Below are 57671 nucleotides of genomic sequence, written 5' to 3'. Positions count from 1 at the left end.
CGGCCGCGAACGCCGCAAGATCAAAGACGCCGACGCGATTGTCGACGACATGCTCGAAGCCGTGGTGACCGACCTGCCGTACCAATCCGGCGACCGGGTAGCCCTCATGATCAACGGCCTGGGCGGCACCCCGATCAGCGAGCTCTACCTGCTCTACCGCCACGCCCACCGCCGCCTGGCCGACCGCAACATCACCGTGGCGCGCAGCTACGTCAACGAATACTGCACCTCACTCGACATGGCCGGCGCTTCACTCACCCTGGTCCGCCTGGACGACGAGATCACCACCCTCCTGGAGGCCCCCGCCGAAGCAGCCGTGCGGATCTTCTGAAAGGCCACGTCGCGAGCGGTCCAATAGACCAGATCCAGACCCCTATCTGGGTCGAGGTCTGCCCGCCGGTCACGCTCTTTCGCGGTACGCGTACCGGTCGTCCCGCCGAAGCCCACGCCGTCCCCGCTATCCCGGCGCGGGCCAGGCTTCCCGTCCCGGCCCCAAGCGGTGATCTTGCTTGGCCCACGCTCAATGTTGTCTCAACGGCCGCCAGACAGCACCCACGTTGGGCCGGACAAGGTTGTGCGGGCCGGCTGTGCGCTAGGGCTGCTTCAACCGCGACCGACCAGACCCCGGCCGCGAACGATCAAAAGCCGCGCCGGATCGCCTCGCTCGCCAATCGCGGGCGTCGCCGGTCGTCGTTGCTGGTCAGGTCGAATTTGTCGTAGAGGTTGGTCAGGTGTTTCTTGACCGCGCTCTCGGACAGCCCGAGCTCCACGCCAAGCTCGCGCACCGACAGCGGCTCCGGAAACGCCTGACCGCCCGCGGTCAGCGGCCGGCACAGCGCGGCAAGCACATCCCGCTCACGCCGGGTGAGCGGCGGCACGGGCGGAGCCGGCTCCACCGACACCGTCTCGGTGGCCTGCTGCCCGGCCGGTGAACGGAACAGCAGCCGCGCCGGGCCGATGTCGATGCGGTCGCCGTCGTGCAGCGGCCGGGCCTGCCGCAGCGGTACGCCGTTGACCGTCGTGCCGTTCGTGCTGCCCAGATCCCGGATCGACCAACCGGAGGGAAACCGTTCCAGGACGGCGTGCAGCCGCGATACCCGGCGGCTGCCGATCGCCACCTCGTTGGCCGGCGCCCGGCCGATCGACAGCAGGGAGCCGGCCAGCGTCACCAGCCGCACCCCGCCGCCCTCGTGTACCTCCAGGTGCCCGGTCACGCGCAGTGTTCCCCGGTGGCGACGGTCAGCGGCTCGGTCAGACCGGTTCCGGTCATCGTCATGGCCGCCCGGGCGCAGCCGGTGAGCGGCATCGGCTCGGTCCACTGCTCGATCGGCTGCCCGGTGGAGACCGCGGCCCGCCCGCCGGGCTCAGCGACCACCCGCACCCGCCACGATCCGCCGGTGCCGGCGGTGTCCCGGTACTGCTTCCACACCCAGGTGTAGGCCATCACCGCACGGCAGCCCGGTGACCAGTACAGCTTCACCGACACCGCCTTGAACCCGCCCACATACCCATACGCCGATTGCGACACCTGGTAGGCGTCGGCGTAGCAGGGCCCGGGCGGCGGATCGTCGTCCCGCGCGTACGCGATCAGCCCATGACCGCTCAGCATGACCGTACGATCAAGCACTCGAAGCGCGCCCCGCCGCACGCCCGCCGCGCGCGGCACGAAGGCCACGCCCACCTGGCAGGCCGCGCCCCGGGCCAGCACCCGCCCGGTGCAGTCGTCGCTCACCAGCCGGAAGTCGCCGTCGAGCGTCACCCGTAGTCGCGGCGTCAAGTAAGGCCCGGCGTTGCGCACGGTGACCGAACGCGGCTCGGCCTCAGCGGTGATCTTCTGCTCCCCGAAGTCCATCGCCGGCGGCGCGTCCAGCCGCGACGACGCGATCGCCTGCGAACCGCCGGCGGCCAGCGTCGCCACCACCGCGACCAGGGCTTTCCACCACTTCCAGCGCGGCGCGGGCCGGTTCACGACGGTGGCCGACAGGCCTTGCGCGGCCCGCATCCGATCCGGCAGCGACACGACCGGCGTCGATTCCGCCGGCTCGTCGGCCTCCGCCACGAACAGCGGCGTCACCGCGACACCACACGCCCGCTGCGCCTCGCGCAACTCCTCCGCGAACGCCGCGGCCGACGCCGGCCGCGCCGCCGGATCCTTCGCCAGGGCCCGTTCCAGCACCGCGAACACCGGCGCCGGGACGGCGGGACGCAGGTCCGGCACGGGTTGCGCGCCGATGCGCGCGATCAGCTCAGCAGTGCTTTCCACCCGCTTCGGTACGAATGGAGCACGCCCGCAGAACCACCGGTAGAGGGTGGACGCCAGCGAGTACACGTCGGACGCCACGGTCGCGGGCTCACCACGCAGCACCTCGGGTGCGGCGTGCAGCAGACTCGCCGTCACCGCCTGTCGATCCTCCGGCGGGTCCCGGCGCACCGGACGGGCCAGACCGAAATCGGCCAGCTTCGGCTCGCCGTACCGGGAAATCAGGATGTTCTCGGGTTTGACGTCGCGATGCAGCACGCCGGCCCGATGTGCCGCCTCCAGGGCGCCCGCCACGGCGACGCCCCCGGCGAGCACGTCCTCCCACCTCGTCGCACCGGCCCGCCCGGCCAGCGATCCGCCCTCCTCGAAGGCCATCAGGATGTACGGCGCTCCGTCGCTGGTCCGCCCCGCCTGATGCACGGTGACGATGTGCGGGTGGCCGGACAGCCGGCCCAGCGCCTGCACTTCGCGCTCGAACCGGGCCTCGTCCACCCGGTCCGGCGCCAGCACCTTCACCGCGACCGTGCGCAGGAAGTCCGGCTGCCAGGCCCGGTAGACCACGCCGAACCCGCCGCGTCCGATCTCGATCGCGTCCTCGCAGCCGGGAACACCGAACGACTCCCGCGTGCGCAAGAACTTCCTCCGGGGTGGCGAACGATGGCGACCGTCGATGATACGTGGGGAGGAAATGGTGGCCGTTTCGGCACCTGTCGGACACCTCCGACCGGCTGGTTCCCTGGCTGCGGACACTTACCGGGAGGGAACCCATGACGAATCTCCGCAGGAGCCTCGCCACCGCGGCCGTGCTCGCCGCCGCCGGCGCGGCCGGCACGCTGATCAACCCCACGCCCGCCCTGGCCAGCACGCCTCCCAGCTGCGGCAGCGTTCGCCAGATCGGCACCACGCGGGTGCTGACCGTCGGTGGCATGCAGGCGGCGTCGGTCAAGCAGTACTACGGCTGCGGTTACAACTACGCGTACATCTACGTGTGGGAGCAGTACCGCGACACCCACTCCAACTGGGACCTGTACGTGCACGTCATCGACCACACCGACAGCGGTTCCGACTACGGGGTGGGCGAGCTGAACAACACGACCCGCGCCGAACTGTGGGGTGCGCCGGCGCCGACCGCCGCGCACTGCACCCACGTAACCGGCTACCTGAACTCGACCGGGGGCTCCACGAGCACGGTCTGCTGACCGATTTGCCCGGCGCCGTGCCACCACCCTCTTGACACGATGCGGTCCAATTGACACGGGTCGTTTCGTCGCCGCGAGTCACGGGGTGGTGGTGCGGTGAGTTCCTGGATGCGCAGGCGGGATCACTACATCTTCGTCAATGCGTTCAACCTGCTGCTCTGCGGCCTGATCACGGGTGTCGTCGTGGCGGCGGCCGCGTTCCCGTTCGCGGCGATGTCCGGGCTGGCCGCCAAGGTCGGGGAGCAGACGTTCGCGAGCCTGCCCAGCGAACTCAAGGCGTTCAAGTCGCCGCAGATCAGCCGGGTCTACGCGGCGGACAACAAGACGCAGATCACCCAGTTCTACGACGAGTTCCGCAGCGATGTCCCGCTCAAGGACATCTCGCAGTTCATGCGCGACGCCCTGGTGGCCGCCGAGGACCGGGACTTCTACCAGCACAACGGCGTCGACCTCAAGGGACTGGCACGCGCCCTGGTCAACAACCGGAACGGCGGGCCGAAGCAGGGCGCCTCGACCATCACCATGCAGTGGGTACGGATGTCGCTGGCCTACTCGGCGACCAGCCCGCAGGACGTCATCGAGGCCACCAAGGACACCCCGAAGCGCAAGGTCACCGAGATGAAGTACGCGCTCGAGCTGGAGAAGCAGCTCACCAAGGACCAGATCCTGGAGCGCTACCTGAACATCGTGCCGTTCGGCAAGCAGACGTACGGGATCTATGCGGCCAGCCGGGTCTATTTCAACAAGCGGCCGAAGGATCTCACCATCGGCGAGGCCGCCCTGCTGGCCGGCATCGTGCGGGCACCGTCCGGCTACGACCCGACCGACCCGGACGGCTACGAACAGATCCGGCAGCGGCGCAACGCGTACGTCATCCCGGGCATGGCGGAGATGGGCGCCATCACCCCGGCCCAGGCCGCCAAGGCGATCAAGGAGCCGATCCCGCGCAAGGTCCGCTCGGTCAGCAACGGCTGCGTCTCGGTCGCCAAGAACAACTGGGGCTTCTTCTGCGACTACTTCTACCGCTGGTGGATGAGCCGGGAGGAGTTCGGGCCGACGCCCTACGATCGTGAGCGCCGCTTGAAGAGCGGCGGTTACCGGATCACCACGACGCTCGACGTCAAGGCGCAGGACAAGGCCCGCGGGCGGATCGGCGACCTGATCTCCGAGCGGAACAAGAACGCGCTGCTCCTGGCCGCGGTCCAGCCCGGAAGCGGCAAGGTGCGGCTGCTCGCCGCCAACCGCAAGTACAAGCTGGACGATCCGGACGATCCGAAGAACTCGATCTCGTCCGACCCGCGCAAGGCGCGCAAGGGCATCCGTGGCTCGTACCCGAGCACGACGAACCCGCTGCTCACCGGCGGCGGCGACATCACCGGATACCAGGCCGGCTCGGTGATGAAGATCTTCACGATCATCGCGGCGCTGGAGAAGGGCCTTCCGCTCGCCTACACGATCAAGACGGAGAGCCGGTACCGCTCTCGGTACATCATCGACCGGGGTAACGACGCGGCCTGTCCGGGCACCCATTTCTGGTGCCCGAGCAACTCCGGTGGCGGCGGCGAGGGCGTCTTCAACATGTGGACCGGCCTCGGCAGTTCGATCAACACGTACTTCGTACCGCTCGAGGAACGCGTCGGCGCCGAGAACGTCGTCGATGCCGCAAAGCGCTTCGGCATCCAGTTCCGGGCGGCCAGCGACGCCGTACTGGCCGAACGCGGCAACTCGCACCAGTGGGGCGCCTTCACGCTCGGCGTCTCGGCGACCACCCCGCTCGACATGGCCAACGCGTACGCCACACTCGCCGCCGACGGCGTGTACTGCCGGCCCACCCCGATCGAGCACATCACCACCCGCGACGGCGACAAGCTGGACGTTGGCCGCCCCGACTGCACCCGCGCGACCAGCCAGGACGTGGCCCGCGCCGCGGTCGACGCGGCCCGCTGCCCGGTGGGCGACTCGGCGCGGCTCGGCCGGTGCGGCGGCAGCACCGCCGGCGACACCCGCTACGTGGTCGGGCATCCGGTGTTCGGCAAGACCGGCACCACCGACCGGGACCGGACCGCCTCGCTGATCGCCGGGACCACGTCACTGGTCGTGGCCGGCTATCTGGTCAACCCCGACTACCAGAACCACCACGACCGCCTTCAGCACTCGCAGGTCAACCCCGCCGTCTACCGGACCCTCGCCGACTACATGAAAGGCAAACCCAAGGTCCAGTTCAAAAGACCGGAAAGCCGCAAGATCGCGTACGGCGACCAGCGCACGATCCCCGACGTCGAGTGCGACCCGCTCGATCGCGCCCGCAACCGGGTGGAACGCGCCGGCTTCTCCGTCTGGGTAGGCCGCGACGTCGACTCGAAGTGCCCCGCGGGCACGGCGGCCGGCACCAACCCGAGCGGCCGGACGGTCAAGAACGGCGTGGTGGTCATCGAGGTGAGCAACGGCAAGGGCGCCAAACCCACCGACCCCGAGTTACCACCGGGCAGGCCGGGACCGACGCGCTGACTACACCGTTGCGGTGGAGGGGCCCTCAGTCACCTATCGGGGATGAGGCGCGCGCCGAATACACCGGACATCGTTGTCTCTGGATGTTCCCACCCAGAGGAGGTTCGGACGATGGCTATCGATACGTTCCTGGTTTACGTCGGGGTGTATCCCAGCGTCGCCCTCGCCAAGGATGACTATGAGCTGGTGAAAGCCCTGCACACCGAGGCGAACCTGATCGACGCCTACGACGCCGCCGTGGTTGAGCGGCGGCCCGACGGGAAGGCGAAGATCGTCAAGCGGCACGAGACGCCGACTCGGGTCGGGGGTGTGCTGGGCGGCGGGATCGGCCTGGCGACCGGCTTGGTCGTCGCACTGTTCCCGTTCGCGGCGATCGGCGGCGGCCTGCTGGCGACGACCACGGCCGGCGGCGCCGTGCTCGGCTCGCTGGCCGGTCACGCGGCAGCCGGCATGAGCCGCCGCGACCTGAAGGAACTCGGCGAGCATCTCGATGCCGGTCAGGCCGGGCTGGTCGTCGTCGCCGTGTCCGACATGGGCGCCAAGGTGGAGCAGGCCATGAAACGGGCGGCGAAGGTGGAGACCAGGCAGCTCGAGGCGGACGCCGCGAAGATCGAGCAGGACGCCGCGGCCGCCGGCGCGGAGACGACGTGAGAGCGGGAAGTCCTATCGTTTCCGACTGTTGATCAGCTGCTCGCGAACCGTCTCGCGGGCCTGTACCGCCGCATGGATTCGGTCCAACTGCTCGCCGGTCGCCGGCAGGTCGAACACCTCGCTGATGAACCGCGGCAGGTCCGGCCGGTAATCGTGACCCGACGCCCGGTACTGCCCCGGCACCTGCGCGTTCTTCATGTCGATCAGCAACTGGAAGAACGTCGTGATCGGGCGCCACCGGATGCCCGGTGGAATCCCGCGGGGACTGGCTCCGTCGACGCTTTCCGGACGCGGGCGGCTGGGACCGAGCCACGACGGCGGTGTCGTCAGCAGATCCAGCCCGAATTTGGTGACGCCGTCGTTGTCATGGCTGAGCAGCACGTACCGCAACCGGGCCCGCCGCTGCGGTCCGAGCGCCTGGAGTTGGGCGAAGTCGTTGACGACCGCCACGGCGTCCCGGTCGACGTCGAGACGATCCTCGCCGGTGACCTGGTGCGACCACCCGCTGGCATACGGGGTGCCGATCCACAACGCTCGGTCGATCCCCAGGGTCTCCAGACCGAGAGTGCCCCAGTGCAGGAAGACGTCCTGGCTGGTGTGCGCGCCGAGGCTCTCCCCGAACAGCACCACGCGCGGCCGCGGTTCGGGACGGCTGCGGACCCTCTGGAGGATCCGCAGCCACAGCAGCCGGTTCTGCTCCCGGGCCGCCTTGATCATTCGGAGCGACAGCGGCGACGGCCGTTTCGAGTACTGCATGGTCACGGTCGCCACGTCGCCTCGAGCCAGGTACTGCGCTGCCGCGATGGCCACGTAGTTGACATAACCCGTACCGGTCGGTGACACCAGCATGATCAGCGAGCGGTCGAACGCCTTCGTGCGGTCCAGCTCGGCCAGAGCGAGATCCACCCGCTCCCGGGCGGTCGGTGCGCTGTCCAGCCCCACGTACACCTGCACCGGTTCGGCCCGGGCCGGCTCACCCATCACCGTCGCGATGGACAGGTCCGGCGTACCCGCCGGGGGATCCGGAACGGGCGTGGGCCGTACGTAGGCAAGCGCGTGGCGGCGGCCCTCCCGGCCGAGGCTCTTCCACGGCACCAGGCTGGACGGTCCGCCGCTGATGGTCGGCCCCACCCACCGTTCCGACTCATCGGGCGCGAACAGCGGCTGATCGGCCGCGGTGCCCGCCTCCAGCTGCCGCATCGTGCGATGCCAGAAGGCGGAGGCGCCGGCAGCCAGCCCGATCAGGCTCGCACCGTGTCCCAGGACCCGCCACATCGCTGCCGGGCCGGGCAGCTTGTCGGCCGCTCGCCGTGCGAACTGGCCGGCAAGCAGGCGCTCCGCATGTGCCGCACCCGCAACGCCGCCGACAATCCCGCCGGCCACGGCCATGGACCGCAGCGCCGACGGCCGCCGGACCGTGCCCGACTCCGTATCCAGCACCCGGCGGCGCTCCAGCAGGTACGCGACACCGAGACCAGCCGGCACGGCGACCGGAAGCTCCGCGATCCGCCCGCCAGCACCGATACGGACGTCCAACCACCGGGCACTGACCTTGGCGCCCACCAGGACAAGATCGCCCAGCCCCGTCGCCGCGAATCTCCAGCCGGCCTGCCGCAGCAGCCCCCGGGCCATTGCCTCGCCCGGCCTCGGGGACAGCATCCGCTGGATCCCCAGACCGACGGGGATAGCTGCGGCATCGACGATCAACGTGGTGACCATGTGCCGCCGTGCCGTCTTCGCCGCCGAGCCGGCCGCATCGCCGGCCGCGAGCGCGGTGGCGATGCCCCGCATGGTGTCCTGTGTGGCTACTGTCAGCAGGTAATGCAGTCCGATGGAGAAGCCGGTCACGATGCCCTGATTCACCACGCTGCGGTCGGCCAACGAAGACGCGAACGTTCCGGGAGCGAGGGCGGAGGCGACCACCAGCCCGACGTCAGCCGCCGAGTCAGTCGCCGACAGCAGCGGTACCGGCTCGGTGAAGCCTTTCGCCGACATTGCCGATCACCATTCCCATCTCAACCAGCGGCACGACAGCCCGACGGACGAAGCGACGGGGACGTTCGGCCCCTGCGCCCATCGTGACGCGGGCGGCACAGCCGCTCCTCATCCGTTGCGGATGAGGCACCACCCGCCCCTGTCCGCCCTACCAAGGGAGAGGAACGACCAGGATATGGCGAAACGTGATGCCTTCCGCCCCAATGCGGTCACGGGGAAGAAGATAGCTTGGTGGGCTGCCACGGCGGCTGCACTAGGCATTGCTTGCGTCATCGGCCCACTCTTCTATCTCCTTTCTCCCGCCATGACTGACCAGGACATCACTCGAGTCAGCGACCTCGGTCAGGCCTACGGAATACTCTCGGCCGCACTATCTGCCATCACTCTCGGCGTCGTAGCCACCTCGCTGGTGTATCAGGCGAGGCAGGAGCGCTCATATCGGATCGACGCCATACGGCAGAGGCAGAAGGATCTACTATCCCTAGCGATCGAGGAACCAGAGGTGTTCGGGCCCTGCATAGACGGAGACTTCGCGAAGAGCGAAAGCAGCGAGGAAGTCCGCAGGTACCTGTTCACGACACTGATTCTCAGCTACGGCCTCGCCGGCTACGAGATGGGGTACTTCAGCAAGGAACATCTTCGAGAGGAATTCGCCCGTCCGATGTTCAGAGGCCCGGTAGGCAGGCAGCTCTGGGAGAAGCGGCGGAAAGTGCTCAGCGCCCAGGCAACGACCGACGCGGAAAGCTACAACGCAATCTTCGAGGCGGAATACCAGAGAGCTCTCGAAGAGTTGGCCGGCGAGACTACGCCCAAGGAAGCGAGCACTGACCCGCCGAAGTAGCCGCCTCCCGGCTTACTCGTCGGTGACGGCCGAACGCCAGATCGCCTCGAACTGGTCCAGCCAGTAGGTGTACCAGGGCCCGTCGTCGCGGGTCAGGTGAATGTGCATGCGCGACCGGATCGCGTCGTTGCGGAAACCGTGGAATTCGACGTTGGCGTAACCGCCGGCCGAGTGCGGATTGACCGCCACCATGCTTGCGAAACGAGTTCTGCGGGTGCCGCTCGATCGCCATCCGGCCCCGGCTCAGGGAATCCCAGCCGGGCGAGCCGGCGGTCGCGTCCGACAGCCGGTACGCCTGCCGCAAGTGCACGTCGCTGATGGCGAGCAACTCCCGGGCGACACCTTCCAGAGCTGGGACGATGGTTTCCTCCCAGGCCCGGCGCAGCCACTCCAGGTCGCCCCGGATGTTCAGCTCGACCGACGACGGAAGACGCGGCCGGCGCGGTTGCCGGAAGTCGACGGTCGGCGTGGTGAGGTGGGTGAACAGCAGGAGGAGGGTGTCGCGGTCCGCGGGCAGGCGCGAGGCTTTGAGCGCGTACTCCAGCCAGTCGGCGCCTTCCCGGGGATCGTCGCGAATGAGCAGAACCACCCACCGCGTCAGCCAGGCCGGGCGCGGAGCACCGATGATGTGGAGCCGTTGACCGATCGCCGACCAGACCCGGAATCCCAGACGGCCGCCGCACGCCTCGACCGCCTCGAAGGCCGCTCGCGTGTGTTCCTCCTCGGCGACGAAGTGCTGGGCGAACCACTCGGCCAGCGGGGAACCGACGGCCGATCCGTCGAAGAGCTGGCGGAAACGAGGCTGCTCGGTGACCCAGGCCAGCCATTGCGGGCCGCGAGCGTACTCGGTGAAGAACCGCACCTTGTCGTCCGAGCCGAGCACATCTTCGAGGTAGGAGATCTCCTCCGGAACCCCCGACGGCGGCCCGGCGACCAGGCGGGCCACCATCTGCCGATGGTCGAGCAGGCGCATCTCGGCGCGCTCGGCCCACTTGCCGATCAGCGCCGGAAGCGCCGAGTGGTCACGGTCGGGATTCGGATACAGCACGGCGGTGATGCCCAGCCGACGCCAGTGCTGCTTCTGCTCAGGGGTGTCCTCGGCCAGCGCGTATCGCCGGCTGGTGGGCGGTAGCGCCCGCCCCAGATAGGTCATCGCGAAGTCGTTGTGGCTGTAGCCGACGAAGAGAACGGTGTACTCGCGGAACATCGGCACCAGGAAGCGGACCGCCCAGCCGTCGAGCAGGTAGGCCGTACCGAAATCCTGATCGGTCGCGACCAGATGGCGCGGCTCCTGTTCGAGCGTGCCGTGCAGGTAGACCAGGCCGTCGAAGTCGTCGCCGAGCGGCAGGACCGGCCCCCGGTACTCCGGCGGCCCGTCGCCGAGGACCGTTGACAGGTGCCGGTCGTAGTTCGTGGTGACGATGCGAGTCGTCCGGCCGGCCCGGGCGAGCCGCACGATCGCCTCGTGGAGGACGTTGGGCTTGGACGCCGGGTCACCGATGCGGGTCGCGATGCGTCGGTGGACGTCCATCAGCTTGTCAGCGTCGGCGTTGCCCAGGACGACGTCGGGCTGCTCCCCCGCTTCGACCACCACCCGAGCGTCCTTGGCGATCTCGTCGCTGAGCTTTTTGAAGTCGGGCAGATCGGCAGGCGACGCGATCGACGCGCCCGCGCCCACGAAGATGACCAGGTCACCCGCGCGGTGCGCGTCGATGAGCTCCTGCGGCAGTTCCACCTGACCGATCCACATACGGCAAGGCTAGGTGCTAGTGCCAGACCTTGAAGTCGACCCGCTGGACGTCCGGATCGATGTAGTCGACGTCGTACACCACCAGGTATCGGGCTTTGTCGGGAACGTTGCGCGCCAGCACCGTGCGGTTCGTACCGCACGCGGTCACCGGCTCGGTGTAGGTGAGGGAGCCGTCGACCAGCGGCCAGAAGCCGAGCCGGAAGGTCTGGCAGCGGTCCGCCGGCTTCGCCGGATCCACGACGTGGGAGACGCTGATCGTCGTACAGCGCGAGCGCGGCGTCGTCAGTTCTTCGGAGCCGACCCGGCCCGCCTCGTAGAAGCCCATGTCGGGCCGGACCGCGACACATCCGCGGGGCGCGACGGCAAGCGTACGAACCGCCTTGTCGACGACGGTCTTCCAGGCGGCGTAGCGAGTCTCGCCCGGCTCAGCGGTGGTGTGCACCGAGATCAGGCCGCTCCCGAGCCGAAGGACGTACCCGTATTGCCGGGTGCCCGCCTGATAGAGGCCCGCACCGGTGCTGGAGGTCTCGAACCGGACCGCGCGCTGCCCGCCCACCCTGATCTGCTCCCACCGAAGCGTGTCCTCGAATTCGGTGTCCGTCCGGCTAGGCGGAGCCGACACCCGCCGCACGTTGAGGGCGGTCAGCGGGTATTCGCTCTCCAGCGGAATGGTGAACCGGTCCGGGTGGAACTGGGCGCACACCTCTGCCGGCCGGATCTGGGTGGTGTGCCAGGTTCCCGGATACCCGATGGAGAAGTTCTCGGTGGAGTTGACGCAGCGCTTCCAGCCCTGCGGCAACACCGATTTCGCAGCCCGCGCCGATTGCGCCGCTCGCGAGGTGGTCATCGAGTCGGCGGAGCCAGACGAGCCCGATGCGCTGGCCGGCGGCAGACCCTCGACCGCGCTAGGCGCGGCCGGTCGGCCGCATGCCCCAATACCCAACGCGCTCACGCCAACCACGGCGGCGGCCAGGAACCGAACATTGCTCGGACGATGCGTACGCATGACAGATCTCCTTCAGAGTGGGGAACCTTCACCCGGTTAGTCATCTCGCCGGGCAACTTTGTTCGCCCCACCCCCGGCCGAATTCCGGCACGCAACTCGACGATCATCATGCCTGCTCATGGTCAGGCAAGTCCCGCAGTTTGCGAACGGCGGCGGCAGCACCCCCAGCACTCCTGCGATGGCATCCCGTCCGGCGCGCCACATGCAGGAACGCAGCACTGGGTGGCCGTTGCCCGCGGTGAGAAGCCCGGTCCATCTAGGGCCGTCCCGCCGCGGCACCGGCTTCGTCAAAATAGCTATCTCCTGCTCGGCGCAAGCCGGTACCCAGGACCGCCAATTCGCCCTGGATACGCCGACACCTCCCGGCGAGTTGAGATCCATAAACAGAAAGAGCCGCGACTTCGCGAACCGGCTCTTTCCTGCTGATCTATGGTCGGGCTGACAAGACTTGAACCTGCGACCCTTGGTTACCAACCGCGACCGTACCGAGATTGTCATCGATTGTCGCGCATTGGCAATGAGCTGTACAAACGCAGCACATCGGTGATCACCGCTTGTCACTGATTGTGGACCGCAAGCAGGGGTTTTCGGGGGTAAACGGGGGCCGCTGCCACCCAGGGGCGCCCGCATAGCTGCCGATCGGGCATCACACGACCCGTCCGGATAACGTTGCCTGCGGTCTCCTGCTTACTCTGCTGGGCCCGACCTCCGCCCAGCGGTCGAGGTGCCTCGGCCCAGTTCCAGGAGACAGGCCCAGACCGGAGGGCCGGCTTCCCCCGGACACCGGTCAGACTCCCGGCGGGGAGCGTCTGGAGCACATGCCCGCCAAGCAACAAGCTCCATGGGTCCGTATTCCTATCTCCCTGCTCCCTCACAGCACAACGTTCACGCCACTCGCAGTTACGCACGGTAGTTTGACGTTACGGGTCATGCGTTTTCCGTAAGCGCGATGATCTGCGGAATTCCCAGGAACCTGGCTAATTCAGTCTCCGATCCGATAGCCGTTCGGAGTTCGGGGCGGTTCGCGTACTCGTGGATCGCGCGGGCCAGCAACTCCGCCTTGACGCTTCTGGTCGGCAATGAAACCGACCTGCCGTGCCGAAGGCCGCGCCTGCGGGCGAGCTCGGGGTGTGCCAGGGCGAGGGTGGCCTGCTCGCGGTCGTGGGCAAAGGGATACGGGGTGGCCAATGCCTCCCACGGTACTAACAGCGTGCCAAATACGTGCCGGTCGACGACCCCGTCCGGGCGGAGCCGCACTCCGAACGGGCCGAGCGCCGATGGCCACAGGAACGCCAGCAGGCCGACGAAGACCACAGGGAGAAATCGCCAGAACTCGAGATCGTCGCCCGCCGCCACGTCACGCACGAGGGAGGCAACGCACATGACCGTCATGAAGGTAAAGCCCGCGGTTCGAAGAACTACACCCGGGTTCGGCGGTACCTCGAAGGCGGGCAGCTCTGGTCGTGCTACCAGCCTCGCGGGTTGAGATGTTCGATCCGCGGCGACCGCCAGTGTGAGCAGCGCGAACGCCAGCAGCAGGTGGAGACCTGCGATGAGGTCCTCGACACCGTCGCTCCCGCCGGTATGCGCGAGCACCGCGAATCCCGCCGCGATGAGCAGCGCCGCGGCCAGTACCGCCGCCCGCCATCGAACAACCCAGTCGAGCAGACTGATCATCACAGCGACAGGATAGGCACTGCCAGACTTCCCACAAGATCATTCCACGGTGGGTGCTCGGCTTGCAGATGCCAGTGTCGCAGCACCTTCGCTGGACCCGCGTCGGTCGCTCCGATGTCCTGATCTGCCGCGAAACTTCGAGATCAATATTTCTGAGGCGACTGCGCAAGTGTGCCCGATGACGGTGCTCGACGCTTCCACGCCGATAGGACCGAAGCGATCGTCTGGGTGTTGACTCCGGCGGTCGTGTCGATCTCGAAGTCGTACGGGCCGAAGGTGTGGATACCGTTGAGCTCGACGTGGGCGCGTCTCTCACCGATACGGCGATCACCTCGGATGCGTTCGCGGCGGTCCAGTTCGTCCGGTGCGCAGTGCACGCCGATCAGGAACACGTCCAGGTCTGCCAGCAGGACGGCCAGATCGGCTCGCCAGCTACGGAACTCGATGACGTGCTCGACAATCAGGTCATTGCCGGTCACCGCAAAAGCCAGCAGGCATTGATGGAAGGCGGCGAAGAACCGGGGACGTACCTGAAGCCACCAATCGAACGGCCCACCGTCGTCGCGCCGCGGCGGGAGCATGCCGGCAGCTACGAACTGGTCGGAGGAGACGTGCAGAAACGGTTCCTCCAACGCTGCCTGCAGGCTCCTCCCAGCGTGGATTTGCCGCAGCTGGAAGCGCCGTTAAGAAAGATAATCCGGCCTGTTCCGCGCTGCGTAGGGGTAGGTTGCACGCCCCCAGGGTGATCCGCAGGCGCGAAATCTGCACGCAATTACTTGCCGCGAGCCGCCTCTCGTCGAGCGCTAGCTACGTGACCGGCCGGCGTCCGGATCTGCCGCCGATCGTGCTCGCCGCCGGGCTCAGCCGTTACGCTGCGTGGCTGTGGTGACGCGCGTCCGGGCGTCCTGCTTCAGCCGATGAGCGGACCGCCCGGTCGGACTCACTCTTGGGGGCCGTCTCCCGTTCGCGCCAAGCGCTCACGCTCGGTGGTCGGCAGCCTCTGCCGGTCGGCGTATTGAACTGCCGAGTTGAGGATGCCGCGCAGCGCTGCGGCATAGGAGAGCCCGGCCGCGGACAGAAGTCGCGCCGGGCCGCAGGTCTGACCGAAGCTGCATGTCGGCAGTGGGAAACTGCTGGCATTTCGATGGCGAACGAGCGCTGACAACGATGTGGCGACTCCCAATTGATCACGCCGGATCCCTTGGTTCAGGTACTCGATCTTCCGATAGTCCTGTCGACCCGTCGCGGCATGTCGCCTGGCGGTCATCACCCCCGGGAGTTGCACATGTCCAGTCGCCAGTTCGTCACCTTCGATGTCGCCGGCCAGTTCTTCGGCGTGGACGTGGACGCTGTGCAGGAGGTGCTGTCGTACAGCGAGTACACGCCGGTGCCGCTGGCACCGAATGCGGTCGGTGGACTGTTCAATCTGCGCGGGCAGGTGATCGCCGCGGTGGACCTGCGTGTGCAGTTCGGGTTGCCGCGGCGCGACATGTCCGGCCTGGTGATGAACGTGATCGTGCGGTACGCCGGTGAGCCGGTGAGCCTATTGGTGGACCGCATCGGGCAGGTCGCCGACCTGGACGCGCAGTTGTTCGAGGAGCCGCCGGCAACACTGACCGGCCCGTCACGGGCGCTGGTCACCGGCGCGTACAAGACCGAAGGTCGGCTGCTGCTGGTGCTGGACGTCGCCGAGTGCGTGAACACCGCCCGCGTCACGGCCTAGAACCTGGTCACGCCGCGGCTCGCCGGGAGCCGCCGGCGGCGCGACCGGGCGATGGTCACCAATCCCGCGATCCCCGGTTTCGCACTGGGCAAGGCCACAGCTGTCAGCCGTGGCGAATCCCGCTGACAGGGAGGTAGCGAACGAGCGCTGACAACGACGCGGCAGCTCCCATCGGTCTGAGAGTTCGGGGATGCGGGTAGCTCAAGCCTGGCGTCAGCGGTGCGTCTCCCGGCCGCCCGCCGTACCAGTCGGTGATCCCGCAATACCCGATGTGCCGCAAGATCTCGTGACGGTCACCAACGTTGCCTGATGTCTCGCAGGCCGTAGCTCTGCGGCGCCAAAGGGCTGGGCGTTGCTCCGCAATCGCAACGAAGGCCAACTACAGCGGCGGCACGAACTAACACGTCCTGCTGCCCGACAACGGCGCCAACTTCCAGATCTACGGGATGATCTGTAACGAGGAGGACCAGTTCGGTGACTGGTTCGTCGACTACCTGCGGGAGACGTTCCGCGGTGACGGCCTCCACGGCGGGATCGCCATCGACGACGAGGTTGTTGGTCGGGAACTTCCAGACACGCTACGACCCTTCCCGCACCCTGGCAGACGGAGTCATCACCTGGAGTTCGTCGGCATCCGGATCTGCCGCCGATCGTGCGCGTTGGCCGATGACGGGCCGTTACGTTCCGTGGTCGACCTGGCGCTATCTCTTGCTGCTCGCTTCTCCGGTGCTTCGATTCTCGCGGAAGCGATTCCTGCGCGCTGTCCGGTACAGCAAGCAGCCGGCGTAGCAGGCCCATATCTGCAAGGGGAAGACAGCGACACGTTCCATTCCTCCTAGGCCCAGGCCTACCCCTTGCTGTGCGATGAAAAGTACGCTGCCGGCCGTTCCGAGCACGCCGAGCGTCAGGGTCGCCGGCCGTAACCGAGCCGGCAGCGTGCCATTGCGGGCGCACCCTGCGGCCAGCAATCCCGCATTCCCGCACACGAAGACGAACAATGCGCCGAGCAGGTGCATGTTCTCGTTGGTGTCTGCGGGGAAAGCGCCGGCCAGCCCCAGACCGGCCGCCCCGAACGCCATCAGCCACCGGCCCCAGCGGACCGCCTTTCCCTGTCCCCACATCCGCCATGTCAACACCAGCCCGGCAATGAGCAGAGCCGCGGTCAGCACGAAGGCCGCATTCATGGTGTCGTGCCACGGTGAGCAGACGTACCGGGGACGGGTGGTGTCCCAAACGCCGCAGGTCACGTTCCCCAGATCGCTGATGTTGTTGTTCGCCCAGCTGAAGGCTGGATCGTCCCAGGCTAGTCCGACGACGACGTTCGCGGTCAGGAACAACGGAGCAGCGGCAACCCAACAGAGGGCGCCTATGGTGGCCGCAGGAGAAGATCGCATGAGTCCGAGTACATCAACGGCGACGCCTCCGGGGCACTGCGGCAGCACCCCGTGATTTCGGTAGGGCTAGCCCTACCGGGCCGAGCCAGACGCGCTCCTGCCGCGATCCGCGCCTCTTCCCGCTGCAAACGCGGAAGACAGGTCGCAGCCACAAGCTGGCCCTGCCAGTCCGGCGTCCGCGCCCGTGCTACCTGCAGATCTGCGGTTGCACGGCGGACGAACATCGACGGCATCGACTCCTGTCCGCGAGGACATCTGTGACAATGCGGCAGTGAGACGGGCCGTGATCGCCTCTGTAGTTGCAGCCGCTGTACTTGTCGTTGTCGGCGTTGTACTTCTGCGCGTGCAGCGGGAACGGGAGTGGGCTCGTGGCGGGGATGGGCTAGCGGTTCATGTTGAGGCCGCTCTTGCTACGCAGGACACCTTCGAGGATGTGGCCGTCCGGCTTGGCGCGCCACCGCGCACGGCAACTCGGCTTCACGGTCCGAGCCAATCCGTGGTGGTTCGGCTTCGGTGGTCAGCGTCAGCACATTCCAATGGGTCGTTCCAGTTGCTCGCGCTCGACGGGCGCGTGACTCCGCCACGTCCGCTGGCCGCAGACGGGGGCTGGAACTCCGAGGGCGCGACGGGATCGAACTGGGCAGGCGCTTATGAGGCCCTGGCCCAGCATTATGACTGGCTGGAAGGAGTCGCGGAAACGAACTACACCGATGTCAATGGCCGTACCAACCTGCCCACCGCGGCGGTGGACGCGCCGGCCACTGAGGCGGGAACAATGACCGCGTGGTTCCGCCAATGGGGCGATGGGCCCATCCCATTCGCGGACGCTGAACGCGAGATCGTGGTGGCGTTGATCTACGTCGACAACAGCGGTGAGGTGCGATGGGCAAGACGCATCTTCGGATAGCCATCCATCCCGGCATACCCGGCGCAACGGACCGGGCCGCGCCGCCAACCTTGGAATGCAGGTCCGCCGGGCCTACACGAGCACGCGGGCTACCGAACACACTACAAGGCCGGATTCGCCTGCCGAAGCTGCCGCTGTCACTGCGTGTCAGCTTAGACCCGACAGTCACCGTCCGTTTCGTCCGGGGTCGAGGATCGCATGCACGACTTAGCCGAGAAGAGTGCGTCTCGGAATTTGTCGCCGAGGAACGGTCGTGGATTCCCTGTCAGTCGGACTACAAGTGAGAACGAATCGCCATTGATAAACTCGCGATGTGCAGTCCGATCGCTCCGTTGGCGGCAGTCTCTTGCGGTCCGCGTTGCAGCGCTTCGGGTTGGAGCCGGATCAGTCACCGGCAAGCCTGGAGTCGCGCTCGGGCGCCGGTGTCCACGCCGTACGGACCTCGAGTGGTGACGCCGCCTATCTCAAGCTGACGCCGGTGGCGCTGGGATCGGAGGCACTCACTGCCGCCCGACGTGAGCTGCGTTTCTACTCGGAATTGGCGGCTCGGGTGCCGGTGTGCACGCCGAGGCTGCTGACGGCAGCAGATGATGACAAGGGCATCACGCTGCTACTGGCGGCAACGGGCACCCCGGTCCCTGCCGGAGCGTGGACGCCGGCTATGTGGGCGGCGCTCGGCCGCGACCTGGCCGCGCTGCACGAGACGGACATGGGCGAGTTCGGATGGGCTCGCCCTGACACGTTGCGTTCGGCTCTCGCAGCCCCTGATCTCGTCGCCGTAGACCGGTTCTGGGGTGCGACATTGCCGCGCCTCGCCGACGTCATCGCGGCACGTGAGGAGCTGGCGAACGCGATGGATGTACTGCCGTCGGTGTTCGTGCACGGCGACTGCCACACCGGCAACATCGCAGTGGCCGACGAGTCGCTGATCTTCCTCGACTGGCAGATGTCCGGCACCGGGCGGCCGGGTGCGGACCTGTCGTTCCTCAACGTGCGAGCGGCGCCCGCCGGGGTGACGGCACCGCCCGAACTCGCCGCCGCCTATCTGAGGAACCGTGACGTCGGGCGTCGCGCGCTGGAACGGGCGTTACTCGCCGAGGAGATGGCCGTCTACGTGTTCCAGTGGCCACCGTTCGCCGCCTACAACACCCCGGCGGGCGTCGAGCGGGTCCGGCAGCGGGCGTCGCTGCTCGCAACCCGTTGGTTCCAGGAGGCGTACGCGTGAAGTTTGTCCAGCCTAATGGCGGGCGCCGACGTGATGCTGGTCGGCTTGTTCTCCGCCAAGGACAAGCAGGTTGACGCGCGGGGGGCGCGTCAGCGGAACGTAGCCAGCGATGCTCAGCCGATGAACGGATGTCGGCGGATGCACTGCGGTGAAGCCGCCGGACTATCGTCTGGACGTGGTTTCTGATCGGCCTGCGATACCGCCAACGATGGAACAACTCGAGTCTTGGGCCGGCCGCGGGCGTGTCAGGCGCGCGACCGAGACAGACGTGGCGGCATGGCGACTTCCGCAATCGGAGAAGGCTGCGCTGATTTTCAGCGGCGTGCCGTTGCTCGACGACCTCGTCGAGGAGGTCTCTTTCCGCGCCGCGCCGACGATGTACAGGCTGGCTTTCGAGTCCAACGACGGGCCCGCACACACCACCTGGGAATACGGCGCCGTACCGGAAACCGGCGAGATTCGGCTGTGGCCGGCGGACGGGCGTGGGGACAGTTCCTTTGTGAACTCCTCGATCAGCCAATGGTTGTGCTCGCTACACATGGTCGGCAGTTGCTTCGCCGAGTCGTCCGCTTTCGACCGCTGGGACGAGAGCGCCGAGGCGGAGGAGCAGGCACTCGCCGAGCTTGCCGATCTGCTCCGTCGGATTGAGATTATTGATCCGGCCGCCATCGCAGACGGCGATCACGAGCGGCAATTCTGGCCCGGAGTGCTCGACCGGTGGCTCTTCTGATCTCGGCCAACCTCATCCGCTTCTGGCCGCGATGCGAGCGCCAGCCCCTCGCCCACCGGCTACTCATCGTGATCAGTGGACGCGAATCGCCAGGTCGGTCGCCGCCGCAGCGTCCCGAGTGCTCCACGCCCTGGTCTGTACTCATTTGGCGTACCCGACTTCGCACCGGAACCCGTACGCCGACAACAGGGCGCATCGCCCGCTGACCATGCACGGCAACACGGCCCAATGGGCGGTACCGAGCCCGACCATTCCGTAAGCCACGGATCCCGGAGCACGCGAAGTCGACGCCAGGCTTGTTCGAACAGTGCGACTGTCGCGATACGACGACCGGCAAACGCTTGCTGCGCCGGTATGTCGGGCTCTCCAGGCGGGGCGCACAGCGACCAGCATTACCGCTGCTACGTCCGTGACCCGTGGGCAAGGCCCGGCAGGTCAGCCCGGGCCGGCTTCGCTGCGCAGGCGGGGTTTCGGGGGGATAAACGGGGCCCGCGCCACACGACCCAGAGCAGGGTCCGGGACTGCCCGGGCGGGAGCGCGAGCACGCAGAACGGGGTGTTCCGGGAACTTTCAGGAAGTCGCGGGCCCAGTGAGCCCACAAATCCCATCTCTGGCGCGACACCTGCGCCGAACTGGCATAACCATAAAGAAGACCCGCCCTTACCGGCCACAGACCAACGGGAAGGTCGAACGCTTCCACCGCACCTGGCCGACGGCTGGGCCTTCGCGAAGTTCTACCCCTCCGAAAGAGCTCGCCGCGCAGCACTACCCGCCTTCCAGCACGACTACAACCATCACCGGCCCCCCATCGCCGTGGGCAAACTGGCACCCATCACCCGGTTGAACAACCTGGCTGGACATCACAGCTAGCAGGTCCCATGCCACCCCGAGTGGTGCGCCGTGTCCCATGACGCGACCCACCACTGGGTGCACGCATTTTCCTGATCAGGAGATGCGCCACCGTTGCGTGGGCAGGGTGTTGCATTCCCATTGGCGCACCTCGGCGCCGTTGGCTGTTTCCCAGTTGTAGTCGTCCAGGCACATGTGGTTGAAGTGTCTGTTCATGATCCAGGAGAAGCCACTGCCCGCGTCGACGATCCGCCACAGTTGGGCGTCGTTGCCGGTACAGGTCCACTGGCGGACTTCGGCGCCATTGGCGGTGCCGAAGTTGTAGTTGTCCAGACACTTGCCGCTGTGCCGGTTGACGATGGTGGACCAGTCCCCGGCAGCGGGCCTGATGTCCCATTGCTGGACGGCGGAACCATTGCAGGCCCACTGCCGGACTTCGGCGCCGTCGTTGGTCGCCCAGTTGTAGTCGTCGAGGCAGAGGTTGCTGTGCTGGTTGCGGATCGTCCGCGTCTGCGCCGGCGGCGCAGCGGCGGTGTAGCCGGCAGCCGCGATGTTGGCCTGCACGGCATTCTCGGTGGCGGCCGACGGGTAACCGGCCGTCATCGCACCCTCGTACCACGTGCCGGCACCCCAGGGACTGTTGTCGCCCCCGATGCCGAGGCCGATAGCGCCTTCCTTTCTCATCGGGTTGTAATTGGCGTCGGGACGTGGACCCTCGTAGATGTTGAGCAGCGAACCGCTGTTGGCGTTGCCGCCGCGGATCGCCCACTGATTGCCCGAGTTGCCCTTGACGATCGCCGTCAGGAACCGATGACTGAGTGGCGGGTTCGCTGTGTTGGTGCCACGGTTCCGGCCGGAGAAGATACCCATTTCCAGGTCGGCCATGATCCACGGACCTGATCCGCCGCCGGCACCCCATCCGCCGCCGAGCCCGAAGTAGATCGTTTCCATGGCGCCGAGGTTGGTGACGGTCACGCTCGGCTCCATATTGCCGTAGTCGAAACAACAGCCGTTGTTGTAATGCGTGCCGTCCAGGACGGAGTAGATGCCTTCCGGCTGGTCACCGACTGGGATCCCGTTCGTCACGTTGTCCCGGTAGCCCGTCCCCGGAGTGATCATGATGCCGTACGCCTTTTGGCCACGGACCGTGACCGGCGCAGCCGTCGCCGTCGCCAGTCGGTCCCAGCCGCCCGGCTCCGGTCCGGCAAAGGCGCCCCCGGGCGCCTGCGTGAGGTGGTTCCCGCGCGGCGACTGGTCGTAGATGACGGTGATGAGGCACGTCGTGTTCACGCAGAACGCGTCCTGCGCGCCGGCGTTCGCCACTCCGCCGGCGGTCAGAGCCGAGATGTCGCGTACAGCGTTGTCCGACAGGCGCCGGACCTGGTAAAGCCGGCCCGTATAGGCACCGTAAAGGGCGCGAGTAGTGGAATGCGCCGCGACGCAGGGCGTACCGCCGCTTGCGTAGATGTCGCACGGCATGACGGGCGCCGCGTGCGCGGTACCGCCACTACTCGGCACCATGACGGTCGTGGCTACCAAGCTGGCGACTGCCAGCATGATTGTGCGCGGCATTCGAGCAGGATTTCTCTTTGACAGCATATTATTCCCTTCTGGTTTACCTATATCGGGACGGCATGGATCGCCACCGATCAGAAGCTCCATGCGCGCTAGGCGCCAGCATTTCTTCGAACGTCACCAGGGGTGCGGGGGGCGCGCGTCTTTACGGTTGTGGCGGGGCGGTGCCTTCCGCATTGATGCCGCACCTCGGCGACGCGAGGGACGACCGCGTTGCAGCCTTCCAGGAACAGTCACCGTGTCTGCTGGGGATGGTTCTGCCAGTCGGCGCCGGAGTGCTCGGCTCGGCTGGGGCTGGCGGACAGCGCGTCGATGTCCATGTTGCCGTAGGTGTCTTTCAGCAGCGCCAGAGGTTCGGCGTGGGCGACCGAGTTCCAAGGTAGCCACAGGCTGACTCCGCCGTATCGCAGGTCAGACAGTCCGATGGCCTCCTCGAGCAGACCGTCGCGGGCGTAGCCGAGTGAGTTGCCTGGATATTGGGTGGTGAGTTTGGCTTCGTTGGCCAGTAGCCGTGCGTACTGCAGGTAGTGCGGGTCGTTCGTGGCGCGGTACAGGCGATAGAAGTCGTAAAGGCTCGCGGAGTGCCAGGTGTCCATGGCCGGGTGTCCGGTGGCGATGAGGCTCTGTCCGCGTACCCCGTATTTTGCGTAGGCAGCCCGGCTGGAGGCCACCGGGTAGTTCCAGGCGTACGCCCAGGTTTCGGCGAAGTCGCCGGCGCGTTGGGCAGCTTGCAGCCAGCGGGCGTCGCGGGTGTGGTCGTACAGGGAAAGGAAAGCGCGCAGGGCCAGAGACGGGGCTTCCTTGTCGGTCACATTGTTGTTGTCGGGTGTGCCGCCGACGTAGGCCGACGGCAGGTGGACGTTCTGCCAGGCGAATTCACCGGCGCGCAGGGCGGCCGCGCGGTATCGCGTGTCACCGGTGTAGGCAGCCAGTTCCATAAGGAAGGGAACAGCGTTGTGCGTGTTGTACTTGGCCTGGTTGTCCGGTGCCGTTCCGGCGAGGTTGTAGGAGCGGTAGTACGAGCCGTCTGGGTTCTGGTGGGTGACGAGCCAGTCGCCGAAGCGGCGGGCGTAGTTCTCCCATGCGGGGACGGATGTGCCGCGGTCGCGCATCAGCCGGCTGGCCTTGAGCATGCCTTCCATGCCGTCGGTGGCGATGCGCAGGTAGGTGGGGTAGAAGCTGCGCCATCCCGGCGGGTTGACGTCGTACCAGGTTCTCGGCAGGCCGGACGCTGCTGAGGAGTTGTTCGCCCAGAAGTCGAGGATCTGCCTGCCCTTGGTGACGTTGTCCGGGCGGGTGTTGAGGTAGCCGTCGCGAAGCATCAGGTACGCCGCGGGAATTTGCTGTCCGACGAAGCCCATCTGGTAGCTGACTTCTTTGACCGTGCCCTGAGGCAGATTGACGCTGAACGGCAGCCCTGGCGCCCCGCCCCATGTCGAGGTGTAGGACGCCAGCACGTCCATCGACGACCGGTAGATCTGCTCGACCGGCACCTTGGTGATCTGGGGGTTCTGCATGTTCCAGTGGTAGCGCCACGCGTCGCGTGCGGCGGCGGCGAAGTCCGCGGTCCGGCCGGTACGGATACGGAACTCGTAGTTCTGGGTGTATCCGGCGGTCACCGGGTTGCTGCGGCGTACCCACGCAGCACCGCGGTTGACGTAGTTCTTCTCGCCTTCCATGCCGGGATAGACGATGGCCAGCTTGGTGGCGGGGACGCGTTGCGCGCCGAGAGCAGCGTAGGTGATGCCGCTGTTGACCAGCCACGCGGCGGATCCCTCGTCGACCGGCGACGCCGCCCGCGGATTCTGGTGCGCCAGGCTCACGTCCAGGCCACTGCCGGGATCGTGCATCATGACGAACGGCAGGGGCATCCGCATCTCGCGGAAGTACAGAAAGTTGTCATTGAGGTTGCTGGCCAGCGCACCGGCCGGCACGTTGCGGTTGCGGTCATACCACACGCCGGGCGCGAGGAACTGGTAGTCCTGCAACGGCCGCGGGTTTGCCGCACCGATCGTGAATCGGGAATTGAACCCCTGGTCCGCGGCGGACGCGGTCACGACTGTCACCGTCCGGCTTGCGGAGAAGCCGCCGCCTTGGGCAACGCGGTAACTGTCCCGGAACCGGAACACACTCCCGCCGGGGGTACGTACGTCCCCCGTGCCGACCAGCTCGTCGCCCTGCAGGCCCACCGTGGTGTACCGGCCGCTGACGTCGACCGGGTTCGTGCCGCTCTTGATGATCAACTGCAGTGGCAGCGACTCCGCCAGAACAGCTGCCTGTGTTGTTGCGTCGCGGACGACGACCGGCTGGCCGGTGGCGCCGGAGTTGAGGACGAGCTCGTAACCGCCGGAGCGCAGCAGATCGCCATCGGCTGCCGCGGCGAGAGGAAGCGGCGCTGCGGCCAGCGCGATCGCCGCGCCGCCGGCCACAGCCGTCAGTCGTCGTAGGCGCTTCCTTCTAGTCGTGATCGTGTCCATGGTTCGGCTTCCTTCCACGTCACGACGGGGTGGTGACCACGTCGCGCGTCGTTCGGGGATGCACGGGCGGGTTCGACCTGTCGCGCGAAGCGATGGCTGGGGTGGGCCCGCCGTGTCGAGGAGGATGTGCCGGGCAGCAGGGGCGACGGCGTGGTGTTGCGGGGACCGCTGCCCCTGCTATGAGCTACTGGGCGGGTGTCAGGAGATGGCCCACTGCTGGGCGTTGTTGTTGGTGCAGGTCCATTGGCGTACCTCGGAGCCGTTGGCGGTGCCGAAGTTGTAGTTGTCCAGGCAGAGGCCGCTGTGGCGGTTGACTATCGTGGAGAAGCCGTTGCCCAGCGGGTTCACCCGCCAGTGCTGCGCGGCCAGACCGTTGCACGTCCACTGCTGCACGGTCGCACCGTCCGTGGTGCCCCAGTTCGTGTTGTCCAGGCACAAGCCGCTGTGGCGGTTGGCGATCTGGGAGAAGCCGCCGCCGGCGTCGGTGATCTCCCAGTCCTGTACGGGCAGGTCTGAGCAAGCCCACTGCCGGACCTCGGCACCGGGGGTCGTCACGAAGTTGTAGTCGTCGAGGCACAGGTTGCTGTGCCGGTTACGGATCTCCCTGGCCGGCGGCAGTGCGCCGTTCTCACCCGAGGGAGCCTGCAGCACCGTCGCGGTGGAGACCGGAACTCCCAGGTTGGGGGTGCCGTCGGCGTTCCACGAGATCTTCTGCACCCGGGTCGTGCGGGTCGTGCCGCAGCCCTGGCTCGCTGAAGCGTTCGCGTGATAGGCGATCCAGGTCTCGGTGCCGTCGGGCGAGGAGAAGAACGAATGGTGACCCGGTCCGAAGACGCCGGCGGCATCGTTGCGCTGGAAGATCGGGTTCGGGAACTTGAACCAGGAGGTCGCGTTCAGGGGATCACCGCCGCGGTACTCGAGCATGCCGAGCTTGTAGTTGGGACCGTTGCAGTGACTGGCGGAGTACGTCAGGAACGTCCGGCCGTTGCGCTGCAGCAGGAAGCCGCCCTCGTTGACCGCGCCGTCCTGGCGTTCCCAGCCGAGCGTCGGGGCGGAGACCCGGACACCGAACCCGCTGGCAGTCCACGGGTTCGACATGGGGGCCAGGTACAGCGACTGCAGACCGTCCGGGGCGAACGCCGAGAAGGTCATGTACAGGGCATTGTTGAGCCGCACCAGTGCCGCATCGATGGCCCAGCCGTTGTTCGGCATCAGATTGAGAATGCCCCGGCTGGTGTACGGGCCGAGCGGGTCGCTACCTGCGCTTTCCGCGACATGGGTACGCCGGGCGGCACCGAAGCCCTCCACCGAGTAGTACAGGTACCAGCGGTTGTTGACCATCTCCAGGTGCGGCGCCCACATCGTGTCACCGCCGGTACGTACCACCACCTGTTCCGGGGCGCTGCGCAGCCCGGCGATCGTCGCGGAACGGCGCATCACCACGTCGGACGACCACGTCGTCGCCACGTAGTAGTAGAAGCCGTTGTGGTGAACCAGGGTCGGGTCACCACTGTTCGGCGAGCCCACCACGGGATTGGTGAACGCCGGTCCGGCTGCTGACGCCGGGCTCTGCAGGCCGACCAGGGCCACCGAAAGCACGACGGCACCTGCTACGAATGCCGACCACAGTCGTCGCGTCGCTCGCCGCCAATTTTGGAGAGACATGAACACTCCTCAACTGCTCCGATGCGGCTCCCCGGAACCACATGCACCACTGTCTGCGTGACCCTCGCGGGACCGTCGCCACGGCACTACGCGATGAGCCCGGTCGCGCTCGCGGGCCGGCTCACCGCATCCGCAGGGCGTGTTGGCCACGTCACTGCAGGAGGCGATTTCTATGACCTCGGTGTTACGGCCAAGCACTCACTATGTTCACGCTCACATTCATGATTGTCAACAAGCATGCTTCCCAATGACATTGGTGAGAGACTGGCGCTGGTTTGTTTCCGGGCACGTCAAAGGCATCTCTCGCCGATCCACTGCGGGATCGAGGAGAGCCAGATGCCGCTTGACAATCGTGCTATCTCGTCGATGAAGGTTTGCTGAAGTTATCGCTAACATCGCTGCGCCTGCTGAGGAGGTGCCATTTGTCGGCGAGCCGGCACCTTCGGGGGCTCGGCTCGACGTCGCGTGGTCCCGCCGCCTCCCCCGTCGCCGAAACTCCGACATCCGACTCGGGTGTCGACTGCGGGTCCGTCGAGGGTGCCTTCGTACGGCTGGTCAGCTGCCCGTCGATCCGGACGCCCCTCCGATTGGCTTCTACATCGATGTACAAGTCAGGATCTACATCGATGTAGGAACTGTCAACGGCGTTCCGCAACAACCGGGTAACGTCGATGACCTGCCGGTGACAAACGAGGGAGCACGATGGCCACCATGCGCGACGTTGCCGCACGCGCAGGGGTCTCGATCAAGACGGTGTCCAACGTGCTCAACGACTACCCGTACATCAAGGAGTCGACCCGCGCGAAGGTCCTGACAGCGATCGATCAACTCGGCTACCGGATGAACATCTCCGCCAGGAATCTGAGGGCCGGCCGAACCGGCATCATCGCCCTCGTCGTTCCCGAACTGAGCCTGCCTTACTTCGCCCAGCTGTCCGACGCCATCATCGAAGCCGCCGCCATCAAGGGCTGGACGGTGATCGTCGAGCAGACGGGCGGCGTACGGGAACGCGAACTCGACATGCTGTCCGGAGCACGACGCCACCTCGTCGACGGCGTGATCTTCTCTCCCCTTGCACTCGGACCAGGCGAAACCGACCACCTCCACGTCGACTTCCCTCTGGTCCTGCTCGGCGAGCGGATGTCGAACGGCCCGGTCGACCACGTGACCATCAGCAACGTGCAAGCGGCACGGGCAGCCACCCAGCACCTGCTCGATCTCGGCCGGCATCGCATCGCCGCCATCGGAGCCAACGGGGTCGCCGGAGCCGCGACAACTAGGTTCGACGGCTATCTGGCCGCCATCGAGTCCGCGGGTCTCGAGAGAGACGACACCTTGATCCCCGTGGTCGGACTGTCGTGGCACCGGACCGCGGGTGCGGAGGCGATGCAAGAACTCCTCGACTCCGGCACCCCGATCGATGCCGTTTTCGGCTTCAACGACACTCTCGCCCTGGGCGCCATGCACGTGCTGCTTCGCAGCGGCCGGCGCATCCCCGAGGACGTCGCCGTGATCGGCTTCGACAACATCGAGGAAACCAGGTTCTCCATGCCATCCCTGTCGTCCGTGGAGCCCGGGCAGAAGCAGATCGCCCGCACCGCGGTGGACCTGCTGGCTGAGAGGATCGGCGGCGGAGCCGAGGAATACCGCGAGATCTACGCCGACTTCACGCTTGAAATACGCGAATCGACGATCGGTCGGCAAGAAGACGCATGACACGGATCCGCCAGCCGCTCCAGTGCTCCCTTCCTAAAGATCCTTCCTGATCTGCACAGCGGCATGGCTGGGTCGTGGACGCAAAAGGCCGGTGACGCGACGCTGCGGGCTTCCTCATATCCGGATCCACGGCGTCCTGCCTGCCGACGAATGTCCGTGCCGGCCAGGGGGCGTTCCGGGTATCACCCACGCGTTCGCCTTCCTGCGGCTACTGCCGGGCAGCGACCACGACAAGCACGCGGAGATCCTGACGTAATACGCCACCAACTCGCCGTGCTGCACCGCCAATTCGGCGAACAACGGGTCCGGTTCGAGCCGGCCGATCGGGCATGGCCGGCCGTGCTGCTGCGCCTGCGGGTGCGCATCGATCCGGCCCCCGGAGCGGGCTGCCACCACCTGGGCGCAGTTCCTGCGCTCGCAGGCCGAGGGGCTGCCGGCCGCGGACTTCCTCGAAACGATCACACTGACCGGCACCCGCATGTACGTCCTCGGTCAGCGACCACCAGCCGCCGGATCCGGATCCTCGGCGCCACCGCGCACCCGACTGCGGCATGGGTGACCCAGGCCGCTCGCAACCCGATGATGGACCTGGAGGACACGGGATGCCCGGTGAAGGGCCTCATCTGCGACCAGGACGGCGAACACCCGGCCCAGTTCGACACGGCCCTCACCGACGCAGACATCAACGTTGTGCTCAGCGGGCGTCCGAATGCCCGGATGAGCGCGGCGATGGAGCGATAGATGCGGATTTCCCGCCGCCAACTGCACGACCGGATTTTGATCTTCAACCGCCGACGTCTGCTGCACTCGCTGCGCGAGTACGAGCACGCCGCTCGACCTGCCCGTACGACATTCTCGGCAGGTACACCGTCGTCCAAACTCGGGCGAACGTATCGCTGCACCGGGGAGAGAGTTTCGGGGGACGGTTCAAAATAGAACAGGCAAGGCAAAAGCCCTGATCAGCATTCCTGCTGGTCAGGGCTTTTTAATGGTCGGGCTGACAGGATTTGAACCTGCGACCCCTTGACCCCCAGCATTTAGAGGGCCCAGCGACGTGCTAACAAACGTTTTACCAGGTCACTCAAAAGTATACTCGGCCGAGTAAAGGGGTCCACGCCAGTCGCCCATTTGGAGCTCTCCACATCCTATATGACCTGGACTTTTGTTGCCGCCGTTCTGTCAGACGCCCCCTACTGCCGTCCGTGCCTGGCTCCGGATCGCCTGAGTGGCGGCCTGATCGTGTCGGGCGGCATCGCGGGAAACGGACCGGCTCCCGTCACCCATCGCGGCGCGGCGGTGTCCTGGTTGCCGAAGGGTCGGGTTTCTTTCCTGGCAGCCGTGCAATGACGATGTATCTGGGGTTGTCTTCCTCTTCGCGCTGCACCTGCTCGACCCACATGTTCGAGTACAGGTCCGGGGCGCCTGTCGGTGGCGTTGTGAGGTCGAGAACTAAAAGAATTGCGAAGGCTATGTCAGTGTCGGTGTAGACGGCTGCTTGACCTGCGTAGCTTCGGAGTCCATCTTTACTTGCGTCTGTCGTCTCGCGTTTGCATTCAACGCAGAAGCTGACGTTCCTGAATTTGACCAGTACGTCGGCCCGACCGCGACCGCGGTCTATAGTTTCGGCTTGGGCGACGTTGTAGAGCGGCCCCTGAGAGATCCATTCCTTATAGTCTTGGTGGAAGGGCTTCTCCAAGGCTGCGGCCGAGTTCGGCGTCGTCCTAAGGTAGGCGGTCCGTTCGCCGCCCATGGTTGCGCCGATATTGTGGCGGCTGACTAGGAAGAGCATGGTTTGCTGGAGCAGCATTTGGAATGGGCCGGCGCTTGCTCCGATCCAGTCCGGTGAGGCGGCCAGCTGCCGTTGGAGTTCGCCGAGTTTGGTTTCGATCTTGATGTTGCCTGTTTCGGCTTCGGCGATCTTTGCGTTCCACAGAATGGATTCGATGGCTTGTTGCAGCCGAGCTGGGACGTTATTTACAAGTTCGATTGCGTCTTCAATACCGAAGTGGTGTAGAACCGCCGGTAGGCGGCTGAGCTCTTTTCCCAGGCCATCACGCTTCCCTGCTGCGGGTGCCGCGTCGGGTGATGGTTGGCTGCAGCGAAGGGCCTGGTGGACAGCAATGTGGAGGCGCTGGGTGGAGGGATCGTCTGCGAAGGTTGGATCATGGGCAAGGGCATGGTCCAGGACGGCGAGCCGGGCCTTGTCGTCGATGAAGGCGCTTTCGATTGTTGGCCGTATGAGTAGCTCTATGCCGTGGGGGTCGTTCGAGTCGGCGTGCACGGCGAATGATCTCGCGGCTTGGTATGCGTCGCGGAGTGCTGCGATGGCTTGGCTTGGGTGATACCAGCAGTCGCTTGTGAGTGGTTCGGCGGCCGTAGTGAGGGTTTCGGCGAGTTGGAGCCAGGCAGTTTCGGCTTCGGCTCGCGCCCAGGACCATGGGGGTAGGTAGCCTCCGGAGAGCCAGGCTTGGTGGTGGGTGACCGCGTCACGGAGTCGGTTCGCGGCGGCGCGGAGTGGGGCTGTGTCGGCTCGCTGGAAGGCCATGATCGCGTCGAGTGCGGCTGCGTAGGTTTGGGCGTCGTGGCGTGCTTCGTCGGTTGCTTCGACGGCGGCGAAGCCAGTGCGGGCTTGCGCGAGGGCGTGTACGAGCTGGTCCTGGTTGTCAGCGTCGAGTGCTCTACGTAGGTCGGCCAGCGCTGTTTCGAATCCTGCGTCTGCTTCCGCGTCGGGGATGCCGGTGAGGCGGTGCAGGAGAGTGAGCAGGTCGTCGTCGGGAAAGTGCTCGTGGGCGAGGCCGGCGATTCTTGGTAGGCGCTTGGTCATCTCGGTGGGCGCGTTGGTGACGATGTCGGGCAGCTCGGTTAGCAGTGCTAGCAGGCGGTGCGGGCGGAGGATCTGCGTTGTGCACAGGTGCAGCCAGAGTTCCAGTGCGGTTGCGCCGATAGCGGCTGTGGTTTCGTCGGCTTCCGGGTCGGTGCCGGCTTCGGCGCGCTGTTGAAGCACCCGTTCGAGTGGTCTGCCGAGGCGGGTGGTCAGTGACGGGTAGCGGATCAGCCGGGTGGTGGCGCTGAGGTAGGACGAGTAGCGGTCATGTTCTGCGAGTCCGTGCAGGATCGCTTTGTCGATTAGATGGCGTGCTGATTCGTCTACTGTCTGGTTTTCTCGGCCGGCGATGTCGATGAGGTAGGGGAATAGCGGGCTGGGGGCAAGGTGGGTGGCGTCGGCTGCGACGGCTGGCAGGCCGCCGAGGTCTGCGGCGCGGGGGCCTGCGTGAAGTTCGTCGGCGGTTGCTTGTAGTGCCCATGCTTGCAGGGATGCGGTGATCGCTTGGTTCATTCCGCACCCCCTACGTCGGGTTAGAGCATATATGCGCTGATCTAGTAGAGATGTGTGCGGTCTGCTCCGGCGAAGATCTTGTCGGCGGGGAAGGTTTCCCAGATTTCGTCGCGGGCGGTGGCCAGGATGATCTGCACACCTTCGTCCTCGCCGAGGCTGCGGAGTTCGTCAAACAGGGTTTGGACATCGCCTTTGACGATCTCGACGTCTGCGGGTGAGTCGATGACGAGCAGGCCGGGGTGTGAGTGGATGCCGTGGCGCCGGCCGACGCGAATCAGGCTTACCACGACGGCGATGCGAAGGCGAAGTCGTTCGCCGGGTCCGAGTCTCCTGAACGGAGTGGTGCGTGTGTTGTCGGATTTGAGGGCGTTGACTCTGCCGGCGAGGTCCAGCTTGACCGACTTGAGGTTGGTGATGCCGAGTTGCCGGGCGAGAGTGATGATCTCGGCGTTCAGTTCGTCGAACAGCTCGCGTGTCGCGTCAGTAGCGATCTTGTTGAGAGTGGCCTTGGCTGCGGACAGGATGCGTTCGGTTTCGTCGTCGGCGGGTGTCTGGTCGCCGAGCTTCGAGACCACTTCGAGAGCGCCTTTGAGTCGCGCGACCTCGGTTTCAGCCGCCCGTAGGTCTGCCAGGTAGTCGGCGTAGCCCTGTTCGTGTTCGGCGGCCGCTGTCGCTTGGTCTGCGAGGGCCTCCGCCTGTGACAGTGCCCTTTTGAGTGATTTCATCGCGGAGTCGGCGCTGTTCTCGGCCGATCGTGAGGCGGTGAGGCGGTGCTGTAGTGCGTCGAGGAGTTCTTGGCGATCGTCGTCGTCGACGCTCTCGATGTGCAGCGGGCTCGCGCATACCGCGCATCGATGTTGCTGAGCCTCTCGCTGGCGCCGATTCTCGCTGATGTCGGTTTCGCAGCGGGGACAGGAGTGCGGGTCGAGCGCGGCGAACAGGGTTCGGGCGGCTGCTGATTCTGATGCTCTTCGAAGCGAGCGTTCGTCTTGTATGCGGGCTTGCCGGGCTCGCTCGTATGCGTCTTGTGCGCGGGCTAGCTGACGTTGAAGGGGAAGGAGTGCGCGGGTTGACTCTTGGGCCTCCCTGAGCCGGGCAGGAAGATCGGGCCGGGTGGAGCGTATGGAGTCGAGGCGGGATTGGGCTCGGGCGAGTTCGTCGTGCAGCGGCTGCCATTGCTGTGTGCGTACGGCTGCGTCCGCGGTTGCGCGTCGGGCGGCGTGTCGGCTGGCCTGCAGGTTCTCCTTGGCGGAGACGTCCGCGCCCATGACTTCGGCGGTGAATGGGACGTCGAGGAAGACCTGCATGTAGCGGGTGGGCAGTTGGCCGAAGGCGGTGCGGCCGAAGAGCACGGAGTCGCTGCCTGACGCCAGGGCGATGACGGAGAAGTAAGCGGGCCAGCCGTGGGTCTGGACACTGCCGTCGCGGGCCCCGTCTTCTTCGGTGGCGCCGGGTGTGGCACTGAAGACGTGCAGCGGTGGCAGGGCGAGGCGTTGAAGCATGAAGCGGCTTACCAGTGCGGCGTATGCGTCCTGGTTGTCGACCGTTTCCACGATGCGCACGCCTGACCCGGCTTCGGCGTCAGTCGGAAGGGCAGCGAGTTGCTCGGTCCTGTCGGCTGTCAGCAGCGCGGCTTCGCGGAGGGTTCCGTTCTGGAGGTTGAGGCGGAAGGAGACGGGGACCGTGGCGACTTCTGCGTCGAGGCGGATGTAGTGGAACCACCGGCGGGTGTCTGACCGCTCGTAGGTTTCGTCGGGTTCGCCGCGTAGCGGCCAGGTCAGTGCCCAGAGAATGGTTGACTTGCCGGCGGAGTTGATGGTGCTGGCTACTGCCCAGGCTCCAGGGCCGAGGGTGACGTCCCATTCGAAGGGCCCGTCGGAGCCTTCCGTGGTACCGGTCTTCTCACCGCGAACGTAAAGGCGGTGAATGACGAGGCTACGTTGTGCCGGAAGTGGCCGGGTGAGGGTGACGCCGGCGTCTGCCAGTACAGATCGGACGGCTTCCTCGGCGGCTCCAGCGGCTTGCGCGATGTTGTTGAGTAGTTCGCCTTCGTTGGGCACGTTGTGGATCATGCGGGGGCCGCCGCGTTCGGCTTCATCTCAGCGAGGCGCTGTCGGGCCCGTTCGGCGATGGACGCGATTTCTTCGTTCAGGCCCGTCCCCGCATAGTCCCTTTGGAGGTATTGCCTCTTTCGTAGGGCTGTGCCGGTCATGCCGGTTCCTTGCGCCAGTGCTACGACCAGTTTGGTTCGTTTTCCGTACCATGCCAGGTTGGGGAAGTCTTCGACACAGGATCGTGCGGTTTGTCGGCCCCTGGTCGTCAGGAAGTAGTCGTAGTGGCGGACGCGCTGGTCGGTGCGAGAGGAGCGCACAACGGCCAGACCGGCGACGGACAGCACGCTCATGGGCATGTCCAATGGTTCGTAGGCACCGAACTTGAACCGCAACATCGGAATCTGGCGGAGCTCTGGCTCGTCGGAATCGAGGATCTGCGCAGCGAGTCTCAGTAGCACCGGCTCACCGCTCTTCTCATACTCGGTGAGGAGTTCGTCGGCGAGGTAGTCGGGGTAGCGCAGCCAGAAGTCGAGCTTCTGCAGGAGTGTCTGCGTCCGCACGACGCCCACAGCGGTGGCTGGTGCCGTGTTCGCCTCGCGGAGATCTATGTCGGTGACTGCGGCGTCGAGTAGGAGCAGCAGCCGAACCGCATCGAAGAACGGATCTCCGTCACCGGCGGTAGTCCCCATGGGATGGAACGTAACGGAATCAATGCTTCACGCCTAGACCCGATTCTGTCGCGGCCGATATGTCGGCTCGGGCGTCCTGGCCGCGGTTGCCGGGATCATGCGGTGTGCCGGACGAGGACGTGGTGCGGTCGCGGCAGGACGGGGCACTCGATCCGGTGGCGTGAATCTTGCCGGTTCGCGGGATCCTTTGGCATCAGTCTGCAGCGGTAGCGGTCATCAGGTCGATTGGCGGGCCCCGATTTGCGGTACACGGGCGTGCCGGGGCCGAGAGACGGTCGGGTCATGGCACAGGCCGTCGCGCCTGTTGACGCACGAGCGCATCGAGCTTCACCGCGCAGAAATAGGGGGATGGCGCCGCGCCAGGGCCGCGCGAGTTGCCCAAGAGCGCGAGGCCGGCCGCCCAGTCGCCGACATCGCCGCCGAAGGGCGTCGCCCAGCAGGTGGCGTACGAACTGATCCGGGAGGCGCGGGAGGAATCCTGAGTGGATCTGGCCGGGTTCAGGGCGCGAACATTTTCTCGTGTGTCGTTCTCGATATACGCGTACAGTGATGGCGTGTCCAGCAACTGGCCGCGCCTGACACAGCCAACCTTGGCTGTGCTCGACGTGCTCACCCACGCCAGCGACGAAGACCCGGTCTACGGACTTCGCGTCTGCGACGAAGCGGATCTTGGCCCCGGCACTGTGTACCCGATCTTGGAGCGCCTCGCCGAGATCGGCTGGATCGAATCGTGGCAGGAGGCGGAACAGCCGTCTGGTCGCCCACGCCGTCGCTACTACCGGATGACCGGCGTTGGCCGACTTCAACTCGCCGAGGCCCGCGCCGCCCGTGCAGCGCGCCGTCGTCGCTGGGCGCCGTTTACGCCGAAGGTTGAAAGCGGCGGGGCATCGTGAACGAGTTCTTCCATGAAGATCGCGCCGGTGAAGACCACTGGCAATGCATCGCCAAGGCTAGGAACAAGGTCTTCGCCGCGATTGTTGGCCTGGTCTGCAGCATTGTCGTGATAGCAGTGTTGACCTTGATTGCCAACGCACTGGAACGGGAGATCGTTGGGTCCTTCTGGTCCTCTGCGCTAAGCACGGCGATGCTGGCGGTCAGTGTGGCGGTCGGTGCCCTCCTGGTGGCTCTCGTGATCGTCTCCCTGGGGTACATCGTCGGCCCCACCGGGCCGAAGCGGCGTGCTAGAAAGCCCCTGGCCGGAGCGCGGAGCCGGCTCATCGGGGGCGTCATCACGGTGGCCGCGGTTGTTGCCGGTCCGCGACGCGCCAGCGACGCCGAAACATGGTCGGCGCACCTGCTTGGCCATCCTGGCGATCGGGCTCTTAACAGGCGGCAACAGTTGCGTGCCGGCGCGGGCTTCCTCGCCGCAGCGGTCAGGATGCGCGCCCAGGACGCGCGGCGGCAGGCGTGCCGGCCGCTGGACTGGCTGGTTACCACGGACGACCGGCTCAGCTGGCTCGTCGTGCTGGTCACTGCAGTGCCTGTCGTGTGCCTCCATGGGGCCGGCGGTTGGGCGAAGGTATGGGAGGACCTGGAACAGGTCGGTGTGGTTGCGACGTTCGCCACGGCGGCGGCGTACGGGTGGCGCCGCATTCGCGGCATAACGGCCCCAAAGCCCAAGCCGCGGACAACATCAGAGACGCCCGACCAATGAGCCCCGTTGTACCCGATCTGAACGCTTGCCGGGAGGCAGCCCGGGCGGTGCGGGCAACGCCGTGTTGGCCGCACGTCAGGGATGCGGTGCGCCCGCCCGGCGTCGGCATCCACCGATCCCGTCCACCGCTCGGCCTGTTGCTTTATGTGGCCGCCTGGGACGGTCGTCTGGTCTGGCGGTCCGCCGACGAGTTTGCACTGATCCAGCCGCCGATCGCCCGCGGCAGGGATTGGGCGCGCAGCGCCGCCGGGCGCACTTGGCTCGGCCGCCTGGATCGCTGGTGGGACCACCTGGTGTTCGGCGTCCCACCGTTCCTGCTGCTCACCGCGAGCGTACCGGCGGCGTTTGTCCCCGTGGTGGGCCCGCGGGTCGCGCTCCTGCTGGTCGGCATCGCGTTGCTGTACATCCTGGCGCAGGTGACCGTCGGGCTCATCCTGCGTTCCGTCAACCGGATGTGGGGCACGTCCGGCGACAGCGTCCGCGGTCTGCACTGGACTGTGGTCCTGGTCCACCTGACCGACCCGGCGAACGCCGATCGGCTGCTGCGGGCCGCTCTCGACCAGTCGCAGTACCTGACGAGGACGAACATCCGGCCGGACGTGGCCGAGGGCACTCACGCCCTGATGTGCCTGGAGCGCGCGGTCACCACCGTGGAGGCCCGGCAGGCCGTTAGGGACGCACCGTCCGCCACCGACTCTGGCCCGGACCGGCCGGGCGTTCTCGTCGTGTTCGACGGCGGTGGGTTCGTGCCGCCGGATCCGGGGGCACACCGGCAGATCAGCTTCATTCCGCTGCTCCTGACCGGTACGGCGCTCGCCGTCGCGGTGGCCGGCCTGCTCGTCGCGAACGCGGAGGCAGGCGCCTGCGCCACCGCGCAGGATTGCGCCGGCCGGCCGGCAACCTGGATCGACGCCATGACCTGGCTGATCTACCGGATGGTCCTCGATGATGCCGGTCTGACCCCGGCGACCACGCAGGCACGGATCTTCGGCTGGCTGATGCCGCAGCTCGGCCTGGTCGTCCTGCTCTGCCTCGTCGTCGCGGGCAGGCGGCAGGCGAGCACTTTTAAGAAACGACAGGCAAGGACGTACGCCCATTTGGAGGCGACGATCAACCGCCGCCTCCGTGTCCTCGTGCTGACGGTAATGGATGTCGAGCGAGACGCGGTCATCCGCGCGGTCACCGCCGCGAACGGTCGGCAGGCCGAGCCCGACACGCTGGGTGGCTATCCGGTCTTCCGCCTCGGCCGACTCGGTGACCAAGGCACCGAGGTGCTTCTCGCCCAGTTCGCACAAGGCATCGTGACCCCAGCCGCCATGATGCTCACCGCGGAACGGCTCATTCCCGCCGTGCAGCCCGACTACGTAATCCTCGCCGGCATCTGCTTCGGGCTATGGTCGAGCGAGCACGACGGCGGCGCACAGGGACTCGGCGATGTCGTCGTCTCGGAGTACGTGCACAACGTCGACCACCGCAAGGTGACCGACGAGGACGGCAGCGAACGGATCATCTGGCGCGGCGAGCGGGTCCCGGCGAGCACCCCGTTGCTGCTGGCGTTCAAGGCGGCGACGCCCGGCTGGACCGGCCGCCCGGTCCACTTCGGTACGGTCCTGTCCGGCAGCACCCTCGTCGGCAGCGCAACGCTGCGCGCGCAACTGCGCCGGGAGTTCGAGGAGGCGGCGGCCGGCGAGAAGGAACTGACCGGGGTCTACGTGGCCACCGCCGGTCGCCGCAGCGGCTGGATCATGGTCAAAGGCATCTCCGACTGGGGCACCGGCGAACTGACCGACAGCACCAGACAGCTCGCGGCGAAGGCCTCCGCCGACTTCATCGTGCACACCCTCACCTTCGGCATACCGCCTGTCCGCCCATACGGCTGACCGTGATTCAGCTGAGGGAGGTGTGGGCGCCAGGCTCACTGGATTTACGCCGCACGCATCCGGCAACTGTGTCGAGCAGCCGGATCGGGCCTGCCTGATCTTTGGCTGACATGGTGCCGGTCACCTCTCTCAGGGCGACGGTCGCCGGCCAAGATCGGCAAGGCGCGTGGTGGCGTGTTCGTTTCCTCGCGAACTTTCCGCCCGCAGCTCGGCGATGCGGCCGCTGTCGGCAAGCAGGTCAGCCAGGCGAACGTCACCGATGGCGTATCCGGCAGCTGACAAGGCCCGGAGCAGGTCTGGGCGCTCGTGGCGCAGGAGCAGGTCAGCCAGGTAACGGACAGCGGTCCAGCTTCCCGCGGCGGCGCGTTCCATCAGCCACTGGTACGCGTCGTCGACCCGCCCATGTTCGCTGAGCAGGTCCGCGATGTCGAACGTGACGGCGTTGGATCCGAGCAGCGGTTCGAGGATCTGGCCGCGTTCGGCCAGCGGCCGCAGCAAGCCCACGGCCGCGTCGAGGTCGGTAGCGGCGAGCAGAGAAGCGAGATCCCGGGTGGCGCCCTCATCACCGGCCTCAGCCAGTGGGCGCAGCATGGCGATGGCACGCCGCCGCTCGGTCTCGGTTGATTCCGCCATGTTGGCCACCACGATGATGGCGTGGCGGTCGCCAGCCTGTGCCCGGGCGTGCAGTTCGGCGGTGTGGTGGTGCAGGGCAAGCCCCTCGGCGAGCCAGAAGGCGGCGGAGTCGTCACCGGCAGCGGCGGCTCGCAGTTCGTCGAGCTTGTCGAGCTGAGCCAGTGTGCGATGCAGCGCAGTGGTGGCGGTGTCGGCGGTCAGCTGTTCATGGTGTGCGGTGTCATCATGCGGGCGCCGGCCACACTGTGGGCAGCGGGGATCGTCGCTGTGATCTGGTACGACGCTCAGGTCTCGGAGGTGGTCGATGCGCTGCTTCTCTTCCAGGATCTCGATGAGTCGGATACTGAGCAGGCTACTGGCGGGGTGCGCTGCGACCCAAGCTGACAGCACCGCGATGGCTTCGTCGTCGTGGTCGCCGGCGAGCAGCAGGTCGACGAGCTGCGAGGCGAGGTTCTCGTCGGTTAGGGCGTACGGGCGTAACAAGGTGAGGGCGTCCGACGGGCGGCCCATCGCGGTCAGTAGGTGGGCGAGCTGGCTGACGGCGGCTACATCGCCGGTGTCTGCGGCAGGTCTCAGGATTTCCTCGGCCCGGTCCTGATGCCCGCGGTGCTCGAGGATCCGGGCGATCTCGCGGCGGGACTCGTTGGTGGCCGGGTTCATGACCGCGGCGACAGCTTCATCGACGCGGCCTTGGGCGACCAGAACGTCGGCAAGTCCGCTGCGGGCGCCCGGCTCGCGGTGTGTCATGGCGGCACGGAAAAGATCTTCGGCGATGTCGAGGCACCCGTGGCGTTCGGCGGTGCGAGCGATTCGAGTGGTGTCGTCGCGGTGGTGGTGGTGAATCAGTGCCGTCCACGCCGTGTCCGGCAGCCGTTCGTTGTGACGGTGGGTGCTGGCGTACTGAACCAGATAGTCGGCTGGCCGGTAGCCGTCGATGACGCCGATCTGCGTGGCGACGGCGGTCAGGCAGGCCGTTCCGCCACGAACCTGGGCGGTCGCGTAGGTGAGCGCGTCGGTGAACCAGGTGAGCTCGTCGGCCGCCGCTCTAGCCTGCTCGGTGAGGTATCCCGGCGCAGCCTGCCGGAGGAAATCAGTCGGGACCGGGTGCGTGGCCCCGACACGGTTGGCGTCGAGGGCTGCGGTTATCAGAGCGGAGCCGGTGGGATGGGTGCGGTTCGTCCAGCGGCGGACCAGCTCCGGGCCAGCGGCCAGGACTTGAGCGACGCGGCTGTTTCCGCCGGCGAGCGCGACGAGGATGCGCGGGTCGTCGGTGTCGCGGGCTCGGCGTAACTCCTCGACGCTGAATGACTCCGGCACGTCGATAACCTTGGCCAGGCCGAGGATGTCGCGGTCGTTGGCGTACGGGTCGAGTCCTGTCGCGTCCGGGTTGGGCGGTGCGGTACGGGCGAAGTAGTGCCCCGGCCAGATCGTGGCGAGCACGATCATCCGGCGGCTGAGCAGCGTGCGGACGACGTCTGCGCTCAGCGGATCCCGGTGGTCGAGAAAGCGTGGAAGATTGTCGAGCCAGATGACCGGTTGCGGTGTCATGCTGGCCGGCATTGTGGCAAGGTCGCTCGGTTGGGACGGCTGGATGATCTGCGCGTGCGGCGCGGCGGCGCGGACGCCGGCCCACAGCAGGCTGGTCTTGCCGACGCTGGACCCGCCGACCAGGACAAGCATCCCGCCGTTAGCCGACGCGTCGGTGATGACAGCGCAAACCGCGTCGTCGAGGTCACGGCGGACGTATGGCGGCAGGCTGGTGGTCCCGGGCTCGACCTGGATGCTTGCGTGCACGCCGAGCATGCGCGGGTCGGCCTCGGAGACCAGCAACGGCCGCGGTCTGCTGGTCGCCGCCGCCGGTTGGTATTTCCGGTCGAGTCGGTTACGCGCGTCGATCCACGGCTGTTGGTCGGCTCCGATGACACCGCATCCGGTGAGGAACCGGGTGAGGTTCTGCTGGCCAGGAAAGTGCGTGCCGCGGGTCATGTTGCTGATCGTCGCCGAGACGATCGTGTCAGCGTGGGTGCGTTGTTCCAGTGCCCGGGTGATCTCCCGGTGCGTGCGGGTGCCCTTGAGCCGGGCCAAGGCGTCGGCGAACTGAGCACGAGTCTGTATCTGTGCAGGGTCGGGCACCGCCCTGTCGGTCCCTCTCGGCGCTGAGCGGCGGCCCATGTCGCCACTGTAGACCGCAGCCTGCCCCGGGCCATCGATGCAGATGCACGCCCGGGGTTGCCCAACAGGGCTGCTCAGTCGCTCAAACCCTCTCGGTAATGCGCTGAGCGGTGTGTTCGGCCAGTTCGATAGGGGGTGTGCCAAGTGGTCCCGGCCGGCCCGCACCCCCGTTCCGAACTGAAGGGGCAACACCATGATCGAGTACCTGTCCGTCATCCACCCCGTCGGCGACCTGTTGCACGTGATCGCGGGTGCGCTCGCGCTGATCACCGCGATCATGCAGCGGCGCGACCGCTGACCAGAAGGGCCCGGCGCCGCCCCTCGACGGCGCCAGGCTCTCCGCCGAGTAGGGGTGAGCTCTGCAGCAGCCTGGCCCCGCGTTGACGCAGGCGTAGGCGTAGGAGGCAAATGTGCCCACGCGGTATTCAAACTGGCCGCACCCCACGCCGCCGCACCGCGCGATGTGGAGTCGCCGGACGAAACAGTGGACGATGTCCGCGTGCGCTCCAAGCCACCGTGGGCCGGATTGTCGGTCTTCCTCATCGCCGTGGGCACAGTCGCCGGGGACCTCGTGGTCAACGCCGCGGCCGGCAGCCTCGGCGATCTCACCAAGCACCGGACGGTCCTGCTGGCCGCGGCCACCGGGGTCGCGGTTCTGGCCGGCCTCGTCGCGCTCCGGCAGTGGCGGGGAGACGAGCCGGCCGATCAGGAACCGGCCGGCACCGGCGCGGCGGGCATGGTGTCGCTGGTTCCGCCGGCGGACCTCGCCGAGCAGAGGGTCCGCGGCCGCGACGCGGTGATCGCCGAGCTGACCCGCATCTTCAGCCTCCGCGGGCGGCGCGCCCCACGGGTGCGGGTCCTCAGCGGCCTCGGCGGCTCGGGCAAGACCGCCGTCGCCGGCGTCGTCGCGCACCGGCTGCGCCGGCGAGGGGTGGACGTCTGGTGGGTGTCCGGCGCCACGGCGACCGGTCTCCAGGCCGGCATGCGGGCGCTCGCCTACGCTCTCGGCGCCACCGAGGGGGACGTCAACCGAGCCTGGTCCACCAGTGGCGACGCGCCGGGCCTGCTCTGGCGACTGCTTGAGGCCCGGTCCCGCCGGTGGTTACTGGTCATCGACAACGCCGACGACGTCGATGCGCTGGCCGCCGAGGGCGAGACGGTCGCGGCGGCGCGCGGCTGGCTGCGCCCGGTCCCGTCCGGCCGTGGGGCGATCCTCGTGACCAGCCGGGACGGTGACCCGAGCAGCTGGGCCCGCTGGTGCCAGATCCGGCCGATCGGCGTCCTGAACAGCCAGGACGGGGCGAGGGTCCTCCGCGACCAGGCCGGCGACCCGGCCGGGAGCTGGGACGACGCGGTCGCGCTCGCCGAGCGGCTTGGCGGCCTGCCGCTGGCGCTGCGGCTCGCCGGAGGCTACCTGGCGAGCACCAACCGGGTGCCGCTGCCGGGCGCCATCACCACCTACGCGGCCTACCGCGACGCCTACGGCCGCGGCGGCGTGACGGCTGTCTTCGGTATGCCCGACGCGGCGCTCACCGACGAGCGGGCCCGAGGGGTGATCGGCCGCACCTGGGAGCTGTCGCTGGACCTGCTGGCGGGCCGAGGGCTGGGCGCCGGCCGGCCGCTGCTGCGGCTGCTCGCCGGTCTGGCCGACGCTCCGATCCCGTACGAGCGGGTGCTGGACGCGGCGGTGCTGGCCGGCTCGGAGCCGTTCGCGGGGCTGGACGAGGCGCGGCTTCGGGAACTGCTGCAAGCCCTCGCCGGGCTGTCGCTGATCGACCTGGAGACCCGCGGCACCCCGCCGGCCCGGCGGCCGTTGACTGTGCGGCTGCACCCGCTGGTGCGTGACACCGCCCGGACGCCGGACTCCCTGGGCCTCGCCGTCGAGCTCGTCGGCCGCGCCGCGTCGGACGAGATCGCCGGGCGGCCGGAGGACCCGGCGGGGTGGCCGCTGTGGCAGCTGCTCGATCCGCACCTGACTCACCTGTCCGGCGCAGCCGCCGGGGCGCCCATCGAGGTGTTCCTGAACGCCGCGTCGGGTGCGCTGCGGGCGGTACGCCACCTGAACATCAGCGGGCTGTACCCGGCGGCCGAGCAGACCGGCCGGGAGGTCGCGAAGGCCTGCGCGCAACGGCTCGGCGCCGACCATCCGGCGACGTTGCGGGCCCGGGCCCAGCTCGCCGCTGTGCTGGGCGCCTCGGGGCGGCCGGAGGCCGCGCGTACCGAGCTGTCCGGGCTGCTCAGCCTGTTCGTTCGCAGTCTCGGCGAGACCCATCCCGACACGCTCGAGGTCCGCGGCTCGCTCGCCCGGTGGACCGGCGAGTCCGGCGACACGGCGGCCGCCCGCGATCAACTCGCCGCGCTGGTGCCGCTGTACGCCGAGCGGTTCGGCGAGGAGCACATCGAGACGCTGCGCGTACGGGCGAATCTTGCCTCCGCCGCGGGCGACGAGTGGGCCATGCGGGACCAGTTCGCCGACCTGATCCCCGTCTACGAGCGGGTGTGCGTACCGACCCACCCCGACACGCTGAGGGCCCGCGCCAACCTCGTGGAGGCCGGCGGCGCCCGGCTCGACGCCCGGGGACCTTCGCCCAAATCGCTTTCTTGTACGAGGAGATTTACGGCGCCGAGCACCCCGAGACGCTGCGCGCGCACGCGGCGCGGGCGCGGTGGCTCGCGGTCGCCGGCGAACCTACATGAGCCGCCCGATGTTCTTCTCGGCTTCAGCGCGGACCGCGGCGCCGAAGCGGGCGTCGACATCGTCCTCGCTGTCGACGTACTCCTCGTACAGCAGGCGGCAGCCTCGCATCGCCGACACCAGATCTTCGAGCAGGTCCGGGGCCGGCCGTCGCGGGTCGAGCAGTGTCACCCGCAGCGCAGTACGCTCGGCGTCCTCATCGTCGTCGTCCGGCTCGTCGGCTCCGTCAAGGTTTCGTTGAATCAGTACATCATCGAGGTCCGAGACGATTCCTTCGGCGACCAGCATGGCGTCAGCGACCATTTCAACGACCACCCGGTACACCGTGTTACTGAACTCGATGAGGCTCAAAACCTCGACGGGACTATCGAGCGGCAGAGCCTCGAGATCATCAGCAGCGGGCAGCACCCCTGCCGGATCGATCTCGGACACGGTCGCGACGACGTCCACCGCCGCCTTCAGCCAGTGCGCGGCCGCCACGCACGCGGCCGTCGGGTCGAAAGATGTCAGCAACCGTTGCCCTCCCAACGGATCCTTCAACAGGGCGGCGTGCGCGGCGGACACATGCAGTGGACTCGCGCCAGCGCGGCTCAACACCACGGCTTGCACCGCTCGCCCCGTCAAGTCGCCACGCTCGGCCATCTCCACGGCCTCGATCTCGGCCTCAACGTCGGCGAGCACCGCATCGCGCTGCTTCTGGTCGCCGATCGCGTGTAACGCCCTGCCGGCCCGGTGGGCGCCCTCCTCCACCGGGTCATAGCTGACGAGCAGCATCCCCTCCTCGTCAGGAAGGTTCGGGGTCGCCACGTTCGCCACGACCGTGGTGAAGCTGTCCCGCTCCAACTGCCGCCGCCAACCTTCCGAGTTCTCCTCCATGCTGGCCGCCGAACTCGCGGGATGCGTGTAGCACCGCCACAACGCAGCCGACAGGCCCGTGAGCTCCGCCGCGAGGGCAAGCACCTCATCCACACCGGCAGAGGGCGGAAGCGCGCTGACCACCGCCGCACGCAACCCGGCACCGGCCGGCCAGGTCCTGATCAACGTGCTGGCCTCGACGTCAGCGGCATAACTGGTCACGACGCACCTCGTATCGAACGACTCATGAATGCCTCATATCCTTATAACTTTCCTCGACCGGCGATCCTGCGAGAACAACCCGATCGAGTACCCGGTCAACCACCGGCGGCCCGACGCGCCCGCGCCTTCGCCGACCGCTCCGCCAACTGCAACATGTACGCCCTGCGCGCATGCTCAGCCATCTGCGCCCGAACCTCAGGCTCCAGCACACCGAGGGGATCGACCTGCCTCTCGAACCGGGCCAGAAACGCCGACGTCGCCGGCGCCGTACGGCCCTTACGATCAGCGGTGTTCGCCCAGGACGCGTGCGCTGCGATCCGCGCGCGCCGCACACGCTGCCGCCCGGTCAACGCCATCACCGACTCCTCCCCCCGAAAGTCAGACTCGATCACCGATCCGCAGCCGCGCATGAACCTGCTGCGCCCGCTCCGCCGCCGCGCTCGCCCCATAGCGGCGCGGCATGTCATCCGAGGCCCAACCGAGCACCAACATCAGATCACCGGTGTCACCGCCAGCCAGCTTCCACTCATGCGCGAAGTTGTGCCGCCACCGGTGCGCGTGAACCTTCGCGACCCCGGCTAGTTCACCGCGGCGCCGCAGCATGATCTTGATGCCGTTCGCCGCCAGCGGCGTCTCACCCTTCTCCGGCAGCCACAACACCGGCGACTCCGCGAAGCGACGGCGGGCACGCGCCCGCAGATACCGGCTCAACGCCCGGCCGGCCTTGCCACCGAACCGCACCCGGCGGTCCTTCATACCCTTACCGTGAAACAACAACGTGTCGTGGTCCAGGTCCACGTCATCAACGAGTAGACCAGCGACCTCCGACAGCCGGGCACCCGTGTTGAAGAAGACCCGGATGATCGCCTCGTCACGCAGCGACAGGAACGTCTTGTCCTTGCAGGTCGCCAGGATCTTGGCGGTCTCCTCATCCCCGAGGATCGGAATCAGCGTCTCCCCGGTCTTCGGCTGCTTCACCCGAGCCAGTGGCGACCGCTCCAGGTCCTCCTCCTCGACCAGCCACTTGAAGAACTGCTGCAACCCTTTGTGCTTGTTCAACGCCGTCGACGCCGACCGGGTCCGCACCATCCACGCCTGAAACTCCTCGACATGTCCCCGCTCAACCTCAGTCGGATCCCCCGCCGCATCCACCGCGGCAAGCTCGTCAGCGTTCTCCCTCAGATACCGGCCCAGCTGCGCACCGGCGAGCAGATAGTTGTAGCGCGTCGTCTCGGGATAGTTCCCGCCGCGCAGCGTGCGATCCCAATCCCGCAGATAATCGAACCAGGACGGAGCGACATCATGGCAAACCTTCTGGAGATCCAGCACAACATCCCCCAGTGGATTCAAGCCCTCGCTTGAGCTGGAGAGTGGATAACTGGCGCCACGAAGGCAGGACCGCATCAGCGACCAGCTCATAATTCATGATCGCAGCCGAAATACTTCTGGTGAAGTTGTCTGCAGTTGTCCGCAGTAGACCCGAACGGCAGCCACCGAATCAAAAAATCATTCGGCGCAGCAAGATTCTCAATAACGCGCCGCAACACGCAACGACGAGCAACAAGACATGCGCACAGCGCCCGTCATCGGAACGTTTACCGACGGCAACGCCGACGGGTAGACAATTCAAGGAACGCGATATAGCATATGGCTCGGAAGGCTATTGTCAGCTCTGCTACCGACGGTCCACGAACCAATAACCTGCCGGGTAAATGGTTTCGATGCCTGTTGCTGCTCATTGTGACTCAATATAGCCTTCCACCTGCACAGTTCGCTGCCGGACCTCAATCAGTATCGCTCAATGCGGATCGATGTCGGGCGAATAAACCGTGAGTAAGCCGGGAGGAAGCAGGTTGGCACGGCCGCAGTTGCCCATCGGCACAGCAGGCAAAGTCAGGCACACGCAGGTCGGTAAGAGCACCTGGCGCGCACGGTGCTCGTTCCGGGACTACGACGGGGTCACTCGGGATGTCGAGCGCACTGGCGCCACCAAGGCCGCTGCGGAAGCGGCGCTCAAGATTGCGATTCGCGATCGAACCCACGAGAATCGCGATGCCGCGATCAGTCCGGACACGAGGTTGAGCGTCGTAACAGAGGAATGGTGGAAGACGTATGTGATCAAGGAGGGGTCTCTCGGCTCGAGAAGGATCTACCGTGAGCAGATCGATAATCACATCCTTCCGCAGGTTGGAAGCCTTAAGTGTCGCGAGTTTTCCGTCGCACTTGCTGAGCGGGCGTTACGGCGGGTTGAGAATGTTCACGGACCCTCGATAACGAAGACTGTCCGCTCCGTGCTTAGCAATATCTGTGCCTTCGCGGCGCGAATGGGCGCGATGGACCGGAATCCTGTTCGGGAGACGTCACCCGTCAGCATCAAGCCGAGGAAGGCGCCTCGGGCGCTGACCGCTGTCCAGTTTCGCCAGCTGAGGGCCTGGGTGTCTTATTCGTCGCAGGCGGTTCGGCGTGGGATTCCTGAGATCATTGACTTTCTTGGGGCCACGGGTGAGCGTCTTGGCGAGTGCCTGGCGGTGACTGGTGACACGTTGGACGTCGGGGCGCGCACGGTGGAGATTCGGGGAACCGTCGTGCGCCATAAAGGTGTGGGTGTTTGCATTTCGCGATTTCCGAAGACAGAGGCTGGGTTTCGTACGCTCACCTTGCCTGATTGGGTGATGCCGACGGTTGAGTGCCTTCTCGCCAACGCTGTGGATGTTGTGGCGACAGTTGTGAGGCTCAAGAATGGTGTTGAGCTGGTGATTCCGCCGACGGTTTCTACGGCGGGGAGGCGGAGGTCGGCGCCGCCGCTGTGGCTTCAGGAGATGCTGGACGGCGGTAAGTCCTGGACGGAGCGGGTGGTGATCGTTTTTCCTTCTTCAGTGGGTACGCTTCGGGATCCTTCGAACGTGGCGAACGACATCAAGGATGCCTTTGAGTTTGCGGGCTTGGATGATGACACATCGCATCTGCTTCGGAAGACTGTAGCTACGCAGATGGACGACGCGGGCGTCCCTACTCGGGAGATTGCTGATCAGCTCGGGCATGCTAGGCCGAGTATGACTTCTGACGTCTATTTGGGCCGGAGTAGGAAGAGTACAAGGGGTGCCACGGCTCTCGTCGACTTTGCGCCCTAGATTTGTCGTCCCCGGTGGCAAGGCGGTTGGCCCGCGTCACCGGGTGGCGAACCATCCTGTACGTGCTTCAATATGTTGCGCGTGCCAATTCACGTTCCGGGAGGCGCGAACGATGATGCGAGATGGTGACAAGGGAAGGACGGCGAGCCCCGGCTCAGGTCGGGATCCGACGCTCACCACCGAGCTTGTGAGCGCTGCGCGGAATAGCCGGCGGGACGAGCACCACCCTGCTACTGGGCCGGCGTGTTTGGCCTGTGGCAGCGGAACGCAAGTTGTTCGGGTGGCTGAGGCCTATCGCGAGGGGCGCTCGGTAACGCAGGTTCAAGGGTTCGCTGTTGGTCCGGAGGGGCCCGTGTCGGTTCGCGCCCAGGCGGTGAGCATGTCGGGGCTGGCTCGAGCTTTGGCGCCGCCTCGGCGGCCGCTCTCGGTTACGGGACCTGCGGTCATGCTTGGATTCGCTGGGCTGTGCCTGGCTGTTTTGCTGTCTGTCGGCGGCTCGTCGGGTCGCTGGCCGGCTGTCTTGCTGCTTCTGGGTGTCGGTTCAGGGTGCGCGAGGCTGCTGTGGGTAAGGCGTTACGGGTTGTTGTGTGCCGGCGCGGACGTGGAGGTGGCGAGGCGCCTTTGGCAGAGATGCTGGCTCTGCCGCCGGTGCGGTTCGGTTTCGCTGATGACCCCAGCAGTGTCGTGCGTGTTACCTGTCGCGGGTTTGGCGGCGTCTTTGGTCGGCTGCGCCCGGCGGCTGCGTTGACGTGTGAGCGCTGACGCTGTTGGCCCAGATCCGTGGTGACTGCCGGAATCCGGACGTGATAGGCGAATTGGGCCCGCTATCGAGAGCTCAACTTCGCGATCATGGGGCGCGATGAACGCCAACACGTTGGATGGCTCGGAGGGCGAGCCCGTGCCGGCGCATAGTGGGCCGCCGCCGAGCAGCCGCACGTGGGTCACGATCATCGCGCTGATCATCATCTTGGTCTTCACGGTCGCGCTGTTAGCTCGGGAGAGTCCTGCTAAGGGCGATCTTGGCCGTAGTCCTTCGGAGCGTTGACAACGTTGACCTTGTCACCGCCGATCAGTGGCGCGTCGGCGGGACCTTTGAGGTAGGGCGCGATCCAGAGAGGGCGGTGATCGCCGAGCGAGGGGTACCAGTGGTTGCGCCAGTGACCGCGCACGATCCACCGGTGTTGCCAGTCCCGGCCGGTGCCGGTCTGGTCGGCGTCGCGGGCCGCGGCGACGGTGCGGCGCAGGCGGATGATGCGTACGTCGCGGGGCGGGAGCCCGGCGCGTTCGGTACGGCGGCGTTCCGGCCGGGGCGTGGTGTGGTTCTCGGTCTCGGCGAGGTTAGCCTGCGCGGCGAGCTGGAAGGTCGCGAACACCAGCCGCGTCCAGGCCAGGGTGCCATGCTGGTCTTCGGCACCGGTGAGCATGTACTCCTCGGGCGGGGCGCCGTCGGGCCGCCAGGCGATCGCGGCCTCGTTGTCGACCGGCAGCGGTGGGAGCATGGCCCGGGCGCGGGCGGCCGCGCCGGGGTGCCCGGCGAGCAGGTCATCGGTGGTCTTGTCGGTGACGGCGTAGAAGGACATCCACAGGCCGCCGGCTTTCCAGTGCGGGTTGTCGACTGGCCCCCAGGAGACGGCGACGATCCGGGCCTGGTCTTCGTAGGCGGCCTGGCCGATGCGCCGGAACTCGTCACCGCCGTGCAGGTCGGCCAGCGCGTCGACCACGTCGTCGCGGCGGGCTTCCTGCGCGTCGTAGGCCGCGATCGGCTCGGCGAACACCGCGAACCCGACCTTCGAGGGCAGGTCGTTGGGTCGGGGCGCGAACGCGGGCATGCTCGGGTGCGCGGCGTTGAGCAGCACGCACAGGTCCTCGTCGACGTACCAGAGGTCGCCGTCGCGCAGCCGGGATGTCTCGGCGGCGGCCAGCGCCGGGGCGACGCGTTCGGGCGGGCCGGGCGGCTTGAGCTTTTGCTGGCCCATGAGGATGGCGTTGTAGTAGAACTGTGTGCCTTGCGTTCCGCCGTACCAGTCGGCGAGGTCGCGGCGCAGGCGGGGCACGTCGCCGGTGGTGTAGCGCGGGGCGGATTCAGCCATGGGTGGGGATCTCCGATCGAGTCAGGCGGCGCGCGTCTGCGCGGCGACGGTCCGGAACGGGTAGGTGTACTCGCGCACCAGGTGCGGAAGAGAACGCTGGTCGGGGTGTCAGCCTCGGCGGGCTCGACCTCGTAGCGCACGCCTTCGATCACGACGTAGAGGCGCGGCCAGCGGATCAGGCAGATGCACGCGGATGCGCGCACAAGTCGGACACCATCACGACTTTGCCGAGGCCCTGGTCACACCCCCCCGTCGCGATGCGGTCGGTCGCTCATCTGCGGACAATCCATGCAACGGCAACGAGTGTGGTCGCCGCTATGAAGCAGACCGCAGCCAGCGCAGCCAGCACCGCCGCGTTTGCAACGGCGCCGAAGGCCGCGGCGGTGAGCACGGTACCTATCCCTCCGATGAAGACTCCTCCGGCGGCGAGGACCTTGATTGCAACGTTGCTGCGGTTGATGCCGGCGTCTGCGGGCACGGGACTGCTAGCGGGTACGTTGGACGACTTCTGTTGGTCATCACGAGGCTCAACCGTCATCGACTTCTCCTGGGCGATGAGTGACGGGTGCCGCAGATCGGCAACGTCTCCTAGCAAGCGCTGACTTCGCACTGTTGCTTATGAGTGCACAAACCGTAGTGGCTAATTCTGGATCGTCAAGGGTTGCGGAGTGCCTTGTACCGAGCTTCAGCCTTCCGGCGCACCCACCAGAAGTCCGTGATGCCGACGAAGGCGTACACCCCTTGGAGCAGGCCGTTGAGTGGGCACGGGTCGTCGCGCCAGAGCGCGTAGTAGCCCAGTTTTCGAGTCCTCACAGGCCGAGGTCAGCGGGTGCAGCAGCGCGCCGAGCTCATGCCAGTGGCAATTGCCAACCATCCACGTGCCAGCTAAATGGCCTGGTGCAAGATGCGGTAAGCGGGCATCCGATGATATCCACGAATATCCAAGCACCGTGCACTGAGTGCGTGCACATCTGAAGGCCCCAGGCCCGCTTGCGACTCGTTCCACCCCGACGAGCCCGGAGGGCCAGTGACCGACCTCTTCAGCAGGACCGACATCGACGGCGAGAAGCTCAGCTTCGAGGAGCTCTCGCAATCGACGCAGCCCAGGAGGGCGAGCCGGCCGTCCTGCTCGCGGCCGCGATCCTCCGCGTCGCGGACTACCTGACACGCGGCGGCGTACCGCAGTGACACTCCCGTCGACACGTTGCTCACGGTGTCGGCCGGCCTGGCCCTCGCTCGCATCGTGCGGGCGGGGCGCCAGGGCGGCGCCCATGGCTACTACATCACTGAGCCCGCATCTCCGTACCTGCACTTCTGCCCGGACTGGATCGCCGAGTCGCGCGTCGCGGTGATCGGCAGGACGGTCTGTCCGAGGCCCTATCGCGAGTTTGTGCGGCCTGGCGCACGTGCCGGCCGCCGACCTCGCTTGTCTCCCGTCGCAGAGAGAGCCGAAGGAGTCCCTACACGACCGACTGGCTAATCTGACTGGCCTACTTCCTCGTCCTGGAGGGCGTCGCCTCTTCAACTCCCGGCCTGGCGACACGCTCAGCGAGCACTTCTGGGGTTTGGTTCGGCGCGCAGCGCCGCAAACCCGGCGAGTCCGGTCCGGCTGGGACGCAGTTCCGACGCGTCATCCGCTCGACGCCCTGCTGGCCGAGTCAGCGGCCGACGCCGAGGCGGTGACCGAAGCGGCATAGCATCCCGAGCCGCGTACGGCGTAGAGGTCGCGGGATGGCTCTCAGCCCGCAGTTACTGATACTCAAAGTAACCGTGCATGACTGGGCTACCTGCGCCGTTCGAAACCACACCAGCGATCAAAACTCGACCGTCGCAACTACCTCACTAGGACCCTGCGCCTTGGCGTCCGCCGCGCGCTCCTTGTCTCTGGCCTCTTTGAGCTTGGCTCTCGCATCGCTGAGCGCGGCGAGCTGCTGGCGTGAGGGCTTTCTGTACGCCGCAGTCCGCTTCTTGCCGCCTGAAGAATTCTTGTGCTTTGCCATGTCCGATCCCTCCCGCCTGATGGTCGCCGACCTCAACGGACCAGGAAGGCGGTTCATGGAAACCAGGCGCTCCGTGACGAGCCTCTTTGGTACATCACGTTCTGGGCGAACGCTCCCGTCGCTCGGAACGCCTGAGTCGCCAGCGTTGGATTTGCGCAACGCTGCTACGGCCCGCCCGCTTCAGCAGGTGTGAAGCCAGATTGCCGACCGCTCCGGCAAGTGCTGCCGAGGTGAGCCAGGTCGCGATTTCGATGGCGGACATATGTCTCCGAAAAGAAGGCTGACGGATCGCGCGCTCCCTCCTGACTCCAGGGCGGAGAGGGTCCCTCGTCTCGGCGATGGGGTGTCCAAGCCCACCTGCGCAGACCACGTTAACCAGCCCTGCCAAGTTCGCTCACTCGAACGGAGGACCGATGGCACTCGGCACGGTGCAAGCGCCGAAGCCCGACGAGCAGCGCCGCCGCCGCACGGCGAGACGGTCCTCCCTCGCGACGACGAAGTCCGCGGCGAACCCCGAGCGCGTTGCGACGACGCGGACCTGGGTTGTATTAGAAACCTGACCTGGGGAAATGTCGCCGGGTGCGGGTGCATCACCAACGTTCGTTACCGGACAACTCGTCCACACGCCGGAGCACCACCCGCGCACCTCGCAGCGATCATGATCCTTGCGGTCGCTTGTGAACGAAACCTACAGAGGCCGTCCTCGAAGTGGAGTTACGGGAACAGAGCGGCAGGCCTCTAACCTGGAAGCATGCTGAAGCTCGGAGAGATCGAGAAGGTGCTCGGCCACGGCGTTCCGGCGCTCGCCACCGTGGCGGAAGTCGCTGGAACCTCCGCGTCGACTGACTCGACCACGCAGGCTCCCCGAGCAGCCGCTGGGGTTCAGTCATCTCTGGCGAACGCTGCGACGAAAGCCGCCCCTCAGCATGCATCACAGCAGGTCATGGGGAGCGCTGCGGTGCGAGCGGCAATGCGACCCACAGCGCAGAAGCTCCTGTCGATGGTCATGTCAAGTCCGGCCCTGCAAGCCGCCATCCAGCCCACAGTGCAGTCGATCATGTCGAGCCCGGCCGTGCAGGCCGCCATCCGGCCCGCAGCGCAGGCGGTCATGACAAACCCGGCGGTACGAGCCGTCGCCATGCGGCCCGCAGGGCTGCAGCACCTCACGTACGTAGGGAAAGGCAAGTTCTTCTGGAACGACGTGCCGCCCAGCATGAGGGCAGTTCTCAGCGCTTCGTGGCCCGGGAAGCGAAAGCCGACGACCCGGCAGGTGAAGCGCGGCCGCGCCCGGTTGCAGCGGGTGCGGGCCTTGGTCGAGAAGGTCCGCTCCCTGAGGCAGACGCACCAGGTCCCGGCCGAGACCGCCACGCTGGCGGAGAGCCTTTTCGACGCGCTGACTGAAGCACTCCTCCGCGTCGCGTTCACCATCCGGCTGCAGGTCACTGGGACCAGGCCACCAAGCACCATCGTCCATACCACGCCCCGCCAGGCGCGTGGTCCCAACACCGCAGGCCGAGTTTTAACCATCGGCCTGCGGGACGGCACACGGATGAGACGTGGCCTCCCGCCCTTCCCGGGAGACCCCCTTGTCCGAAGAGAACCTGTCCCCGTTTGTTGACCTTCTTCCTGACTTCCCCGACTTCACACCGCTGGTCTGGGCCGGCGCCGGCGTAGTAGGCCTGTTCGGCGTCTACCTGCTCCTGCTGTTGCCGTTCACGCTGGTGGCCGGGCCGGTCGGCGACAACGCCCGCCAGGTCCTCCGGGACCTGCTCGGGGTATTCCACCACCTGCTCGAGGTGGTCAAGTCCTGGCTCGGCGGCCGCCGGTGAGCCGGCCGCGGGTATGCCCCGATGACACGCTGCTGCTTGTCGTGCAGATGCGCCGGGCTGATTGGACGATGCGCGGCATCTGCGAGCTGCTGAACGCCACAGGCGTGCCTACGCCCGGCGGCCGGGCCCGGTGGTGGCCGTCGTATGTGACCCGGCTGCTGCAGACCGCGGCCGGCATGCGGCTGCTCGGTGCTGAGGACCCGGTGGCCGAGTTGGCGGCGATGTCCGGCAGCGCGTCGAGCGGTGCTTCGGCCGGGCCGGCGCCGCCGGTGTGCGACTCCGGCGGCAAGGTTGAGGGTGCCCCCGGCGAGGTCGGCAAGCAGGATGAGCAGTCCGCCGTGGCGATGTCGATCAGGGCGACCGCCATGCTGACCACGCCGAGCAGCTACGGCCGTGCATCACCATGGCCGTCTCTAGCTGGTAGCGCTCCGCCTCGGCGGAATGACCTCGAATCCGAGGGGTGCCAGAGCTACGGCGCCTTCAGTGCTGATCCGGCTCCTTCCCATGTATATGTCTTGGGTCATGCTTGGCCGGGAGTGGCCAAGCTGGTCGGCGATAACTCGTGCCGAGTACCCGGCATCGTCCATGTGGGTTGCTACGGTCTTCCGGATCATGTGTGAGGTGCCTTCGGGAATGCCTGCGGCGACGAAGACTTTCTTCACTATCGTGCAGGCCTTTTCGGGCGCCCACAGGCGTCCAGTCGGTGCTGGGAGAAGGAGTGCGACCTCCCGCATTGAGTAGGTTCCTTTATCGAGCTTACGCTGGAGCCACTCGGCCGGCTTTCTGCGCCGCGATGCAACGCCGTCTGGGAATATGAGGTATTCCACTCCGGTGTCGGGGTCCTTGAACACTGTGACCGTTACGGGCTCAGCCCTGGCGAATTGGGTGCTAACCGAGGACATGGCCCAATCGGGAAGGGTGAGCGTCCGCTGGCCCGCTTTACTCTTGGGCTGCCGCTTGATCACGACACCCATGCCAGGAACGTCAACGATTGTGCCATTGATCGTAACGGTCTTCGCTTCGAGGCACACGTCGTCCGTGATCAGTGCCAGACACTCGCCGATCCGGGACCCTGTGGCCGCCATAGTGTCAGTCAGCTCGACAATGCTGCACACATTGGCTCTGGGGTGATTGACCGCGGCGTCACGGAGCCGCCAGAATTCTTCGGCGTCCAGCGACACCGGGAGTTCATTCTTGGGCGTGACGCTGATAGGAGTCGTCTCGCGCACGGGGTTCCGGCTCATGGCATCGAGCCGTGCAGCGTAGGAACAGATGTTACTTAGCACCGAGCGAGCCGTCTTAGCCACCGCCGCACCGTGTTCATCCTCGGTCGTCAGGAGGAAGTTTTCTGCGATGGAAATCGAAAGCTCTCGGCATTTCAGATAGCCCACCGACGGCAGGATGTTGCTGTCCAGCTGGCGCCGATACTGATACAACGTGTTGAGGCCTACCTTCTTCTTCCTGCAATAGACTTTCCACCACGATTCGGCAACATCCTTGATTCTCGTATCAGGGTCGATGTCAGCTCCGCGGTTGCGATAGGCCCGGTTTCTTATCGCAGTCTTCAGCGCCCTCTCTGCGGCTGCACGTGATGGGCCGGAGCGTTCCATCGTCCGCGTTACTCCGTCGTAGTCCCTGAATCCACATCGCGCGATCCATTTCTCGCCGGAGCCGTAGAATCGGAACTTTCCAGCTGTGCCCAGCGGCAGCGGCGGCCGTCCCATGCAATCCTCCCTGACCGTACGATCTATCGAGGCGCTTCCTGCCTGTGTCCTCAGACCAAGGAGCCGTTGGCTACAGGCGACACGGCTACCGGGCTCATTGACCGCGCCGCCTGGGGCCAACGACCCCGGAAGTCCTGGGGGATAGAGGACTCCGTTTTTCGACAGGTTCACTAACCTGACTGTGGCGGTGAAGCCCGTCACTCATAAGTTGTCTGTGGTTGTCTGTGGTTGTCTGGGCGTCGTCAAGGACCTAGGTCTAGAGCGGTCGAGAAGCCAGGTTGCGGCTGGCGTCCGCAGGCGCAGATGCAACTTCTGCGGCGAGTTGCGGGGCAATTCGCTGGTCACGCAGGGGGCTGGGTGCCGTCTAAGAGTCGGTTGACTACGAGCGCCCAAAAGGCTGCAGCCGCCCGCGATGCCTGGTGGCCGTCGAGTGCCCCGCAGGGCCCCGGTCTTATGCCGACTGATCCGCTGGACACCCACGGTATGGGCTATGGATCGGCCGGTTGACGGGTCGTTCTGCAATCCGGGGATTACGGCATCTTGGCGGCTTCACCAATCGTTGGCGCTGCGGCTAATATGGTTCAGAACATCCTTGGCGCGTGTATGCCCAGCCGATTTCGGAGTTTTGTCATGGCGAAGCAGGTAGTCACGATTCTCACAGATGACCTCGACGGCGGCGGGGCAGACAGAACGGTTGAGTTCGGATTGGACGGCGTGAACTACACGATTGACCTGTCTGACAAGAATGCGGGGAAGCTGCGGAAGGCGCTGGAGCCTTTCATTTCGGCTGGTACTCGCCGGGGGCGCGCGGCTGGAGTGGCGCGTCGTGGTCCCGGTCGTGCGGGTGTCGCCGGTGCTGGTTCTTCTCGTCGGCAGAATCAGGCGATTCGTGAGTGGGCGCGGAAGAACGGTCGCAAGGTGTCTGAGCGTGGTCGTATTCCGACGGAGGTTGTGGAGGCCTACAACAGCAGTCGCTGACTGTGGTCGTGGGTGGTGGCGCCGCCTCGGGTGGAGGAATCCCGGGTCGGCGTCGCTTTTCTGCTGTCGGCTTCGCCGGCGCCGCCGGCCTTGCGGAGACCCCGCTGGCTTCCTACTGCCTCGATCCGGGGATTCTTGACCGTCGATGGTGGCGGGTGGTGCTGCCGAGGGTCAACTGTGAGGCCTCTTGGACGAGCGCAGTCGGGAGTCCGCCATTGGATCCGCCGAGTACTCGGCTTCGATGATGAACCATGTCTGCCTATAAGTCCTCGACCCCGACTTCCGCGGACTGCGCTGGCTCAGTGAGTGTTTGAGAGAGCTGTCGCACGGCGTGTCCCTGGGCGCGGTATGACTGGTTCGAAGCTGGTCTGGTGGAGAGGCACCGCAGGTCAGCGACTACTGCCTACCTGACCTTCATTGGCAAAGGACACCAGGGAAGTTGAACTCTTTGCCACTACATCTGGTTGGGGCGAGGTTTCTGCCACTGCCTCACCAAGACCCTGCACCTGAACGTCTCCTTCTCCGCCGTGAGCGCCTACGTCCGCGGCCGACGAAAGCACCTGAACCAGACCAGGAAACCCGGTCGTCAACTGTCAGCCCGCTGAAGCAGGATTATCCTCGTGAATCTGCCGAACCCCACCGAACTCGTCCGACGCGGCTACGACCACCTCTCTCACCGCTACCGCAGCGACCATGACAACCCGGCCGAGTACGCACCCTGGCTCACCCACCTGCAACAACAGCTCCCTGCCCATGCCAGGGTGTTGGACCTCGGCTGCGGCTGCGGCATCCCGGTCGCCAAGACACTCGCCGACAACGGCCACCAGGTCACCGGCGTCGACCTCAGCGAGGTCCAGATCAACCGCGGCCGCGAGCTCGTACCCCAAGCCACGTTCGTGCACGCCGACGCCACCCACATCACGTTTCCCGACCGCACCTTCGATGCGATCGTCTGCCTATACACCCTCATCCACATGCCGCGCGACACCCAACCGCGCCTACTCCAGCGGATCGCGACCTGGCTCCGGCCCGGCGGACTGCTCCTGGCGACCACCGGGGCACAAGAATGGACCGGAACCCAGGAACACTGGCTTGGCGGCACCGCCACCATGTGGTGGAGCCACGCCGACGCGGCCACCTACCGCCACTGGATCACCCAAGCCGGCCTGACCATCGACTCCGAACAGTTCGTGCCCGAAGCCAGCAGCGGCCACCAACTCTTCTGGGCCCACCGACCCGAAGATTCGGGCCAGCTTTACTGACAAAGGCCCCAGCAAAACGACGACCTGACCTTGAACTCGTCACGACGCCATTGACATCGAATCTGATCCGAACTGCTCACAGAGGCCGACGAGGACCAACTTCAGTGGCAGCGGACAGTGAGAACGAGCGCCACTTGTTGATCTTGGCCGAGGTAATGACGAGATCAGCACTAGGGCGCTACGTCACTCTCCGTAGATGTCGGTGGTGGCTCGATGCGCATTTCTGCCGAAAGTAGCCGTCGCCGGGCTGTGGCTTTACGCCACCCACCACCAGCCGTCGCCCACCTCCCGTTTCGGGTATCCGAGGTCGCCCGAGGC

At 66.6% G+C, this 57671-nt stretch carries 42 protein-coding genes and 1 pseudogene (1 of these 43 running past the window's edge); 21 read left to right on the top strand and 22 right to left on the bottom strand.

Annotated features, from left to right (window positions below; genetic code table 11):
• Positions 1-331 carry the end of a dihydroxyacetone kinase subunit DhaK gene (gene dhaK / locus I4J89_RS26085; protein ID WP_196416714.1) on the top strand. It extends 665 nt beyond the left edge of the window, so the window shows 331 of its 996 coding nt (coding positions 666-996); its start codon lies off the left edge, out of view; the stop codon is at positions 329-331.
• Between the two features lie 307 nt (positions 332-638).
• Here the strand turns inward: dhaK and I4J89_RS26080 are convergent, their stop codons facing one another.
• Together I4J89_RS26080 and I4J89_RS26075 are read right to left on the bottom strand one after the other, a co-directional pair.
• Positions 639-1214: an FHA domain-containing protein gene (locus I4J89_RS26080; RefSeq protein ID WP_196416713.1), complete on the bottom strand. Its 576-nt coding sequence runs from the start codon at positions 1212-1214 to the stop codon at positions 639-641.
• Complete coding sequence (locus I4J89_RS26075) at positions 1211-2893, bottom strand: serine/threonine-protein kinase (protein WP_196416712.1); 1683 nt, start codon at positions 2891-2893, stop codon at positions 1211-1213. The genes I4J89_RS26080 and I4J89_RS26075 overlap by 4 nt, the downstream gene beginning before the upstream one ends.
• A 134-nt stretch (positions 2894-3027) precedes the next feature.
• On the opposite strand from I4J89_RS26075, the gene I4J89_RS26070 reads away from it, so the two are divergent.
• The 3 genes from I4J89_RS26070 (at position 3028) to I4J89_RS26060 (ending at position 6618) form a co-directional block, all read left to right on the top strand.
• Positions 3028-3459: a hypothetical protein gene (locus tag I4J89_RS26070; RefSeq protein ID WP_196416711.1), complete on the top strand. Its 432-nt coding sequence runs from the start codon at positions 3028-3030 to the stop codon at positions 3457-3459.
• A gap of 108 nt (positions 3460-3567) precedes the next feature.
• Complete coding sequence (locus I4J89_RS26065; RefSeq protein WP_196416710.1) at positions 3568-5967, top strand: transglycosylase domain-containing protein; 2400 nt, start codon at positions 3568-3570, stop codon at positions 5965-5967.
• A 111-nt stretch (positions 5968-6078) separates the two neighbouring features.
• Positions 6079-6618, top strand: coding sequence for a DUF1269 domain-containing protein (locus tag I4J89_RS26060; RefSeq protein WP_196416709.1), 540 nt, complete (start codon positions 6079-6081; stop codon positions 6616-6618).
• Between the two features lie 12 nt (positions 6619-6630).
• Here I4J89_RS26060 and I4J89_RS26055 read toward each other — a convergent pair whose 3' ends face one another.
• Complete coding sequence (locus tag I4J89_RS26055; RefSeq protein ID WP_196416708.1) at positions 6631-8613, bottom strand: alpha/beta-hydrolase family protein; 1983 nt, start codon at positions 8611-8613, stop codon at positions 6631-6633.
• 175 nt (positions 8614-8788) lie between these two features.
• Here I4J89_RS26055 and I4J89_RS26050 point away from each other — a divergent pair, with 175 nt between their 5' ends.
• Positions 8789-9454: a DUF6082 family protein gene (locus I4J89_RS26050; protein WP_196416707.1), complete on the top strand. Its 666-nt coding sequence runs from the start codon at positions 8789-8791 to the stop codon at positions 9452-9454.
• Here the strand turns inward: I4J89_RS26050 and I4J89_RS26045 are convergent.
• The 4 genes from I4J89_RS26045 to I4J89_RS26030 all read right to left on the bottom strand — a co-directional run bounded on the left by I4J89_RS26045 (position 9417) and on the right by I4J89_RS26030 (position 14531).
• Entirely contained in the window at positions 9417-11204 is a 1788-nt protein-coding gene (locus tag I4J89_RS26045) for an SIR2 family protein (protein WP_196416706.1), read from the bottom strand. The two genes, I4J89_RS26050 and I4J89_RS26045, sit on opposite strands and share 38 nt — an antisense overlap.
• Positions 11205-11220: 16 nt before the next feature.
• Positions 11221-12051 (bottom strand): hypothetical protein, encoded by an 831-nt coding sequence (locus I4J89_RS26040; RefSeq protein WP_196416705.1) that lies wholly within the window; start codon positions 12049-12051, stop codon positions 11221-11223.
• A 1086-nt stretch (positions 12052-13137) separates the two neighbouring features.
• Positions 13138-13890: a hypothetical protein gene (locus I4J89_RS26035; protein ID WP_196416704.1), complete on the bottom strand. Its 753-nt coding sequence runs from the start codon at positions 13888-13890 to the stop codon at positions 13138-13140.
• Positions 13891-14030: 140 nt separating this feature from the next.
• On the bottom strand, positions 14031-14531 hold the full coding sequence (locus I4J89_RS26030; RefSeq protein WP_255521803.1) for a phosphotransferase-like protein: 501 nt from the start codon (positions 14529-14531) through the stop codon (positions 14031-14033).
• 641 nt (positions 14532-15172) lie between these two features.
• On the opposite strand from I4J89_RS26030, the gene I4J89_RS26025 reads away from it, so the two are divergent.
• Positions 15173-15610, top strand: a complete 438-nt coding sequence (locus I4J89_RS26025; protein ID WP_196416702.1) for a chemotaxis protein CheW — start codon at positions 15173-15175, stop codon at positions 15608-15610.
• Between the two features lie 701 nt (positions 15611-16311).
• Here the strand turns inward: I4J89_RS26025 and I4J89_RS26020 are convergent.
• Complete coding sequence (locus tag I4J89_RS26020; protein WP_196416701.1) at positions 16312-17004, bottom strand: DUF998 domain-containing protein; 693 nt, start codon at positions 17002-17004, stop codon at positions 16312-16314.
• A 550-nt stretch (positions 17005-17554) separates the two neighbouring features.
• Between I4J89_RS26020 and I4J89_RS26015 the strand changes: the two genes are divergently transcribed.
• The 4 genes and pseudogenes from I4J89_RS26015 to I4J89_RS49860 form a co-directional block, all read left to right on the top strand.
• Positions 17555-17911 carry a hypothetical protein gene (locus tag I4J89_RS26015; RefSeq protein ID WP_196416700.1) on the top strand — a complete coding sequence of 119 codons (357 nt, stop codon included), beginning with the start codon at positions 17555-17557 and terminating at the stop codon, positions 17909-17911.
• A 313-nt stretch (positions 17912-18224) separates the two neighbouring features.
• Positions 18225-19136, top strand: coding sequence for a phosphotransferase family protein (locus tag I4J89_RS26010; RefSeq protein WP_196416699.1), 912 nt, complete (start codon positions 18225-18227; stop codon positions 19134-19136).
• A 208-nt stretch (positions 19137-19344) separates the two neighbouring features.
• Positions 19345-19866, top strand: a complete 522-nt coding sequence (locus I4J89_RS26005) for an SUKH-4 family immunity protein (RefSeq protein ID WP_196416698.1) — start codon at positions 19345-19347, stop codon at positions 19864-19866.
• A gap of 593 nt (positions 19867-20459) precedes the next feature.
• Positions 20460-20736, top strand: a pseudogene (locus I4J89_RS49860) (integrase core domain-containing protein); the annotation flags it as partial.
• Positions 20737-20811: 75 nt separating this feature from the next.
• On the opposite strand, the gene I4J89_RS25995 reads toward I4J89_RS49860, so the two are convergent.
• The 3 genes from I4J89_RS25995 to I4J89_RS25985 form a co-directional block, all read right to left on the bottom strand.
• Positions 20812-22287, bottom strand: coding sequence for an arabinofuranosidase catalytic domain-containing protein (locus I4J89_RS25995; RefSeq protein ID WP_196416697.1), 1476 nt, complete (start codon positions 22285-22287; stop codon positions 20812-20814).
• Positions 22288-22523: 236 nt separating this feature from the next.
• Positions 22524-24767: a YyaL domain-containing protein gene (locus tag I4J89_RS25990; protein WP_196416696.1), complete on the bottom strand. Its 2244-nt coding sequence runs from the start codon at positions 24765-24767 to the stop codon at positions 22524-22526.
• A 198-nt stretch (positions 24768-24965) separates the two neighbouring features.
• Positions 24966-26366, bottom strand: a complete 1401-nt coding sequence (locus I4J89_RS25985) for a family 43 glycosylhydrolase (protein ID WP_196416695.1) — start codon at positions 26364-26366, stop codon at positions 24966-24968.
• Positions 26367-27134: 768 nt separating this feature from the next.
• Between I4J89_RS25985 and I4J89_RS25980 the strand changes: the two genes are divergently transcribed.
• Positions 27135-28148 carry a LacI family DNA-binding transcriptional regulator gene (locus tag I4J89_RS25980; protein ID WP_230859615.1) on the top strand — a complete coding sequence of 338 codons (1014 nt, stop codon included), beginning with the start codon at positions 27135-27137 and terminating at the stop codon, positions 28146-28148.
• Positions 28149-28703: 555 nt separating this feature from the next.
• Positions 28704-28889, top strand: a complete 186-nt coding sequence (locus I4J89_RS49855) for a hypothetical protein (RefSeq protein WP_230859614.1) — start codon at positions 28704-28706, stop codon at positions 28887-28889.
• A gap of 535 nt (positions 28890-29424) precedes the next feature.
• Here I4J89_RS49855 and I4J89_RS25970 read toward each other — a convergent pair.
• Genes I4J89_RS25970 through I4J89_RS25960 form a run of 3 tightly spaced genes read right to left on the bottom strand, consistent with a single transcriptional unit; the run spans position 29425 to position 34228 of the window.
• A complete protein-coding gene (locus I4J89_RS25970; RefSeq protein WP_196416694.1) occupies positions 29425-31485 on the bottom strand; it encodes a hypothetical protein in 2061 nt (686 codons plus the stop codon).
• Positions 31486-31526: 41 nt separating this feature from the next.
• Positions 31527-33545: a coiled-coil domain-containing protein gene (locus I4J89_RS25965; protein ID WP_196416693.1), complete on the bottom strand. Its 2019-nt coding sequence runs from the start codon at positions 33543-33545 to the stop codon at positions 31527-31529.
• A gap of 8 nt (positions 33546-33553) precedes the next feature.
• The gene (locus I4J89_RS25960) at positions 33554-34228 is read right to left on the bottom strand and encodes a hypothetical protein (RefSeq protein ID WP_230859613.1); all 675 of its coding nucleotides are present in this window, start codon (positions 34226-34228) and stop codon (positions 33554-33556) included.
• 554 nt (positions 34229-34782) lie between these two features.
• On the opposite strand from I4J89_RS25960, the gene I4J89_RS25955 reads away from it, so the two are divergent.
• The 3 genes from I4J89_RS25955 to I4J89_RS51600 all read left to right on the top strand — a co-directional run bounded on the left by I4J89_RS25955 (position 34783) and on the right by I4J89_RS51600 (position 37762).
• Positions 34783-35121, top strand: a complete 339-nt coding sequence (locus tag I4J89_RS25955; RefSeq protein WP_196416692.1) for a PadR family transcriptional regulator — start codon at positions 34783-34785, stop codon at positions 35119-35121.
• A complete protein-coding gene (locus I4J89_RS25950) occupies positions 35118-35882 on the top strand; it encodes a hypothetical protein (protein WP_196416691.1) in 765 nt (254 codons plus the stop codon). The genes I4J89_RS25955 and I4J89_RS25950 overlap by 4 nt, the downstream gene beginning before the upstream one ends.
• 86 nt (positions 35883-35968) lie before the next feature.
• The gene (locus tag I4J89_RS51600; RefSeq protein ID WP_196416690.1) at positions 35969-37762 is read left to right on the top strand and encodes a 5'-methylthioadenosine/S-adenosylhomocysteine nucleosidase family protein; all 1794 of its coding nucleotides are present in this window, start codon (positions 35969-35971) and stop codon (positions 37760-37762) included.
• A 129-nt stretch (positions 37763-37891) separates the two neighbouring features.
• On the opposite strand, the gene I4J89_RS25940 is transcribed toward I4J89_RS51600, so the two are convergent.
• Positions 37892-40528 (bottom strand): YbbN family protein, encoded by a 2637-nt coding sequence (locus I4J89_RS25940; protein ID WP_196416689.1) that lies wholly within the window; start codon positions 40526-40528, stop codon positions 37892-37894.
• Between the two features lie 538 nt (positions 40529-41066).
• On the opposite strand from I4J89_RS25940, the gene I4J89_RS25935 reads away from it, so the two are divergent.
• On the top strand, positions 41067-43979 hold the full coding sequence (locus I4J89_RS25935) for a tetratricopeptide repeat protein (RefSeq protein ID WP_196416688.1): 2913 nt from the start codon (positions 41067-41069) through the stop codon (positions 43977-43979).
• A gap of 455 nt (positions 43980-44434) precedes the next feature.
• On the opposite strand, the gene I4J89_RS25930 is transcribed toward I4J89_RS25935, so the two are convergent.
• Both I4J89_RS25930 and I4J89_RS25925 read right to left on the bottom strand, forming a co-directional pair.
• Positions 44435-44695 (bottom strand): hypothetical protein, encoded by a 261-nt coding sequence (locus I4J89_RS25930; RefSeq protein ID WP_196416687.1) that lies wholly within the window; start codon positions 44693-44695, stop codon positions 44435-44437.
• Positions 44696-44717: 22 nt separating this feature from the next.
• Positions 44718-45758 carry a tyrosine-type recombinase/integrase gene (locus I4J89_RS25925; RefSeq protein WP_230859612.1) on the bottom strand — a complete coding sequence of 347 codons (1041 nt, stop codon included), beginning with the start codon at positions 45756-45758 and terminating at the stop codon, positions 44718-44720.
• A 434-nt stretch (positions 45759-46192) separates the two neighbouring features.
• Here I4J89_RS25925 and I4J89_RS25920 point away from each other — a divergent pair, with 434 nt between their 5' ends.
• Positions 46193-47470, top strand: coding sequence for a site-specific integrase (locus I4J89_RS25920; RefSeq protein ID WP_196416686.1), 1278 nt, complete (start codon positions 46193-46195; stop codon positions 47468-47470).
• 1007 nt (positions 47471-48477) lie between these two features.
• On the opposite strand, the gene I4J89_RS25915 is transcribed toward I4J89_RS25920, so the two are convergent.
• From I4J89_RS25915 to I4J89_RS25900, 4 genes are all read right to left on the bottom strand, one after another.
• Positions 48478-49560 (bottom strand): hypothetical protein, encoded by a 1083-nt coding sequence (locus I4J89_RS25915; RefSeq protein ID WP_196416685.1) that lies wholly within the window; start codon positions 49558-49560, stop codon positions 48478-48480.
• A 271-nt stretch (positions 49561-49831) separates the two neighbouring features.
• Positions 49832-50098, bottom strand: coding sequence for a hypothetical protein (locus tag I4J89_RS25910; protein ID WP_196416684.1), 267 nt, complete (start codon positions 50096-50098; stop codon positions 49832-49834).
• Between the two features lie 116 nt (positions 50099-50214).
• Positions 50215-50373, bottom strand: coding sequence for an aKG-HExxH-type peptide beta-hydroxylase (locus I4J89_RS49845; RefSeq protein WP_196416683.1), 159 nt, complete (start codon positions 50371-50373; stop codon positions 50215-50217).
• A 1001-nt stretch (positions 50374-51374) separates the two neighbouring features.
• Positions 51375-51560 (bottom strand): hypothetical protein, encoded by a 186-nt coding sequence (locus tag I4J89_RS25900; RefSeq protein WP_196416682.1) that lies wholly within the window; start codon positions 51558-51560, stop codon positions 51375-51377.
• 751 nt (positions 51561-52311) lie between these two features.
• Between I4J89_RS25900 and I4J89_RS25895 the strand changes: the two genes are divergently transcribed.
• Both I4J89_RS25895 and I4J89_RS25890 read left to right on the top strand, forming a co-directional pair.
• Positions 52312-53178, top strand: coding sequence for a hypothetical protein (locus tag I4J89_RS25895; protein WP_196416681.1), 867 nt, complete (start codon positions 52312-52314; stop codon positions 53176-53178).
• The gene (locus I4J89_RS25890) at positions 53147-53389 is read left to right on the top strand and encodes a hypothetical protein (protein ID WP_196416680.1); all 243 of its coding nucleotides are present in this window, start codon (positions 53147-53149) and stop codon (positions 53387-53389) included. Before I4J89_RS25895 ends, I4J89_RS25890 begins: the two co-directional genes overlap by 32 nt.
• Positions 53390-53802: 413 nt before the next feature.
• Here the strand turns inward: I4J89_RS25890 and I4J89_RS25885 are convergent, their stop codons facing one another.
• Entirely contained in the window at positions 53803-55113 is a 1311-nt protein-coding gene (locus I4J89_RS25885) for a tyrosine-type recombinase/integrase (RefSeq protein WP_196416679.1), read from the bottom strand.
• 630 nt (positions 55114-55743) lie between these two features.
• Between I4J89_RS25885 and I4J89_RS25880 the strand changes: the two genes are divergently transcribed.
• On the top strand, positions 55744-56091 hold the full coding sequence (locus I4J89_RS25880; RefSeq protein ID WP_196416678.1) for a histone-like nucleoid-structuring protein Lsr2: 348 nt from the start codon (positions 55744-55746) through the stop codon (positions 56089-56091).
• 620 nt (positions 56092-56711) lie between these two features.
• A complete protein-coding gene (locus I4J89_RS25875; RefSeq protein ID WP_196416677.1) occupies positions 56712-57353 on the top strand; it encodes a class I SAM-dependent methyltransferase in 642 nt (213 codons plus the stop codon).
• Positions 57354-57671: the final 318 nt, after the last annotated feature.

The sequence above is a fragment of the Actinoplanes aureus genome, assembly GCF_015704865.1.
Classification (GTDB): Bacteria; Actinomycetota; Actinomycetes; order Mycobacteriales; family Micromonosporaceae; genus Actinoplanes; species Actinoplanes aureus.
Note: the sequence above shows the minus strand (reverse complement) of the source record. Positions and strands in the feature narration are given on the sequence as shown.

Coding starts and splice junctions, on each gene's coding strand:
- I4J89_RS26070 (WP_196416711.1), top strand. CDS start 3,028: ATGACGAATCTCCGCAGGAGCCTCGCCACCGCGGCCGTGCTCGCCGCC.
- I4J89_RS26065 (WP_196416710.1), top strand. CDS start 3,568: ATGCGCAGGCGGGATCACTACATCTTCGTCAATGCGTTCAACCTGCTG.
- I4J89_RS26060 (WP_196416709.1), top strand. CDS start 6,079: ATGGCTATCGATACGTTCCTGGTTTACGTCGGGGTGTATCCCAGCGTC.
- I4J89_RS26055 (WP_196416708.1), bottom strand. CDS start 8,613: ATGTCGGCGAAAGGCTTCACCGAGCCGGTACCGCTGCTGTCGGCGACT.
- I4J89_RS26050 (WP_196416707.1), top strand. CDS start 8,789: ATGGCGAAACGTGATGCCTTCCGCCCCAATGCGGTCACGGGGAAGAAG.
- I4J89_RS26045 (WP_196416706.1), bottom strand. CDS start 11,204: ATGTGGATCGGTCAGGTGGAACTGCCGCAGGAGCTCATCGACGCGCAC.
- I4J89_RS26040 (WP_196416705.1), bottom strand. CDS start 12,051: ATGACCACCTCGCGAGCGGCGCAATCGGCGCGGGCTGCGAAATCGGTG.
- I4J89_RS26025 (WP_196416702.1), top strand. CDS start 15,173: ATGTCCAGTCGCCAGTTCGTCACCTTCGATGTCGCCGGCCAGTTCTTC.
- I4J89_RS26020 (WP_196416701.1), bottom strand. CDS start 17,004: ATGCGATCTTCTCCTGCGGCCACCATAGGCGCCCTCTGTTGGGTTGCC.
- I4J89_RS26005 (WP_196416698.1), top strand. CDS start 19,345: ATGGAACAACTCGAGTCTTGGGCCGGCCGCGGGCGTGTCAGGCGCGCG.
- I4J89_RS25995 (WP_196416697.1), bottom strand. CDS start 22,287: ATGCCGCGCACAATCATGCTGGCAGTCGCCAGCTTGGTAGCCACGACC.
- I4J89_RS25990 (WP_196416696.1), bottom strand. CDS start 24,767: ATGGACACGATCACGACTAGAAGGAAGCGCCTACGACGACTGACGGCT.
- I4J89_RS25980 (WP_230859615.1), top strand. CDS start 27,135: ATGGCCACCATGCGCGACGTTGCCGCACGCGCAGGGGTCTCGATCAAG.
- I4J89_RS25970 (WP_196416694.1), bottom strand. CDS start 31,485: ATGAACCAAGCGATCACCGCATCCCTGCAAGCATGGGCACTACAAGCA.
- I4J89_RS25960 (WP_230859613.1), bottom strand. CDS start 34,228: ATGGGGACTACCGCCGGTGACGGAGATCCGTTCTTCGATGCGGTTCGG.
- I4J89_RS25930 (WP_196416687.1), bottom strand. CDS start 44,695: ATGGCGTTGACCGGGCGGCAGCGTGTGCGGCGCGCGCGGATCGCAGCG.
- I4J89_RS25925 (WP_230859612.1), bottom strand. CDS start 45,758: ATGAGCTGGTCGCTGATGCGGTCCTGCCTTCGTGGCGCCAGTTATCCA.
- I4J89_RS25915 (WP_196416685.1), bottom strand. CDS start 49,560: ATGGCTGAATCCGCCCCGCGCTACACCACCGGCGACGTGCCCCGCCTG.
- I4J89_RS25910 (WP_196416684.1), bottom strand. CDS start 50,098: ATGACGGTTGAGCCTCGTGATGACCAACAGAAGTCGTCCAACGTACCC.
- I4J89_RS25900 (WP_196416682.1), bottom strand. CDS start 51,560: ATGGCAAAGCACAAGAATTCTTCAGGCGGCAAGAAGCGGACTGCGGCG.
- I4J89_RS25895 (WP_196416681.1), top strand. CDS start 52,312: ATGCTGAAGCTCGGAGAGATCGAGAAGGTGCTCGGCCACGGCGTTCCG.
- I4J89_RS25885 (WP_196416679.1), bottom strand. CDS start 55,113: ATGGGACGGCCGCCGCTGCCGCTGGGCACAGCTGGAAAGTTCCGATTC.
- I4J89_RS25880 (WP_196416678.1), top strand. CDS start 55,744: ATGGCGAAGCAGGTAGTCACGATTCTCACAGATGACCTCGACGGCGGC.